At 60.4% G+C, this 55,929-nt stretch carries 52 protein-coding genes, 1 tRNA gene and 1 rRNA gene; 45 read left to right on the top strand and 9 right to left on the bottom strand.

The features are described from left to right. Positions 1-190: 190 nt before the first annotated feature. From rrf to ACRQEG_RS06030, 21 genes are all read left to right on the top strand, one after another. Positions 191-308 (top strand): 5S ribosomal RNA (rrf, locus tag ACRQEG_RS06130). A 330-nt stretch (positions 309-638) separates the two neighbouring features. Further along, a complete protein-coding gene (locus ACRQEG_RS06125) occupies positions 639-1,322 on the top strand; it encodes a hypothetical protein (RefSeq protein ID WP_320757213.1) in 684 nt (227 codons plus the stop codon). Then, the gene (locus ACRQEG_RS06120) at positions 1,319-2,212 is read left to right on the top strand and encodes a hypothetical protein (protein ID WP_320757212.1); all 894 of its coding nucleotides are present in this window, start codon (positions 1,319-1,321) and stop codon (positions 2,210-2,212) included. Before ACRQEG_RS06125 ends, ACRQEG_RS06120 begins: the two co-directional genes overlap by 4 nt. Before the next feature lie 2 nt (positions 2,213-2,214). Continuing rightward, positions 2,215-3,228 (top strand): HAD-IIA family hydrolase, encoded by a 1,014-nt coding sequence (locus tag ACRQEG_RS06115; protein ID WP_320757211.1) that lies wholly within the window; start codon positions 2,215-2,217, stop codon positions 3,226-3,228. After that, on the top strand, positions 3,225-3,401 hold the full coding sequence (locus tag ACRQEG_RS06110; protein ID WP_320757210.1) for a hypothetical protein: 177 nt from the start codon (positions 3,225-3,227) through the stop codon (positions 3,399-3,401). The genes ACRQEG_RS06115 and ACRQEG_RS06110 overlap by 4 nt, the downstream gene beginning before the upstream one ends. Before the next feature lie 17 nt (positions 3,402-3,418). Further along, complete coding sequence (locus ACRQEG_RS06105; protein WP_320757209.1) at positions 3,419-4,255, top strand: TlyA family RNA methyltransferase; 837 nt, start codon at positions 3,419-3,421, stop codon at positions 4,253-4,255. A 34-nt stretch (positions 4,256-4,289) separates the two neighbouring features. Next, entirely contained in the window at positions 4,290-5,135 is an 846-nt protein-coding gene (locus ACRQEG_RS06100) for an NAD kinase (protein WP_016442696.1), read from the top strand. Next, a complete protein-coding gene (gene recN, locus ACRQEG_RS06095) occupies positions 5,132-6,847 on the top strand; it encodes a DNA repair protein RecN (RefSeq protein ID WP_320757208.1) in 1,716 nt (571 codons plus the stop codon). The genes ACRQEG_RS06100 and recN overlap by 4 nt, the downstream gene beginning before the upstream one ends. Positions 6,848-6,852: 5 nt before the next feature. Further along, positions 6,853-8,028: a putative cytokinetic ring protein SteA gene (steA, locus tag ACRQEG_RS06090; protein WP_016442698.1), complete on the top strand. Its 1,176-nt coding sequence runs from the start codon at positions 6,853-6,855 to the stop codon at positions 8,026-8,028. Between the two features lie 12 nt (positions 8,029-8,040). After that, on the top strand, positions 8,041-9,087 hold the full coding sequence (locus tag ACRQEG_RS06085; RefSeq protein ID WP_320757207.1) for a copper transporter: 1,047 nt from the start codon (positions 8,041-8,043) through the stop codon (positions 9,085-9,087). A 15-nt stretch (positions 9,088-9,102) separates the two neighbouring features. Further along, on the top strand, positions 9,103-9,960 hold the full coding sequence (locus ACRQEG_RS06080) for an MraY family glycosyltransferase (protein WP_274734092.1): 858 nt from the start codon (positions 9,103-9,105) through the stop codon (positions 9,958-9,960). Beyond that, a complete protein-coding gene (murJ, locus tag ACRQEG_RS06075; protein ID WP_274734090.1) occupies positions 9,957-11,597 on the top strand; it encodes a murein biosynthesis integral membrane protein MurJ in 1,641 nt (546 codons plus the stop codon). Before ACRQEG_RS06080 ends, murJ begins: the two co-directional genes overlap by 4 nt. 47 nt (positions 11,598-11,644) lie before the next feature. After that, the gene (locus tag ACRQEG_RS06070; RefSeq protein ID WP_435733815.1) at positions 11,645-12,235 is read left to right on the top strand and encodes an NUDIX domain-containing protein; all 591 of its coding nucleotides are present in this window, start codon (positions 11,645-11,647) and stop codon (positions 12,233-12,235) included. 319 nt (positions 12,236-12,554) lie between these two features. Next, positions 12,555-13,256 (top strand): helix-turn-helix transcriptional regulator, encoded by a 702-nt coding sequence (locus ACRQEG_RS06065; protein WP_435730852.1) that lies wholly within the window; start codon positions 12,555-12,557, stop codon positions 13,254-13,256. Positions 13,257-13,271: 15 nt separating this feature from the next. Continuing rightward, entirely contained in the window at positions 13,272-14,723 is a 1,452-nt protein-coding gene (sufB, locus tag ACRQEG_RS06060) for a Fe-S cluster assembly protein SufB (protein ID WP_016442704.1), read from the top strand. Next, positions 14,723-15,904 carry a Fe-S cluster assembly protein SufD gene (gene sufD / locus ACRQEG_RS06055; RefSeq protein ID WP_320757204.1) on the top strand — a complete coding sequence of 394 codons (1,182 nt, stop codon included), beginning with the start codon at positions 14,723-14,725 and terminating at the stop codon, positions 15,902-15,904. The genes sufB and sufD overlap by 1 nt, the downstream gene beginning before the upstream one ends. Further along, positions 15,901-16,248: a Rieske (2Fe-2S) protein gene (locus ACRQEG_RS06050; RefSeq protein WP_274735466.1), complete on the top strand. Its 348-nt coding sequence runs from the start codon at positions 15,901-15,903 to the stop codon at positions 16,246-16,248. Before sufD ends, ACRQEG_RS06050 begins: the two co-directional genes overlap by 4 nt. After that, positions 16,248-17,009, top strand: a complete 762-nt coding sequence (gene sufC / locus ACRQEG_RS06045) for a Fe-S cluster assembly ATPase SufC (RefSeq protein WP_016442707.1) — start codon at positions 16,248-16,250, stop codon at positions 17,007-17,009. The genes ACRQEG_RS06050 and sufC overlap by 1 nt, the downstream gene beginning before the upstream one ends. Continuing rightward, a complete protein-coding gene (locus tag ACRQEG_RS06040) occupies positions 17,010-18,281 on the top strand; it encodes a SufS family cysteine desulfurase (RefSeq protein ID WP_320757203.1) in 1,272 nt (423 codons plus the stop codon). 4 nt (positions 18,282-18,285) lie between these two features. Then, a complete protein-coding gene (gene sufU, locus ACRQEG_RS06035) occupies positions 18,286-18,891 on the top strand; it encodes a Fe-S cluster assembly sulfur transfer protein SufU (protein ID WP_320757202.1) in 606 nt (201 codons plus the stop codon). Then, positions 18,888-19,346 (top strand): metal-sulfur cluster assembly factor, encoded by a 459-nt coding sequence (locus tag ACRQEG_RS06030; RefSeq protein ID WP_320757201.1) that lies wholly within the window; start codon positions 18,888-18,890, stop codon positions 19,344-19,346. Before sufU ends, ACRQEG_RS06030 begins: the two co-directional genes overlap by 4 nt. Before the next feature lie 60 nt (positions 19,347-19,406). Here ACRQEG_RS06030 and ypfJ read toward each other — a convergent pair whose 3' ends face one another. Both ypfJ and ACRQEG_RS06020 read right to left on the bottom strand, forming a co-directional pair. After that, positions 19,407-20,300 carry a KPN_02809 family neutral zinc metallopeptidase gene (ypfJ, locus tag ACRQEG_RS06025; protein ID WP_320757200.1) on the bottom strand — a complete coding sequence of 298 codons (894 nt, stop codon included), beginning with the start codon at positions 20,298-20,300 and terminating at the stop codon, positions 19,407-19,409. Positions 20,301-20,355: 55 nt separating this feature from the next. Next, on the bottom strand, positions 20,356-20,676 hold the full coding sequence (locus ACRQEG_RS06020; protein WP_435733814.1) for a hypothetical protein: 321 nt from the start codon (positions 20,674-20,676) through the stop codon (positions 20,356-20,358). A 140-nt stretch (positions 20,677-20,816) separates the two neighbouring features. On the opposite strand from ACRQEG_RS06020, the gene ACRQEG_RS06015 reads away from it, so the two are divergent. Continuing rightward, on the top strand, positions 20,817-22,430 hold the full coding sequence (locus ACRQEG_RS06015) for an ABC-F family ATP-binding cassette domain-containing protein (RefSeq protein WP_320757198.1): 1,614 nt from the start codon (positions 20,817-20,819) through the stop codon (positions 22,428-22,430). A 141-nt stretch (positions 22,431-22,571) separates the two neighbouring features. On the opposite strand, the gene glgC is transcribed toward ACRQEG_RS06015, so the two are convergent. Beyond that, complete coding sequence (gene glgC / locus ACRQEG_RS06010) at positions 22,572-23,822, bottom strand: glucose-1-phosphate adenylyltransferase (RefSeq protein WP_320757197.1); 1,251 nt, start codon at positions 23,820-23,822, stop codon at positions 22,572-22,574. Between the two features lie 199 nt (positions 23,823-24,021). Between glgC and glgA the strand changes: the two genes are divergently transcribed. The 6 genes from glgA to ACRQEG_RS05980 all read left to right on the top strand — a co-directional run bounded on the left by glgA (position 24,022) and on the right by ACRQEG_RS05980 (position 29,247). Next, positions 24,022-25,269 carry a glycogen synthase gene (gene glgA / locus ACRQEG_RS06005; RefSeq protein ID WP_435733817.1) on the top strand — a complete coding sequence of 416 codons (1,248 nt, stop codon included), beginning with the start codon at positions 24,022-24,024 and terminating at the stop codon, positions 25,267-25,269. A gap of 35 nt (positions 25,270-25,304) precedes the next feature. Further along, complete coding sequence (locus ACRQEG_RS06000; protein ID WP_320757196.1) at positions 25,305-26,090, top strand: ABC transporter ATP-binding protein; 786 nt, start codon at positions 25,305-25,307, stop codon at positions 26,088-26,090. Between the two features lie 116 nt (positions 26,091-26,206). Next, entirely contained in the window at positions 26,207-26,629 is a 423-nt protein-coding gene (locus ACRQEG_RS05995; protein WP_016442717.1) for an NfeD family protein, read from the top strand. Between the two features lie 64 nt (positions 26,630-26,693). Beyond that, positions 26,694-27,785 (top strand): SPFH domain-containing protein, encoded by a 1,092-nt coding sequence (locus ACRQEG_RS05990; protein WP_320757195.1) that lies wholly within the window; start codon positions 26,694-26,696, stop codon positions 27,783-27,785. Positions 27,786-27,924: 139 nt separating this feature from the next. Then, positions 27,925-28,782, top strand: a complete 858-nt coding sequence (locus ACRQEG_RS05985) for a TrmH family RNA methyltransferase (RefSeq protein ID WP_320757194.1) — start codon at positions 27,925-27,927, stop codon at positions 28,780-28,782. A gap of 168 nt (positions 28,783-28,950) precedes the next feature. Further along, positions 28,951-29,247, top strand: coding sequence for a helix-turn-helix transcriptional regulator (locus ACRQEG_RS05980; RefSeq protein ID WP_016442720.1), 297 nt, complete (start codon positions 28,951-28,953; stop codon positions 29,245-29,247). Positions 29,248-29,337: 90 nt separating this feature from the next. Here ACRQEG_RS05980 and ACRQEG_RS05975 read toward each other — a convergent pair whose 3' ends face one another. Continuing rightward, positions 29,338-29,811, bottom strand: coding sequence for a tRNA (cytidine(34)-2'-O)-methyltransferase (locus ACRQEG_RS05975; protein WP_320757193.1), 474 nt, complete (start codon positions 29,809-29,811; stop codon positions 29,338-29,340). Positions 29,812-29,926: 115 nt separating this feature from the next. Here ACRQEG_RS05975 and imuA' point away from each other — a divergent pair, with 115 nt between their 5' ends. The 4 genes from imuA' (at position 29,927) to ACRQEG_RS05955 (ending at position 36,398) form a co-directional block, all read left to right on the top strand. Next, positions 29,927-30,715, top strand: a complete 789-nt coding sequence (gene imuA', locus ACRQEG_RS05970) for a DnaE2-dependent mutagenesis accessory factor ImuA' (protein WP_320757192.1) — start codon at positions 29,927-29,929, stop codon at positions 30,713-30,715. After that, a complete protein-coding gene (locus ACRQEG_RS05965) occupies positions 30,687-32,429 on the top strand; it encodes a DNA polymerase Y family protein (RefSeq protein WP_320757191.1) in 1,743 nt (580 codons plus the stop codon). The genes imuA' and ACRQEG_RS05965 overlap by 29 nt, the downstream gene beginning before the upstream one ends. A 2-nt stretch (positions 32,430-32,431) precedes the next feature. After that, positions 32,432-35,683: an error-prone DNA polymerase gene (locus ACRQEG_RS05960; protein ID WP_320757190.1), complete on the top strand. Its 3,252-nt coding sequence runs from the start codon at positions 32,432-32,434 to the stop codon at positions 35,681-35,683. Positions 35,684-35,837: 154 nt separating this feature from the next. Next, complete coding sequence (locus ACRQEG_RS05955) at positions 35,838-36,398, top strand: hypothetical protein (RefSeq protein WP_320757189.1); 561 nt, start codon at positions 35,838-35,840, stop codon at positions 36,396-36,398. On the opposite strand, the gene ACRQEG_RS05950 is transcribed toward ACRQEG_RS05955, so the two are convergent. Then, positions 36,395-37,465, bottom strand: coding sequence for a GNAT family N-acetyltransferase (locus ACRQEG_RS05950; RefSeq protein WP_320757188.1), 1,071 nt, complete (start codon positions 37,463-37,465; stop codon positions 36,395-36,397). The two genes, ACRQEG_RS05955 and ACRQEG_RS05950, sit on opposite strands and share 4 nt — an antisense overlap. Positions 37,466-37,600: 135 nt before the next feature. Further along, the gene (locus ACRQEG_RS05945) at positions 37,601-39,625 is read right to left on the bottom strand and encodes a M3 family metallopeptidase (RefSeq protein WP_320757187.1); all 2,025 of its coding nucleotides are present in this window, start codon (positions 39,623-39,625) and stop codon (positions 37,601-37,603) included. A gap of 199 nt (positions 39,626-39,824) precedes the next feature. Between ACRQEG_RS05945 and ACRQEG_RS05940 the strand changes: the two genes are divergently transcribed. Further along, positions 39,825-39,909, top strand: a tRNA-Leu gene (locus tag ACRQEG_RS05940). 133 nt (positions 39,910-40,042) lie between these two features. Further along, positions 40,043-40,447 carry a hypothetical protein gene (locus ACRQEG_RS05935; protein ID WP_320757186.1) on the top strand — a complete coding sequence of 135 codons (405 nt, stop codon included), beginning with the start codon at positions 40,043-40,045 and terminating at the stop codon, positions 40,445-40,447. On the opposite strand, the gene ACRQEG_RS05930 is transcribed toward ACRQEG_RS05935, so the two are convergent. Continuing rightward, complete coding sequence (locus ACRQEG_RS05930; protein ID WP_320757185.1) at positions 40,444-41,400, bottom strand: aldo/keto reductase; 957 nt, start codon at positions 41,398-41,400, stop codon at positions 40,444-40,446. The genes ACRQEG_RS05935 and ACRQEG_RS05930 overlap by 4 nt on opposite strands. A 142-nt stretch (positions 41,401-41,542) precedes the next feature. Here ACRQEG_RS05930 and ACRQEG_RS05925 point away from each other — a divergent pair, with 142 nt between their 5' ends. Then, the gene (locus ACRQEG_RS05925) at positions 41,543-42,364 is read left to right on the top strand and encodes an undecaprenyl-diphosphate phosphatase (RefSeq protein WP_016442730.1); all 822 of its coding nucleotides are present in this window, start codon (positions 41,543-41,545) and stop codon (positions 42,362-42,364) included. Positions 42,365-42,487: 123 nt separating this feature from the next. Next, on the top strand, positions 42,488-43,753 hold the full coding sequence (locus ACRQEG_RS05920; RefSeq protein ID WP_320757184.1) for a hypothetical protein: 1,266 nt from the start codon (positions 42,488-42,490) through the stop codon (positions 43,751-43,753). A gap of 53 nt (positions 43,754-43,806) precedes the next feature. Here ACRQEG_RS05920 and ACRQEG_RS05915 read toward each other — a convergent pair whose 3' ends face one another. Then, on the bottom strand, positions 43,807-44,628 hold the full coding sequence (locus tag ACRQEG_RS05915) for a RecB family exonuclease (RefSeq protein ID WP_320757183.1): 822 nt from the start codon (positions 44,626-44,628) through the stop codon (positions 43,807-43,809). A gap of 64 nt (positions 44,629-44,692) precedes the next feature. On the opposite strand from ACRQEG_RS05915, the gene ACRQEG_RS05910 reads away from it, so the two are divergent. The 6 genes from ACRQEG_RS05910 to ACRQEG_RS05885 all read left to right on the top strand — a co-directional run bounded on the left by ACRQEG_RS05910 (position 44,693) and on the right by ACRQEG_RS05885 (position 51,689). Further along, positions 44,693-45,808 (top strand): tRNA (adenine-N1)-methyltransferase, encoded by a 1,116-nt coding sequence (locus ACRQEG_RS05910; protein WP_320757182.1) that lies wholly within the window; start codon positions 44,693-44,695, stop codon positions 45,806-45,808. 94 nt (positions 45,809-45,902) lie between these two features. Further along, entirely contained in the window at positions 45,903-47,549 is a 1,647-nt protein-coding gene (arc, locus tag ACRQEG_RS05905) for a proteasome ATPase (protein ID WP_320757181.1), read from the top strand. After that, positions 47,546-49,135, top strand: a complete 1,590-nt coding sequence (dop, locus tag ACRQEG_RS05900) for a depupylase/deamidase Dop (protein ID WP_320757180.1) — start codon at positions 47,546-47,548, stop codon at positions 49,133-49,135. The genes arc and dop overlap by 4 nt, the downstream gene beginning before the upstream one ends. A gap of 108 nt (positions 49,136-49,243) precedes the next feature. After that, complete coding sequence (locus tag ACRQEG_RS05895; protein ID WP_320757179.1) at positions 49,244-49,423, top strand: ubiquitin-like protein Pup; 180 nt, start codon at positions 49,244-49,246, stop codon at positions 49,421-49,423. Between the two features lie 14 nt (positions 49,424-49,437). After that, on the top strand, positions 49,438-50,808 hold the full coding sequence (gene pafA, locus ACRQEG_RS05890; RefSeq protein WP_435733816.1) for a Pup--protein ligase: 1,371 nt from the start codon (positions 49,438-49,440) through the stop codon (positions 50,806-50,808). Continuing rightward, on the top strand, positions 50,805-51,689 hold the full coding sequence (locus ACRQEG_RS05885; RefSeq protein WP_274736534.1) for an FKBP-type peptidyl-prolyl cis-trans isomerase: 885 nt from the start codon (positions 50,805-50,807) through the stop codon (positions 51,687-51,689). The genes pafA and ACRQEG_RS05885 overlap by 4 nt, the downstream gene beginning before the upstream one ends. On the opposite strand, the gene ACRQEG_RS05880 is transcribed toward ACRQEG_RS05885, so the two are convergent. Further along, entirely contained in the window at positions 51,686-52,279 is a 594-nt protein-coding gene (locus ACRQEG_RS05880) for a nucleoside/nucleotide kinase family protein (protein ID WP_274734411.1), read from the bottom strand. The genes ACRQEG_RS05885 and ACRQEG_RS05880 overlap by 4 nt on opposite strands. A 98-nt stretch (positions 52,280-52,377) precedes the next feature. Here ACRQEG_RS05880 and ACRQEG_RS05875 point away from each other — a divergent pair, with 98 nt between their 5' ends. From ACRQEG_RS05875 to pyk, 3 genes are all read left to right on the top strand, one after another. After that, positions 52,378-53,274 (top strand): beta/alpha barrel domain-containing protein, encoded by an 897-nt coding sequence (locus ACRQEG_RS05875; RefSeq protein ID WP_274734410.1) that lies wholly within the window; start codon positions 52,378-52,380, stop codon positions 53,272-53,274. After that, on the top strand, positions 53,271-54,260 hold the full coding sequence (lgt, locus tag ACRQEG_RS05870; RefSeq protein WP_435733813.1) for a prolipoprotein diacylglyceryl transferase: 990 nt from the start codon (positions 53,271-53,273) through the stop codon (positions 54,258-54,260). Before ACRQEG_RS05875 ends, lgt begins: the two co-directional genes overlap by 4 nt. 160 nt (positions 54,261-54,420) lie before the next feature. Next, positions 54,421-55,851: a pyruvate kinase gene (pyk, locus tag ACRQEG_RS05865; RefSeq protein WP_039898859.1), complete on the top strand. Its 1,431-nt coding sequence runs from the start codon at positions 54,421-54,423 to the stop codon at positions 55,849-55,851. Positions 55,852-55,929: the final 78 nt, after the last annotated feature.

The raw sequence follows: 55,929 nt of genomic DNA, 5'->3' as shown, positions 1-55,929 counted from the left end.
CGGTTGATGATCGGGTTGATAGGCCAGGGATGTAAGCATTGTGAGGTGTTTAGTTGACTGGTACTAATGGACCGATAGCCAAAATGACAAGATGTTGAGAGGCTTTGGTTGTTTTTGCGTGAGGTTGGGTGTTTGCGTTCACTGTGCGATGACTGGCCACCGTGTGGTGGTTGGTTGGTGTTTTGGTTGTGGCGGTGGTTATAGCGGCAAGGTTACGCCCGGTATCCTTTTCGAACCCGGTAGCTAAGGTTGTTTGCGCTGATGGTACTGCACTCGGTGGGGTGTGGGAGAGTAGGTTGCTGCCGCCATGTTTTTTGTTGATTGTGTGTGGGGTGTGTTTATGTCTTTTGGTGGGGCATAGTACACACCCCACACACTTTTTAATCTCTGCGCGCCAAAATTCAATGCTCAGCGCGCGGCCGAGCTGGAGTCGGCCTAAAATAAGCACAGCATCGTGATTCTTAACAATCGAACTGCGAGGAATGAAATGTCTGACCACGAAGAGTGGAGCGAAGAGCGCTCCGAAGACGACCGCCCGAAAGGACAATGGCGGTCCGCGCGGCAACGGCGCGAACCCTCGCAGCACGATGGAGAGGGCGGCGCGACCCGCGATTCGGGTGATCCCCGCGATGCCTGGAATGACCGCCGCGGAGGCTCACGGCGGCGGGATAATCGAGAGGGAAACTGGAACCGTCACCAAGGGGATCGACGTGGTGGCCGTCGTTATGATCGCGGCCACGACCGTGACTCCTGGGAATCGCGAGATTCCCGTGGCGGGCGCGATGGTGGTTCCCGGCGCTCTTCGTGGAACCGTCAGGGTGAATTCCACGATGGTAGCGGCGAACGCGGACAGAAGGGTGGATTCCACAACCGACGTGACCGTGACAACCATCGTGGATACCGGCGCGATTGGAATGACAGGGATTCGAGTGAATCGCGCGAATCCCGAGGTTCCTGGGATCGCGGCGGTGAAGGCCGCTACGACCGGCGCGGCGGACGCGGTGGCCAGTGGCGCGATAATCGCCGGGACCAGGACAGGCGATTCGGGGGGCGGCGTGATGATCGTTATAATGAGCGTTCCGGGCGCGAAGATCGTCGTCGTACCAACGAAAATGAACCCCGCGATAATGACAACTACGGGCGCCGCGACCACTATGACGACAAGCAGAAGTTTGATCGCGGTGAGCGCCGGCGTGACGACCACCGGCAGGATGACCGGCGCCGTGATGAGCGCCGTCGCGATAGCTACAGGCGTGACGAACGCGGTGGACATCGCGAGGAAGATAAACGGCGGCGTGACGATCGCCGCAGTCGTGGCGTGAAAGATCCCTTTATTCCGGAAACGGTTAATGCTCAGGATCTCGCGGCGGAATCGCGTCGTAAACTCAAGGTTCTCGCGCCAGCGGTGTCCGAGAACGTGGCGCGGCATCTGGTTTATGCCGGATCCATGATGGATCAGAACCCGGAAATCGCCTACGAGCACGCGAAAGCAGCCTACCGGCACGCTGCGCGCATCGACATCGTGCGTGAGGCGCTGGGATTGACGTCCTACTTGACCGGCCGGTACTCCGAAGCTCTGCGTGAGCTGCGCACCTATCGGCGCATGACCGATGATTACTCGCATGTGGCCCTTGAGGCTGATTCCGAGCGCGGATTGGGGCGGCCTGAAAAGGCTCTTGCCTTTATTGCCGAAATTCCGCTCAAGCGGCTCAATACCGCCACCACGTTGGAGTTGGCGCTGGTGACGTCCGGCGCCCGCGCGGACGCAGGGGATTCCGAGGCCGGACTGGCCGTCCTGGAGAAAATCAAGGTTGAAAACCTTGATGAAGAATTACGCGCCCGCGTTGAGCTCATTAAGGCAGATCGTCTCGAAGAACTAGGACGCGTGGAGGAAGCCGAAGATCTGCGTGCGCGCTGGAATCCGGTCTACAATGCAGAAGGCGAAGTCGAGCTTTTCACCGCGGACGAGCCTGAGTCCGAGACAACGGACGTGCCCGATTTTGAAACCGAGACGAACGTAGACGCGGAAAGGGAAGCGGAACAGGCACCGGAAGTGGAGCATAAGGCCGGGGCACTAGCTGAGTCTGATACGACATCCGAGAGTGAACCGGCGTGCGCAGCCGAAGCCGGACCTGAACTGGCGCACGAAGCTGAGGCCGAGGTGCAGGTAATCTCGGAGACGGACCCGAAGCAGGAATCAGAAGAAGAGTAATAGTGAGCCTGATATCGCATTTTGACGGCGCGATTTTCGATCTGGACGGTGTAGTTTACCTCGGGACCGATCCGGCTCCTCACGCTGCCTATGCTTACGGGCGTGCCATCGCTGCTGGTATGCGCCCGCTTTTCCTCACCAATAATGCCTCGCGCACGCAGGAAGAAGTCGCAGCGCACCTCGCGACAGTGGGAATATCAGCCCCGGCAGCAACGGTGCTCACCTCCGCGATGGCGAGCACGCGGCTCGCCGCGTCGCGGGTGCCGGCCGGAGCAAAAGCGCTGGTCATCGGGGGTAACGGTCTGCATCGTGCGGTGAGTGAAACTAGCCTTGTGCCGGTATCATCCGCGGATGATAACCCCGACGTGGTCATTATGGGGTTTTACCCGACAATTGACTGGGCAGCGCTTTCAGAAGTTGCCCTGGCCATTCGCCGCGGCGCCCTTTTCGTGGCCACGAATCTCGATGCTACCCTCCCCATGGAGCGTGGATTTATGGTCGGCTGCGGATCACTCGTGGCCGCGGTAGTTAATGCCACCGGGGTGCAACCACTCTCCGCGGGCAAACCCGATCCTGCGATTTTTGCCATTGGGATGGATATGCTCGGAGCCAGCCATCCTCTCGCTATCGGTGACCGGCTCAATACCGATATTCGTGGAGCGCGTGCCGCAGGTATCGCCAGTCTCCACGTGCTTACCGGAGTGAGTTCTGCTCGCGATATTATGCTGGCTGCACCGGAAGAACGCCCCGATTATCTCGGCGATGATCTGCGGGTCCTCAACGAGGACTACCCGGAGATTCATCGGGAAGGTGAACGCTGGGTGGCAGGCACATCCTGGGCACAGGTTGATAATAGTAACGACGGCGCAGCGGTTCGCCTGGTCACCTCCGATGGATGCGGGCCACATCTGGGGCTGGATACTTACCGAGCCGCGGTGCACGCGGTATGGGAGGCCCGAGATCGCGGGCTGAAGGAGAACGTCACGCTCGGGGAGATCATCGTGGAGCGGCGATGACGGACCAGGAAAGAGCCACGGCACCTGGGGCAACGGTTCCGCTTCCGAGCGCTCCGCTCAATATTGAAGCCGCCTTGGAGAATCTCAACGAGCTCGATCTGCCCGAAAAGATTGAACAGCTGGAGGCGATTCACACCGAACTCGGTCGGCGCTTATCCCGGGCACGGGTCTAAATCAGAAAGGCGAGCCTATGGGGCGTTTAAGGCGCGTTGACGCGGAACTTGTGCGGCGTGGGCTCGCGCGCTCCCGCCAGGATGCTGCGGTGCTCATCCGTGAAGGTCAGGTATTCCTTGACGGAGCTGAGGTAACGAAACCCGCTCGGCAGATGGATCCGGCCCAGGCGCTTCTTGTGAAAGAAGCAGCTCAGGATCGTTACGTTTCCCGCGGAGCATATAAACTGCTGGGTGCCCTCGATTATCTCGGAGACGCCGGCCCACGTGTGGAAGGAGTCCGTGCCCTGGATGCGGGCGCTTCCACGGGTGGATTTACCGATGTGCTGCTGCGGCGCGGTGCTGCCCACGTGGTTGCCGTGGATGTTGGCTACGGCCAACTTGCCTGGAAGCTCCGTGAAGACCCCCGTGTCACCGTGCTGGAACGCACGAATGTGCGCACCCTGGATCCCGCGGCGGTCGCACCCGCGCCTGATCTGGTTGTGGGGGATCTATCTTTTATTTCTTTGCGGCTCCTCGTTGCCCCGCTCGCTGCGGCGAGTTCGCCAACGGCCGATTTTTTGCTTATGGTCAAGCCTCAATTCGAGGTAGGTCGGGAGAAAATCGGTGCGCACGGGGTGGTACGAAACCCGGATTACCACGTTGAGGCGGTATGCGACGTCGCCCTTTCCGCCCGTGCCGCAGGGCTGGCCCTGCAAGCGATCGCTCCTTCGCCTCTTCCCGGGCCGGCGGGGAACGTTGAATACTTTCTTTATATGAAGAAAAATGCTCTTGATCAGCTTGGCGAGAACCTCGAAGAAAGTGTCCGGGCCGCGGTGAAAGCTGGACCAGCGGGGCAAGGACGGCCAGCGCAGTAGCGGGGTAGGATACCTGGGAGAGGGGAGGCATTCGATGGCAGAACCAAAAGTCGCCCTGGTCGTCAATCGCACGTTACCACCGCAGATGGAGCGCGCCGCTCACGATGCGATTGTCGCCCTAGAAGACCGCGGCGTACGGGTGGATACCAGTGAAACTCTGGCGGGTGCCCGCAATGCGGATCTCATCCTCGTCATGGGTGGGGACGGTACGATTTTGCGCGGGGCTGAGTTAGGACGTAGTACCGGCGTGCCCATCCTCGGTATTAACTACGGGCATATGGGTTTTCTTTCCGAAGCTCAACCTGATGAGCTCCCTGCCGTCGTGGAAAGGATTGCCGCGCGCGATTGGGTTATTTCCGAACGAATGACCATTGATGTGCATGTGCAGCGCCCGGATGGCTCCTGTAACGTCCAGTGGGCCCTCAACGAAGTATCGGTGGAAAAGGCTTTTAATTCGCGTCTCATCGAAGCTTCTATCGGTGTGGACGGGCGCGAAATCTCTGCTTTCAAAGCCGACGCGGTGCTACTCTCCACGCCCACCGGTTCTACTGCCTACAATTTTTCGGCGGGTGGACCGGTGGTATGGCCCAGCGTGGAAGCACTTCTTCTCACCCCGGTGGCCGCTCACGCGCTTTTCACCCGTCCTCTGGTGGTTAGCCCCTACTCAACCTTGGAAGTACGGGTTTTGCGTGATGAGGCGATGGTTTCCTGTGATTCACGGCGCCGGCTCGTAGCACCTGAAGGAACCGTGATTACCGCGGTGCGGGGAGAACGTCCCGTCAAGCTCGCCCGACTGAATGAAACACCTTTCTCCGGGCGTCTGGTGGCGCGCTTCCACCTGCCGGTGCGCGGCTGGCGCGAGCGTGAGGTACGGGAATGATCGAACAGGTACGTATCCGCAATCTCGGTGTTATCGCGGAAGCCGAGCTTAATCTATCTCGCGGACTCACCGCACTAACGGGGGAAACCGGGGCGGGAAAAACTATGGCGGTGACCTCCCTTACGTTGCTTCTCGGAGCTAAAGCGAATCCAGCACGGGTGCGGGCCGGGGCCGCCCAAGCGGAAGTGGAAGGAACGTTTCTCGTGGACGCGACTTCCCCAGTGCTAGAACGCATCGCCGAGGCCGGGGGACGGTATGACGTTGAAGGCGATACCGCTGCTGTGATTATTGCTCGGCATATTCCAGCAAAAGGGCGTTCCCGTGCCTTTGTCGGAGGCCGGTCAGTACCCACCGCGGTGCTGACCGATATCGCGGCCGAACTTGTGAGCGTGCACGGCCAATCCGATCAGATTCGGTTGGGTAACCCCGGCCAGCAGCGCGCCGCGGTCGATGAATTCGGAGGTGAAACAATTACGCGGGCTAAAACAACATGGGAACAGGCGTGGAAAAACTACGGTGAAGCCCGCGAAGCCCGCGATACCTTTCAGGCAGGTGCACAGCGTGCTGCGCAACAGCGTTTAGCCTACCGAGCCTTGCTCGACAAAGTTGAGGCGGTCGATCCCCATCCCGGTGAAGAAGAATCTTTGCGGGCGCGCGCCCGGGTGCTTGAAAATGCGGTGGAAATGTACGGGGCATACTCCGCGGCTGCCGAAGCGCTGAGCGGGAGCGACACCGAAAACGGAGCCATATCTGCACTGGGTAGCGCGGCCGCGCAACTCGAGCGTGTTCTTGAACTCAGCGGCCCTGATGTGCCGAATACACAACTTCGGGAGCTACGCGAACGCTTGGAAAATGCCGAAGCCGATATCAACGATATTTATACCGATATCGCAGAATTAGCTCGTGGTACCCAAGCCCAACCCGAGGAGCTCTCTACGATTTATTCGCGCCGCTCCGAACTGGCCGGGCTGCGCAAACAGCTGGGAATGAGCGGCGAAGAAATCCTGCGCGCCGCCGCTGAGGCCCGAGCGGGTCTAGAGAACCTCGATGATCCAGCGGCCACTCTAGAACGTCTTGAGAAGGAGCTTTCGCACGCTCATACGGCCATGGAACAAGCCGGAGCAGCCCTACGTGCCGCGCGTGCCGCTGCCGGGGAAGAACTCGCCCGCGCTGTGGAAACGGAACTTCCCGAGCTCTCGCTGCCCGATGCCCACTTCACCGTGGCTGTCAGCGCCGCGGATCCTGGGCCAGCCGGTGCGGATTCCGTCACTTTTTTGCTTGCTGCCCACCGCGGTGCCCCACTCTCTTCGCTCGCATCGGGTGCTTCAGGTGGTGAGCTCTCGCGGGTTATGCTCGCCCTCGAAGTAGGATTAGCGGCGCGGCGGGCTCAGCGCGGCCACACTTTCCTCTTCGACGAAGTTGATGCCGGGATTGGCGGCCGTGCCGCCACCGCGGTTGGGAAAAGACTGGCGAAACTGGCTGGTAGCGCCCAGGTTATTGTTGTTACTCACCTCGCCCAGGTCGCGGCCTATGCCGAGCACCAACTCGTCGTCGTGAAACAACTTGAAGAAAGTGCCGCGCGCACGGAACTGCGTGACGTCACGGGGCCAGAACGCGAAGCAGAACTCGCCCGTATGCTTTCGGGTAGCGATACCGATGTGGCACGCGCGCACGCCGCTGAGCTACTTAAGGCCGCGAGTGTGGCACTATAAAGCTTGTGGCATCGAAGTTATGGCGAAAAAAGAAGGTCGTTGCGGAAGGCACCCTGGCCGGTCCGGCCAGGGTAGACGCACGCACCAAAAATCTCACTCGTCGTCTCCAAGCCGGCGATGTAGCGATTATTAACCACACGGATCTGGATAGGGTGGCCGCGGAAAACCTTGTCGCCGCGCAGCCCGTTGCCGTGCTCAATGCCGCGAAATCTATCTCGGGGCGCTACCCAAATCTTGGCCCGGCGATCCTGGAAGAAGCCGGTATCCCGCTCATCGATGACCTCGGCCCAGAAATTATGGATATTTCGGAGGGCCAGTGGGTCGATATTGATGGGGCACGCGTGGTGGCAGGCGGACGCGTTATTGCGGAAGGCACTTTACAAACCGCCCAGAGCATCGCGCGTGATAGCGAGGCCGCCCGCGCGGGCATGACCGTGCAACTGCGCGCTTTCGCCGCCAATACCCTCGAATATCTCAACGAAGAACAGGGACTCATCCTCGACGGGGTGGGAATTCCAGATATCCGTACGTCCATGGAGCACCGGCACGTGCTCGTGGTGGTGCGGGGCTACGACTACCGTGAAGACCTGCGCGCCCTGCGTCCCTATATTCGGGAAAATCGCCCGCTCATGATCGGGGTGGATGGCGGAGCGGATGCTCTTCTGGAACTTGGCTACACCCCGGATATTATCGTGGGTGATATGGATTCGGTTTCCGATAAAGCGTTGCGCTGCGGTGCCGAGGTGGTGGTGCACGCCTACCGCGATGGGCGCGCACCCGGCAAGAAGCGGGTGGAGGATCTGGGAGTGGATCACGTGGTCTTCCCGGCTACCGGTACTTCCGAAGACGTTGCCATGCTGCTGGCTGATTCCAAAGGCGCCAAGCTCATTGTCGCGGTGGGAACTCACAATACGATTCTGGAATTCCTCGATAAGGGCCGGGCGGGAATGGCATCAACGTTCCTCACCCGCCTGGTGGTGGGTGGCAAACTCATTGACGCGAAAGGTGTTTCACGCCTTTACCGTTCCTCGATTTCGAACTGGATGCTCGTTGCCCTTATTCTTGCGGGAGTTTTTGCACTCTTCGCGGCCCTGGCTGTTACCGGTGCGGGCCAAACCTTCCTGTCCGTGCTCACCACTCGCCTCGGGGATCTTGCCGAGTGGTTCCGTAATCTCTTCTAGGAAAGTTAGCTGATGGTTGATTTTAGGTATCATCTCGTTTCCCTGGTCTCGGTCTTTTTGGCACTGGCCATCGGAGTGATTCTCGGGGCCGGACCGCTGCAAAATTCCATCGCGCACGGACTTACCGGCCAGGTGGATTCCCTGCGTGAATCGCGTGACAAGATGCGTGTGGAACTCGATCAACGCGGGGCACAGCTTGATGCTGCGTCGACGGCGCTGCTAGGTGCCGGCGAGCAACTCAATGCCGGAACGCTGACCAACCGGCGCGTTGCTATCGTGGCGGCAGCCGGGGCCGACGGAGCTATCGTGGAGAAGACCCGGCAGAGCTTGACCGCGGCCGGGGCTCGTATTACTGGTGAAATCACCCTGGCTCCAGCTTTTACGGATACCGAATACGCTACCTACCGTTCCACCCTTTCCGGTAACCTCGGCTCTTATGTCAAGGACTTGCCGGCCGGTGGTTCCGCGGATGCGATTCTCGGGGCGGCCGTGGATACCGTGGTACGCTCTGCTGCGGAAGATGCGGGGGCGACGACGCTCATCACTCTTCTCACCTCTCCGGAAAATAAGCTGATTGACGTGGCGGTTGCTCCGAGTGAAGCCGCGGAGGTGGTTGTTTTTATCACCTCGGATCCGGCTGAGACCGCACCGGTTCCCGCCGATAAGGCGACCACTTCGCCGCATATCACGGATACCTACCAGGCTGCCTTTGCGGCTATTGCCGGGCGGGGCCCGGCCGTGGCCGTCGGTGCGGGAACAGACGGAAACTCGGTGTTGGGAGCCGTGCGTTCAGCAAAAAACGGATCCACGGTGGATTCTGCGCAAACCGCGCTTGGTGATGTCAATATTCCCATGGCGGCAGCTGCCGAATTGCATGAACGCCACGTACACCTCGGGGTAGCGCCCGGAGCTGATAGTGCGATTGGAGAGCGCCAAAGTGCCTCCGCACCCGCGCAAACAGCGCCCGCTCCGCAGCCTGAACAGGCTCCTGCTCCGGCCCCCGCACCCGCGGAAGGCGGGCAGGCTCCCGAAGGTGGGCAGGCTCCGGCAGGGCAGTAACGGTACCATGGGTTCATGACCCTTTCTGCTTTCTGGAGGAACCAGGTGCGCCTGGGTGCCGCAGCCCTGGCCGGATACGCCGCCGCCCGCGCAGCCGAGAAGCTGCTCGCCCGGCGCACCGCACCCGCCTGGCAGCGCACTGCCAAGGATGGGCGCAGTGTCAGTTTGCGGGAAGGCCCGGTGGCGGTGGCGGGTGTCACCACGGGGTGCACGGTGGGCTCCCTGCTCTCCGGAGGCAGGTGTTCGGGCCATCCCGTGCTCGCGGCGCTTAGCGGCGGACTGGCCGGTTATATCGACGATTTCTACGAGGGCGCATTTTCGCGAACCTCCAAGGGGTTGCGCGGCCACCTCGGAGCACTGGCGCACGGCCACCTGACTTCCGGAGCTTTGAAAATAGTGATTATTGGGCTCGGCGCGGTCGCGGCAGCGGGTTTCCCGATCAGTGCTACCGGGTCTCGTTCCCGGCAGCTCGCCCTGCGCGCTGAACGCGCCGTGCTTATCGCTGCCACCGCAAATCTTATTAATCTCCTCGACCTCGCGCCGGGTCGCGCCTGGAAAGGTACCCTGATCGCGGCTGCTCCTTTTTCTCTTCTCAGTTACCCGCCATCCGGGCCTATTGCCGCCGCACTTGTCGGTACCGGCGTTGCCTGCCTGCCCGCGGATCTCGCGGGCACGGTCATGCTCGGAGATACCGGAGCAAATGCGGTGGGCGCGGCCCTGGGGTGGACGCTTGCCAGCCGCGGGCCTTGGGTGCGGCGCGGGGCGCTGGGCGTCGTCGTCGCCCTTAATATCGCGAGTGAAAAAATATCATTTTCGCGGGTCATCGCAACCCATCCGTGGTTGCGCGCCCTCGACCAGGCGGGCCGGGCATGAAAAAAGTTCTCGGAACGGCACTCGGAGCAGCCGGAACCATAGCGATTCTCACCCTGCTCTCGCGTGCCATGGGGTTTGTGCGCGCCTGGGTGCAAAACGGGGCGCTGGGGGATTCCCTCGCCGGGGAGGCTTATTCGACGGCGAATACCGTCCCCAATGTGCTTTTTGAAATCGCGGCCGGCGGGGCCTTGGCCGCCGCGGTCATTCCGCTGGTCTCCGGATTCCTGGCCAAGGCATTGGCCGCGGAGGTATCCCGCACCGCCTCGGCCTTGTTCACCTGGGTACTTGCCATCGGGATTCCGGTTGCCGGGCTCGTTACCCTGGGCGCCCGGCCCATTATGGACGTGCTCCTGGGGGAGGGATCGCCTGCCGCTAGCGTGGAGTTCGCTGCCACCCTGCTCCGGATTTTCGCCTGGCAAATCCCGCTCTATGGACTGTCGGTCGTGTGTACGGGACTTTTGCAGGCGCATAAAAAATTTGTGCTTCCGGCTCTTGCCCCGCTGCTCTCCTCCGTCACAGTTATTATTACCTTCCTTATTTTCACGCAGCTAGCCGCGGGCCAGCAGCACGATCCGGCGCGGATTTCGCGCACGGCTCTCTATGTGCTGGCCTGGGGGACCACGGCGGGGGTCGCGGTCTTTTCCCTTCCCCAGCTCATCCCGGTGCTCCGCCGCATCACCCTGCGGCCCACATTCCGTTTCCCGCCGGGGGTAGGGCGTCGGGCGCTCCGGTTAAGCGCGGCCGGGCTGGCTGGCCTGCTTGCTCAGCAAATTCAGATCATCGCGGTCATGCTTTTCGCCAATGCCCGCGGTGATGTGGGAACCTACCCGGTTTTCACTTTCGCGAACCAGCTCTATATGGTTCCTTATGCCGTGCTGGCTGTTCCGATCGCCACCGCGGTTTTCCCACGCCTCGCGGAAGCCGCCGCGATCCCCGGGCGCCCGGGCCTGGCTCGGATCACCGCCCGCTCCTCACGCCTTGTCTTCGATATCGGGCTGCTGTGCGTGGCACTGCTGGTGGCCGTTGCGGAGCCCGCCCAGGCACTCTTCGCGGTGGCGCGTCCGGTGGCTCATATGGATACCGCCATGCTGGCCATGGCGCCGGCTCTTCTCGGTTACGCCTTCATTTACCACGGGTCGCGGGTGCTCTACGCAGTGGAGGCGGCCCGCGCGGTCATTATTGTCAATTCTGCGGCGTGGCTGACGGTGGTTGTGGTTCTTATTGGGGCGGCGGGCTTGGGGGTGCGCGGACGCACCGAGGTCCTCATCAGCATCGGTGTGGCGATGTCCGTGGGAATGATCGTGGGCGGGGTTGGCCACATCTTCGCTATCCGGCGCGCGGTAGGCCCCGGGGCGCTGCGGGGCGTCGGATACTCCCTACGGATCGTACTGCCCGCCGCGATGGTAGCCGGCACGGTCGGATATGCCAGCGGGCGCGGAATACTACGCTGGTGGGGGGACGGTGCCCTTGGGGCGCTGGGGGCAACTGCCGGGGCGGGAGTGCTCACCCTCGCCATCGGGGGAGTGGCGCTCTACTTCGTTGACCGGCGGGCGCTCCGGTTGGCGCGCGACGCGGAGGCGCCGTCGACCCAAGAAATGCCCGCCATTGCCGTGGCTTTCGACGAGGCTAATGCATAAACGGGCCTGATGCTCGCACGCCTGCGCAGGGCGGGAAAGGAAATTTTATGTACCAGGATCTGCGTGACGAGTACTGTCCCGCGCATATGCGGCACGTGGGGCGGCGCAATGTGCTCACGTCCCCGTTCATTAACGTGTACGAGGACACGGTGGAACTGCCCAGCGTGGGGGCGCGGATGGATCGTTACTGGGTGGAGCACCGCGATGCGGTGGCGGTGCTCGCGGTACGGGGCAGCGGCGACGGCGCAGCTGAGGAAGTGCTGCTCATCCGCCAGTATCGGATTCCGGTTCGCTCGTTCCTGTGGGAAATTCCGGCTGGCATCCTCGATATCGAGGGTGAGTATCCGATGGATGCCGCGCGCCGGGAGCTGCGTGAAGAAACGGATTATACGGCCGGGGAACTGGAGTTTCTCACCCGTTTCTACACGTCGCCCGGTTTCACTAACGAGCAGCTCACGGTCTATCTCACTCGTAACCCCGCGCCAGTCGCGGCCGCTTTTGCTCGGGAAGATGAAGAGGCCGAAATTGAGGTGCGGTGGGTGCCGCTAGCCCTGGTGCGGGAGGCAATTATGACCGGGCGAGTTGCTAATCCGCAACTGGTGGCAGCGGTACTTGCTTACCTGGCGCGTAGCTCTTAACGACTAGGAGGGTCCGGGCCGATCGCTGTTGCGGTTCAACGCCTGTTTAACAGCGGTTCAACGGCGGTTCTGCACCGCTCTTAGCCACGAGCGTAACTCGTGTGGGCGTGTGGACCCGCGCCGGTAACAACGGTCTTTTTTCCGTCCGGTTAGGCTGTCCAAACTAGATTACGCAACGTTGGTGTTGTTTAATTGGGAGGCGAGGTCCTAGATATGGTCGACCACCGCGTGGTAAGTGGCGGTGCTCAATTCGAAAGAACCTGCGGTCGTGGTCCGGGCGCGCATACGTGCTTGGCGAGGATGTAGAACTGTAACGGGGGTGGTGTTCCAAGTGTCCGAAGATGAAGGCGCAAAGATCCGCCCCCGTGAAGAAACAACCCGCGAAGGTATTCTGCGTCTCATTATGGAACGCGGACCCATTAGCGCCACGGAACTTGCCCGCTTAGCTATCCTTACTCCAGCTGGGGTGCGGCGCCATCTTGTGGCGCTCGAAGATGCGGGTGCTATTACCGAATGTGAGAAACCCGGGCAGCGTGAGGCGCGGGCCGGGCGGCCAGCACGCTACTACGTGGCAACGGATGCCGGGCAGAATGCCGGAGCAACCTCTTATCACACCATGGCGAATGCAGCTCTTGATTTTCTGCGTGAAAATCTGGGGGAGGCCGGAGTGGCGGAATTTGCGCGCCGCCGCGAGCGTGCTTTGGTCGCTCGTTACCGCGATGTGCTTGGGGATACGGAAAATTCGGTGGAACGGTTGCGCCGTCTGGCGCGAGCCCTCACCCAAGATGGTTATGCCGCTTCGGTTCGCGATGTTCCGGGTACCCAGGATGGGCCGCGGCAGATGATCCAGTTGTGTCAGGGGCGCTGCCCCCTGCGCGACGTCGCCACACAGAATAACTTTTTATGCGCGGCGGAAACCCGCGCTTTTCACGAACTACTCGGGGTTCCCGTGCAGCGGTTGGCAACCATTGCATCGGGGAGTCACGTGTGCACGGTGACGCTGCACGCTAACAGCGTTTAAATCGGGAGGAAACACATGGCACAAACACGGCACGAGGCAGCAATTGCGGAGGCCGTGGCGCAGCAGGAACACGTTATTGCGAACCTGTCTGGCGCCTATGAATTTGGGTGGCACGATACCGATACCGCCGGGGCTCACGCGCGCCGCGGTCTAGATGAAGGTGTCGTGCGCGCGATTAGCGCGGCGAAGGAAGAACCGGAATGGATGCTCAAACGGCGCCTGCGCGCTTTGCGCCTTTTTGAGAAACGCCCCATGCCCACGTGGGGAGCTGATCTTTCCGGTATCAACTTTGATGACTTCAAATACTTCGTGCGTGCCACCGACCGCCAGGTGACCGATTGGAACGATCTTCCCCCGGAGATCAAAAACACCTATGACCGGCTCGGCATCCCGGAAGCTGAAAAAGAACGCCTGGTGGCCGGGGTGGCTGCCCAGTACGAATCCGAGGTGGTCTACAACTCGATTCGCGCGGATTTGGAAGAACAGGGCGTTATTTTCGTGGATACCGATACCGCACTGCGTGAGCACGAGGACCTGGTGCGGGAATACTTCGGTACCGTTATTCCGGCCGGCGATAATAAATTCGCATCCCTCAATACCGCGGTATGGTCGGGTGGCTCTTTCATTTATGTCCCGAAGAATGTCCACGTGGATATTCCCTTGCAGGCGTACTTCCGTATCAACACCCAGGCAATGGGGCAGTTTGAACGTACGCTCATTATTTGTGATGAAGGCTCCTACGTGCACTACGTGGAAGGCTGTACCGCCCCGATCTACTCTGAGGACTCCCTCCACGCCGCCATCGTAGAAATCATTGTGAAAAAGAACGCCCACTGCCGTTACACCACGATCCAGAATTGGTCGAATAACGTGCTCAACCTCGTCACCCAGCGTGCGACCGTAGCAGAGGGGGCCACGATGGAATGGGTGGACGGTAATATCGGTTCACGTCTCAATATGAAATACCCGGCTTGTGTGCTCCTGGGTGAACACGCGCACGGGGAAGCGCTTTCCGCGGCTTTCTCCGGCCCCGGCCAGCATCAGGATACCGGCGCGAAAATGCAGCACCTGGCGCCGAATACCACCTCCTCGATTGTCTCGAAGTCGATTTCGCGCGGGGGCGGGCGCTCCTCCTATCGCGGTCTCGTGCAGGTTTCGGAAGATGCTCGTGGCTCGAAATCTAATGTGGTCTGCGATGCGCTGCTCGTAGACGATATTTCCCGCACGGATACCTACCCGTACGTGGACGTACGCACGGACGACGTCGAGATGGGGCACGAAGCCACCGTGACGAAGGTGAGCGAGGAACAGCTCTTCTATCTCATGCAACGTGGCCTATCCGAGCAGGAAGCCATGGGTATGATCGTGCGCGGTTTCGTAGAGCCCATCGCTCGGGAACTGCCTATGGAATACGCACTCGAACTCAATCGTCTTATTGATCTGCAAATGGAAGGGAGTGTGGGCTAATGGTCAGTACTGATCATTCCCAGGCGGTGCTGGCAGATGAAGGATTCCATACCGCGCACGCCGACCGCTCGGATCGCTTCGCCTCCTTTAATCCGGAGGAGTTCCCGATTCCGCGCGGAACCGGAGAGGAAGAAGATTGGCGTTTTACGCCGATGGATCGGGTAGCCCCGTTCATTAAGGACGTGGAGGGGGTGCGAGATGCCACCGTCACCGCCACCGTCGTGGGCGGTGCCTGTGTGGAAGAAGTGGACCGCAGCGATCCGCGCTTAGGTACAGTCGGGAAACCCGACGACCGCGCGGCGGCCCTCGCCTGGTCCGCTTTTCAGCGTGCGCATATCGTCACCCTCGATGGAAGCGAGCACGCGGACGTCGTCGCCATTATCAACGGGGAAGGAAAGCTGAGCGTTGCCCACACCCTTATTACCGCGGCCCCGGAGGCTAGCGGCACCGTAGTGCTCGAGCACACCGGTAGCGGCAACCTCACCGAAACCGTGGAAATTGAGGTGGGGGCGCATGCGGATCTCACCGTTGTTTCCGTGCAGGAACAGGAACGCTGTGCTTCCCAACATTCCGCCCAGCGGATCCGAGTGGGAGAAGGCGCAAAATTCCGGCATATCGTGGTGACCATCGGCGGGGATCTCATCCGCATGACCACCGCGTGCGAATTGGAAGGAGAGCGTTCCGATAGCGAGCTGCTGGGTGCCTATATCACCGAAAGCCACCAGCATCACGAGCACCGCATTTTCGTGGATCACGTGGCCCCGCACTGCAAATCTCGCGCTACCTACAAGGGTGCGCTCCAGGGCGATGAGGCGCATTCGGTGTGGATCGGGGATGTGCTCATCCGGGCTCAGGCCGCCCAGACGGATACCTACGAACTCAACCGCAACCTGGTACTCACCGAGGGAGCCAAGGCCGATTCGGTGCCTAACCTGGAGATTCTCACCGGAGATATCGCTGGGGCTGGGCATGCCTCAGCAACGGGCCGTTTTGATGATGAACAACTCTTCTACCTCATGGCACGGGGAATTCCCGCCGATGTGGCGCGCCGCCTGGTAGTGCGCGGTTTCTTCGCCGAATTGGTGGAGCAGATCGAAGTGGATTCGGTGCGCACCAAGCTCATGGATGCCATCGAACGGGAACTCGATTTAGCCGATGCCGGAAACGGGGAGGATGCATGAGCTGGCAGCAGGTGTGTACCACCGCGGATCTCGAGCCGGAAAGCGCCCTGAGCGTGGAAGTCCGCGCTGCTAACGGCGCCGTCGTACCGGTATGCATCGCACGCGACTGCCACGGCACCTGGCATGCCGTGGGCGATATCTGCACTCACGAAGACGTCAATCTCAGCGACGGCGAAGTTTTTGATACCACAATTGAATGTCCCAAACACGGGGCGGAATTCGACCTGTGTTCCGGGCGTGCGCTCACGCTCCCGGCGGTCACACCCGTGCCCGTCTACCCCTTGACCTGCGATAATGACGGCCGCGTTTTTATTGACGTGGACACAAGACCTGAGGAGAAGTAATGGCTACTCTCGATATTATTGATCTGCACGCCTCGGTGATCACTCCCGAAGGCCCCAAACCGATTCTGCACGGTGTCAACTTGCATATCGGTGATAATGAGATCCACGCGATTATGGGCCCGAACGGTTCGGGTAAATCGACCACGGCGTACGCGCTGGCCGGGCATCCTTCCTATGAGATCACCTCCGGTCAGGTGCTGCTCGACGGCGTGGATATTACGGATATGACCGCTGATGAACGCGCCCGCGAGGGACTTTTCCTCGCCATGCAGTACCCGGTTGAAGTACCGGGGGTATCTGTCTCGAATTTCCTGCGCACCGCGAAAACCGCGATTGACGGAGAAGCTCCGAAACTGCGTGAATGGTCCCAGGCATTGCGCAAGGTCACGGAGAAATTGCGCGTGGATGCCGATTTCATCAAGCGTGATCTCAATGTGGGCTTCTCCGGTGGGGAGAAGAAACGCACCGAAGTGCTCCAGATGGAATTACTGGAACCGAAGATCGCCGTTTTGGACGAAACGGATTCCGGCCTAGACGTAGATGCGCTGCGCGTGGTTTCTGAAGGGATCGTCGATGTGCATGAACGCACCGGTAATTCGCTGTTGCTCATCACCCACTACAACCGAATTTTGCAGTACGTCAAACCCGATTACGTCCACGTTTTCGCCGGCGGCAAGATTGTGCGCACCGGCGGACCTGATCTGGCAAGCGAACTGGAAGCTTCCGGTTACGACAGCTACATCGAAGCGGAGGCGAAGTAGGTGAGCGCCGTGCGCCCGCTGGTGGCGCGGGAAGATTTCCCGATCCTCGCCCGCCCGATGCGCGCCGGCCAGACCCTCGTGTACTTAGATTCCGGGGCGACGGCGCAGCGTCCGCGCGCCGTTCTGGACGCGATGGTGGATTTCGATACGCGCTCCAACGGAGCGGTCAAACGCGGCAGCCACCTTCTCGCGGAGGAATCTACCGTGGCTTACGAAGAAGCCCGCGCGAAAGTGGCGGTCTTCATCGGGGCGGCGCCCCAGGAAATAGTGTGGACCAGCGGGAGCACCCAGTCCCTCAATCTCCTCGCCTACGCGATCTCCAATGCCACGGCGGGACGCGGATGGGGTAATGCGGATCGTTTTCTGCTGCGTGCCGGTGACGACATTGTGGTCACCCGGGCCGAACACCACGCGAATCTGCTGCCTTGGCAAGAGCTGTGTGAACGTACCGGCGCCCGACTCACGTGGCTTGAGCTGGATAGCGAAGGACGAATTGACCCGGCTAGTCTCGGGGTTATCGGGCGGCGCACTCGTATCGTTGCTTTCACCCACGTTTCGAATGTGACCGGGGCGGTATCTCCGGTAGCGCAGATCGTGGAAGCTGCCCGCGCGGTGGGTGCTTTTACAGTTCTGGATGCCTGTCAATCGGTGCCGCACCTGCCCGTGAATGTCCGGGAGCTGGACGTGGATTTCGCTGCTTTTTCAGGACATAAAATGTACGGGCCCACCGGTGTGGGTGTGCTGTACGGGCGTGAAGAACTCCTCGCGGATCTGCCGCCTTACCAATTCGGTGGCTCGATGATCGAACGGGTGACGATGGAAAAAACGCGCTATGCGCGTCCGCCGGCGCGTTTTGAGGCGGGAAGTCAGCCGGTCACCCAGATTGTGGGCCTTGCGCGTGCGGTTGATTACCTCAGCGCTATCGGCATGGAGAAGGTGGCACGCTATGAAGATGCGCTGACGGTCCAGCTCCTCGAAGGCCTCGGGCAAATCCCGGGGATTCGGGTGCTCGGACCGCGCGGGGGAGTTGGTCGTACCGGGATCGCGGCTTTTACCGTTGACGGTGTGCACCCGCATGACGTGGGGCAATTCTTGGATGCGCGCGGTATTGCCGTGCGGGTGGGGCACCATTGTGCCCAGCCCATCCACGATTTCTTCGGGGTGCCTGCCTCGGTGCGTGCCTCCGTGGGGATATATACAACAAGCTCGGATATCGACGTGTTTCTGGAGGCGTTGAGCCAGGTCCGCGGCTATTTCCGGGCGGAAGGATAGGTACGTGAGCGAACTCGATGAGCTCTACCAGCAGATTATTCTTGACGCGGCGCGTGAACGTCACGGGGAAGGCGAGCTGGCGCCGGTGGGAGCCGGCGCGGGTGCGGCTACCGGGGGCAACGCGGCTGATGCGGCCCTGCAGGCCGGGCCGCATGGGGAGTCCACCCAGGTCAATCCCATGTGCGGGGATGAAGTGACCCTTGAGGTGCGCCTGTCCCCGGATGGGGAGAAGATCGCCGAGCTTGCTTGGCGAGGGCAGGGGTGTTCTATTTCCCAGGCCTCGATTTCCATTATGAATGACCTGGTCGCCGGGCAGTCTATCGAGCATCTCGCCGCGCTCTACACTTATTTCCGCGAGATGATGGATAGCCGCGGGGCGGAGCTGTCGGAGGCAGCCGCGGATGCGCTGGAAGATGCCGCCGCTTTTCACGGTGTCGCGCGGTTCCCCATGCGTATCAAATGCGCGCTGCTTGGCTGGATGGCGGTCCGCGAAGCAACTGACGAAGCTCTTCAGCATCTCGGCAATTCCAACGGGCAGGAGAGCATCTCCGCGACGAAGGACGTCGCGGGACATGTGTCGCAGAACACGAAGGAGACCCCGGAACAATGACGGAGAAGGACACAACCTCGCCGGTACCCGAGGCCACAGTGCCCGTAGCGGAAACCTTGAGCGCGACGAGCATTCCTCAAGCGACTCCGACGGCGGCCGAGGAACATATTGGTGAAGTTATTTACACGGATGGCGATAGCCCGGTGGATGACGTCGACCCTTACCTCGTCCTCGAGGCGATGAAAGAGGTTATCGATCCGGAGCTGGGCGTCAATATCGTCGACCTCGGCCTGGTCTACGGCGTGACCACGAACGGCCGCCACCTCCACCTCGATATGACTCTCACTTCGCCGGCCTGCCCGCTTACAGATGCCATTACTGACGGCATCATTATCGCCACGGAGGATCTTGTTGACGACGTGGATATTAACTGGGTGTGGCTACCGCCGTGGGGCCCCGAACGCATTACCGAAGACGGCCGCGATGACCTGCGCGCCCTCGGTTTCAATATTTAGTACGACGACGCCCGTGCGCCCAGAAAACTCTGGGCGCACGCCGCTTCCGCCAGCGCCCCTTTAGCGCCAGGTATTGCAGGCATGGAAATCGCCTGTTTCATAGCCGGTTGTCAGTGCATCCATCCGCTGGGCAGATGACCCATGGGAGAATTTTTCCGGGTTGACAGCCATCCCGGCGCTTTCTTGGATATGGTCATCGCCGATCGCTGCCGCGGCATCAATCGCGCTGGCGAGCTGCTCACGGGTGGGGGCTTGCAGAATCGGTATCCCGCTGGCCGGATCCACCGTGCTTGCAGCGTGATGCAGCCAGAGGCCAGCGAAGCAATCAGCTTGCAACTCCGAGCGTACCTGCGAAGAACCGGGGCCGGTATCACGCGGATTAATACGCTCGAATACCCCGGTGAGATTTTGGATATGATGCCCGAATTCGTGGGCCACCACATAGGCCTGTACCAGGGTGGTGTTCTCTGCCCCAAAATTAGCTTCTAGCTCGTCAAAAAAGGTGGTGTCGAGGTAGACGGTTCTATCGGCGGGGCAGTAGAAGGGACCCACCTGACTGGAGGCATTCCCGCACCCGGTGCTTACTCCCTCGGAAAAGAGTGCGAATCCGGGAAGCTCATAGGGGGTGCGAGCCGAGCGGGGAAGTTCACCTTCCCAAAAAGTGTCGAGGGATTGAGCTATCGCCACCATAAAACACTCGGTGGAGGCATTGGCATCCGCCCCGGTACGGCACTTGTCCGCAAAATCGGACGTGGTGGATTGCTGGGCGGAGTTTTCCTGAGGTGACCCGCCGGGGGAGAGGGCCGCCGGCGGGGGAGTGCCGGTTACTATGTACCACACCAGGGCAATAATGATGCCGGTCACGCCCATGCCACCGCCGATGAAGGCACCGCGTCCGCGGCCGCGATTTTGTACTCTCGCCCCGTCGAGGCGCACGCCGTCGTTAACACTCATGACGTCGAGCCTACCCTTCTGCTCCGCACCCCGTACCCGTTTCCGCAACCGCGGGTCAGTATTGCGCGATGGCGTACCCGAGGGGGAGCGCGGCTACGATCACACAAAGGACACAGGCGAGGAAACTCCATCCGGCTGCCCTGCGGAACCGTAGTTGTCCGGGAGTAGCGCGCTGTTCGCGCGAGAGGGTGACGGCGGTGAGTACTAGGCCTGCCACGGTGCCGAGCCAGGCGAGGAGTTGGACGAGCAGGCGACCGTGTCCGAGAAATACGCAGGCGGCAGCGCAGACGGATATCATCACGGGTAGCACATAGGCGGTGTGGTTCTCCGGATGTTCGCCGGGATTCGGATCGGGTGCGGAAGATGCTGTCGTCACCTCTCCATTGTCTCGCGCGCGGGCTACGTGCACCAGTGGTGCCTGACCGTGACAGCATATGCAGGCCGGGTTCACCGGTGGCGCGCTGACGTGATGAGCAATGCGGCTCGGAGATGGTTTTCTCGGTAAAGTAGGCCCTTGTGATTACGGCTTCTGATCTCACGATCCGCATCGGCACGCGTGAACTTGTCCAGCACGCCAGTTTTCAGGTCCACAAGGGTATGCGCGTGGGCCTCGTGGGGCGCAATGGCGCCGGCAAAACCACGATGACTCGCCTGCTGGCGGGTGAGGGCACCACGTCGGATGCCGTTGACTACGAAGGAACCCTGCACCGCAGCGGTACCATCGCCTACCTCCCGCAAGATACCCATGATGGGGACCCGAATCAGATAGCTCGGGATCGTATCCTGGAAGCCCGCGGAATTGACGCCACGATTCGCCGGATTCGCAAAGCGGAAAAGGATATGGCGGAATGTACCGGAACGCGCCAGCAAAAAGCCATGGAACGCTACGTGCGTCTCGATCAGGAGTTCACCGCGGCTGGGGGCTGGGCTGCGAATGCGCAGGCCTCCCAGATGGCTGCCGCGCTGGGCTTGGATGAGCGGATTCTCAACCAACCGCTGGGGACACTTTCAGGTGGGCAGCGCCGGCGCGTTGATTTGGCACGGGTGCTCTTTTCCCAGGCAGATACGCTGCTTTTAGACGAACCGACCAATCACCTCGACCATGATTCTCTGCTGTGGCTGCGCGATTACCTCTCCACATATTCGGGTGGTTTCGTGGTGATTTCCCACTCGGTGGATTTGCTAGAAGAAACGGTCACGGCGGTGTGGCATTTGGATGCCAACCGTGCGGTTCTTGACCAGTACGCGATGGGTTGGTCGGCCTATCTTAAACAGCGCGAAACCGATGAACGCCGACGCCGGCAGATGCGTGCCAATGCCGAAAAGAAAGCGGATCAGCTACTGGCGCAGGCTAATAAGATGCGCGCGAAGGCCACGAAGGCGGTGGCCGCCCAAAATATGGCGAAACGCGCGGAGAAGCTGCTTGAGGGGCTGGAAGAAGAACGCGCGGATGATAAGGTCGCAGCGTTACGCTTCCCCGAGCCGTCCCCGTGCGGAAAAACACCGTTGCGGGCCCGCGGCCTGTCGAAATCCTACGGTTCGCTGGAGGTTTTCACCGGTGTTGATCTGGCAATTGATCGCGGTTCGCGCGTCGTCGTTCTGGGCCTCAACGGCGCGGGTAAAACTACACTTTTGCGTTTACTGTACGGAACGGAAACCCCGGATACCGGCGAAATAATCCCGGGGCACGGTCTCAAGCTGGGCTATTACGCACAGGAACACGATTTCATCGATACGGATAAAACTGTGGTGGATAATTTGCGCTATGTCGCCCCCGAGTTCGATGAAACAGGCTTACGTACCGTGCTCGGTTCGTTTTTGTTTTCGGGCGACGACGCCGATAAGCCCGCACGTGTCCTTTCCGGCGGTGAAAAGACCCGTTTAGCGCTGGCCATGCTGGTAGTCTCGCGCGCCAACGTGCTGTTGCTGGACGAACCGACGAATAATCTTGACCCGGCATCTCGAGAAAAAATCCTGGGTGCCCTGGGTAAATATGAGGGAGCCGTCGTGCTCGTCACGCACGACGAAGGTGCCGTGACCGCACTTGATCCCGAGCGGGTGCTTCTCCTCCCGGACGGCGATGAAGACTTGTGGAGCGACGACTATTTGGAGTTGGTCTCCCTCGCCTAGGTGCCGGTGAGCATTCGCGGAGCTGTCACGCGGGCAAATCTGGCTGCGGGTACGCCTGTGCCCGGTATCGGAAACCGATACCGGGCACAGATACTGGTTTGCGGCTAGCCGCCCAGGGTGCGTGCCGAGCAATTCACGTGCTTAGCGGCGCACCACCGCATTCTTGGGAACAACAACCACGCCGCCTTCGGAAACATAGAAACCGCGTTCGCGATCATAATCGTGATTGACACCCAGCTGCGCGCCTTCTTCGATCTGGACGTTCTTATCCACGATGGCGCGGATAACGGTGGCATTGCGGCCAACGTTCACCCCGTCCAGCAGCACCGATTCGCGCACCGAGGACCAGGAATTCACCCGCACCCCGGGGGAGAGTACCGATCCGATCACTTCGCCACCGGAGACGATCACCCCGGGGGAAACGATGGAATCCAGGGCGTGTCCGAGGCGTTCGTGATGCCCGTACACGAATTTTGCGGGCGGTAACCCGGTGTAGCCGGTCAGGATGGGCCAGCGCTCGTTGTACAGGTTGAAATCCGGGGTAACGGAAATAAGATCCATATTCGCCGCGTAGTAGGCATCAATGGTACCCACATCACGCCAGTAGTCCTTATCGCGCTCACCTTCACCGGGGATGCGGTTGTAGGTGAAATCGTAGACACCGCAATTACCGGCTTCCACGAACCTCGGAACAATGCTCCCGCCCATATCATGCGCAGAGCTGGGATCGGCGGCATCATTCTGGAGAGCTTCGACCAGTGCATCGGTGTTGAAAATGTAGTTCCCCATGGATGCCAGGAACTGGTCCGGAGCTTCTTCCAGACCCAGGCCGGTAGTATCCTGCGGTTTTTCTAGGAACCGGGAAACCTTCTGGTGGTTTTCCTCATCCACATCGATAACACCGAAGGACGGTGCCAGTTCCAGCGGCTGGCGGATACCGGCGATGGTCAGGTCAAAACCGGATTCCACGTGCTGGTCCATCATCTGGGAAAAGTCCATGCGGTAGATATTGTCGGCACCGGTCACGAGCACAACATCGGGCCGTTCATCATCAATAACGTTCATGGACTGATAGATGGCATCCGCACTTCCGGAGAACCAACCCTTACCGCGCCGCTGCTGGGCGGGAACCGGGGCTACATAATTGCCCAAGAGGTTGGACATACGCCAGGTTCTCGTAATATGGCGGTCCAGCGAATGCGACTTGTACTGGGTAAGCACGATGATCTGGAGGTATCCAGAATTCACGATGTTACTCAACGCGAAGTCGATCAACCGGTAAATGCCCCCGAAAGGAACCGCGGGTTTCGCTCGATCTTCAGTGAGCGGCATTAGACGCTTGCCTTCGCCTCCCGCAAGGACGATGGCCAGAACGCGTAAATCTCTCCTCATGCCTACAGCGTACCGTAAAACGTGAAGTTGAACACCCGCCTCTCGAGGTGCGTGTGGACAAGCTGAGCGTAGGTCCACGCTGTGGATAGATGAGCGCTACGGCTGTGTTTCCCCGTGCGGTGGGATACCCTTGAGATAGTACGCACGCATGATTCGCTTCGTGGGGAAGCGGACGGCGGCGAAGAAGCCGGAGGCAGCCATGCGCATTGATTTACTGACTCGCGAATACCCCCCGCACGTGTACGGAGGCGCGGGAGTTCACGTTACGGAGCTTTCCCGTGTTCTCGCCCAGCACGCTGATATTCACGTGCGTGCTTTTGACGGTCCGCGTGCCCCCGCGGAGAACAACGATGTTCCCGCGGGTGTGGCGCTGCAAGGCTATAACTACCTCACCGAACTCGAGGGGGCTAACGCGGCTGTGCGCACCATGGGCGTTGATCTCGCTATGGTCACGGATGTTGAGGGAGCGGATCTGGTGCACTCCCATACCTGGTACGCGAATTTCGCCGGGCATATTGCCTCGATTCTTTACGGAATTCCGCACGTGATTTCGGCTCACTCCCTCGAACCGCTGCGCCCGTGGAAGCGCGAACAGCTCGGGGGTGGCTACCACTTGAGCTCCTGGCTGGAAAAGACTGCGTACGAATCCGCGGCCGGGATCGTTGCGGTATCTCACGCGATGCGCTCTGATATTTTGCGTTGCTACCCGAATATTGCCCCCGAACGGGTGCGGGTGATCCACAACGGTATTGATTTGAACGCGTGGAAAGCTCCGCAAACCAGCGCGGATAGGGAAGAAGCCCGCCGGTATTTCGCCAGCTACGGTCTGGATCCGGACCGGCCTACCATTATGTTCGTCGGGCGTATCACCCGTCAGAAGGGGGTGCCGGGCCTGCTGCGTGCCCTCCGCCAGGTAGATAAGGGGATCCAGGTGGTACTGTGTGCCGGGGCTCCCGATACTCCTGAAATTCTGGAGGAAACAAAGGAACTCGTGGCCGAGCTGCAGGCCGAACGCGAGGGCGTGGTGTGGATTGACGATATGCTCAGTCAGGATCGTATTGTTGCCCTGGAATCATGCTGCACCACTTTCGTTACCCCCTCCATTTATGAGCCCCTCGGCATTGTCAATCTCGAGGCTATGGCGGTGGGGTTACCGGTGGTTGGCACCGAAACCGGGGGGATTCCCGATTGCATTGTCCACGGGGCTACCGGGCTCTTCGTTCCCATCGAACAAGCCCAGGACGGTACGGGTACTCCGCTCAACCCCGAGCAATTCGAGGCAGATCTGGCTGCGGCTCTCAACGAGGTGTGCTCCGATCCGGAACGGGCCGCGCAGATGGGAGCTGCGGGCAGGCGCCGGGTGGAAGATCATTTCTCCTGGGAAGCTATTGGCGAAAAAACTATGGAGTTCTACCGTGAACTCGTGGATAACTATCCGCGGCGCTAACTCGACCTGTCGTAGCAGCACGCTATTCTAGAACCATGGGTGACGTGCTGTCGTTGAAAGATGTAACGATACGCCGCGGGGCCACGGAAATTCTCCGCTCGGTATCCTGGGATGTTAATTCCGGGGAACGCTGGGTGATTTTCGGGCCGAACGGCGCCGGGAAAACCACGCTTATACAGGTGGCTGCCGCGCGACTCTTCCCCAGTTCGGGAAGCGTAGAGCTCATGGGCGAACGCCTCGGCACGGTGGACGTGCGGGAACTGCGCAGCGCCGTGGGCGTGACCTCGGCCGGGATTGATGCTCGTATTCCCGGTGGTGAAACGGTTTTCCAGGCGGTGCGCAGCGCCGCGTATGGGCACCTAGCCGCGTGGAATGAAGAGTACGACGCCGCAGATGACGCCCGCGCCCGTGCCATGTTGCGCCGGCTCGGTTTGCGTGACCTTGAGGAACGCAAGGTCACGCACCTATCCTCCGGGGAACGTAAACGCTTAGGGATTGCGCGGGCCCTCATGCCCAATCCGGAAGTCCTCATTTTGGATGAACCAACCTCGGGCCTGGATCTGGGCGGGCGCGAACGCCTGCTGGCTACCCTTTCGCGGCTGGCCGGGGAAGTATACGCCCCGGCCATGCTTCTGGTCACCCACCACGTGGAGGAAATCCCGGTTGGATTTACCCATATGCTGCTTCTTAAAGCGGGTAATGTTGTGGCGGCCGGGCCGCTAGCGGAGGTTTTAACCTCCGCGCGCCTCTCGGATACTTTTGATTACCCGTTGCAGGTGGAGGAAAACGCGGGTCGGTATACCGCGCGCGCTGCCCGCTAAGGGATCTGGCGCTCGGTATATCCGAGGCACAGTGCGTCCGGTAGCATGGCACCAGAGGACGAAGAGGCCCGGAGTCGGAGAACCGGCGGTACGGAACTCTCAGGAAAGGGAGAACAATGACGTGGCAAATTTGGGTCATCGCCGGGTTGGCACTCGCAATTGTTGAGATGTTTACCCTCGATTTCACTTTCCTTATGCTGGGACTATCTGCCCTGGCTACCGCGGGTGTGGCCCTGGGAACAGAGATTCTGTGGATTCAGATTGTGGCCTACGGGGTTTTCGCTCTTATTCTCTTGCTTTTCGCGCGCCCCTGGGCGCGCCGCCACGTCAATCCGCGCGGAGCTGCCGTCGGCAATGTGGAAGCGCAGGTGGGTCGGCGGGCATACGCGCTCACGGAAATTAACGAGCGCAGCGGGCGCGTGAAAATTGGTGGAGATGAATGGAGTGCGCGTACCGCTGCGGGGCGCATCCCGGAGGGCGGCGTCGTACTTGTACAAGCAATTGACGGTGCTACCGCAATCGTGACACCAGAATCGTAAATTGTATCTACTCAGGTATCACCGAAAAGTCACCGAGGCCGCCTAGCGGCACAAAGGAACAATCATGGATGTTGATCTCAACGCGAGCACGATTATTGGCGTGCTCCTGCTCTTACTCCTTCTCCTTGTGGTGGTGGCGGTGTTCCGTTCCGTCATCAAGGTGCAGCAAGGCTACCAGGTAGTTGTGGAACGCCTGGGACGCTACCACTCCGTGCTGCAACCGGGGCTGCACTTCTTGGTGCCGTTCTTCGACGCGGTACGCCAGCGCATCGATATGCGTGAGCAGGTGGTGCCCTTCCCACCTCAGCCGGTTATTACCTCCGATAACATCAACGTCTCCATTGATACGGTTATTTACTATCAGGTGACGAACGCGTATTCCGCAACTTACGAAATTGCCGACCCGATGACGGGTATTGAGCAGCTGGCCGTAACCACCTTGCGTAATATTATCGGCACGATGGATATGGAACAGGCCCTCACCGGCCGTGACCGTATTAATGATCAGCTCCGCAGCGTGCTGGACGATGCTACCGGGCGCTGGGGCATTCGCGTCTCGCGCGTGGAGTTGAAGGCGATTGATCCGCCGGCCACGGTCCAGGGTGCGATGGAGCAGCAGATGAAGGCGGAACGTGACCGCCGTGCCGCGATTCTCACCGCGGAAGGTATTAAGCAATCCCAGATTCTGACCGCTGAAGGTGAAAAACAATCCGCTATTCTCAAGGCCGAAGGTCAAGCTCAGGCCACTGTTCTCAAGGCTCAGGGTGAGTCCCGCGCTATCCTCCAAGTCTTCGACGCTATCCACAAGGGCAATGCTGATCCGAAGCTGCTCTCCTACGAATACATCAAGACGCTGCCGCAGATCGCTAATTCGCAGTCTTCGAAGCTGTGGATTGTTCCTACCGAGCTCACCGCCGCGCTCGATGCGGTGCAGAAGGGTTTCGGCGGCGGCCGTAGCGGCGGGGGAGACGAACCCGGCCCGACAGGGCCCACCGGGGTCGATTTTGAGAACGCGGCCGATGTAGCGGATGTTCTCAAGGAAACAACCCTCCCCGATATTGATTCGGCGCTGGCAGATGCGCGCGGAGAAGCCAATCGAGCTGTTGACGATGCGCGCGGTTCCGTTTCCGATCCCACCCAGATCCCGAAGAACTAGGCACATAAGGAGAGCTCATCCGCGGCGTAAAGTTGCGGAGCCTGCGCAGGATTACTGACCGGGGCCGCCCAGCGTGCGAAACGCGCGGGGCGGCCCCGGTGATTTGTATCCGGTACCGACGCGGTGGCACGCTTGCTATGTGTTGATTTACCTCGATAACGTTGCCGCTCCCGAACTCGATGATTATTTCCGGCTCACCGATGTGCACCTGCGCCGCTTACTCGAACCCGAGCGGGGAGTGTATATGGCCGAATCAACGAAAGTTATTGAGCGGGCTTTACAGGCCGGCCACCAGCCGCGCTCCTTTCTCACCTCCCCCCGCTGGCTCCCGGATTTGCAATCCTGCTTGGAACGCTGCGGTTGGGAGGCAGACGGAGCGGCGGCGCCCATCTACGTGGGTACCGATGAGATGCTCCAGGCAGTAACCGGCTTCAAAGTTCATCGGGGTGCCCTGGCCGCGATGCACCGCCCGGAATTGGCCGATGTGGCAACGCTGTTATCGCAGGCACGCGAGGGGCGCGGGGCACGGCGCGTCGTCGTTCTAGAAGGCCTGGTGGACCACACAAATGTGGGCGCTATTTTTCGTTCCTGCGCCGGACTCGGGGTCGATGCGGTGCTGGTGACCGATACCTGTGCCGATCCGCTGTATCGTCGCTCGGTCCGAGTATCCATGGGGACCGTGTTCCAGGTGCCGTGGACGCGGATCCACGAATGGCCGCGCAGTATCGAAAAATTGCACGGTCTCGGTTTCCTCACGGCCGCCCTAGCTTTGGAGGACGACGCCGAAACTCTGGACGATTTTGCGAACCGAGCTGATGTGTTGGCCCCGGATTCGCGGGTCGCGCTTATTCTCGGAACGGAAGGGGACGGCCTGAGCGCACGCACCGTCGCGAGCGCGGATGCCCGGGTCATTATTCCCATGGCCGGGCACGTGGACTCCCTCAATGTGGCTGCTGCGAGCGCGGTGGCCTGCTGGGCGCTGCGCACCCGCAACTGAGGCAGAAGCAAGCGGGCCCGTGCTGATACTGCCCCGGGGCGGAAGAGTCACTGAGAGAAGCGGAGCGTAACGAAGCGGCACGTAGAGCGGCTAATTGAGAAAATAATTACTGTTAATGCCGGGTATACCCGGTGGAAAGAAGGTGCTACGCACGACGAAAGTGGAAGGGTGCAGGACAGTTCCCGAATTGATTCGCTCGTCGCGTGGCGCTTGGCGAAAACAGTACGTGACCGGCGTGAAAGCCTGGGAATGTCGCAAGAAGATCTCGCTTTGCGCGCCAATCTCAACCGCACCACGTTGCAATCGCTAGAAAGTGGGCGCTCCGATCATAAAACCGGAAAGCCATCTAATCCGCAGCTGCGCACACTGCTCCAATTGGCCCGAGCGCTCGAAATGTCCGCCGGGGAACTCCTCGGTGAAGCCGAGCGCCTCTACGATCAGGCGCTTCGCGAGGAGGGCTTGTAGCCTGAGTCCCGGCCAGCGTTGGTGTGAGGTAGTTTGATATACCGGACATAAGGCGCGGGCCGTTACGCTGGGATGCGTCAGTGAAATACCTTAGGAAAATTGGGCGGCGCCGGGGTATCCGAGCTGACGCCAGGCTTCGTAAACGGCGATGGATGCCGCATTAGCAAGATTAAGAGATCGTAGGTGGGGGAGCATTGGTATGCGCACCGCCGCGGTGATACGTTCGTGGGCGACGACGCGCGCGGGCAAGCCGGTTGGTTCCGGCCCGAAAAGGAGATAGTCGTTGGGCTGGTAGGAGACTTCGGCGAAGTTATTTTGGGTGTGTCCGGTAAAAGCAAAGATGCGAGCATCGGGTGCGCTGGTGAGAAACTCCTCAAAATTCGGGTGAATAACGAGGTTGGCGAGGTCGTGGTAGTCCAAGCCGGCGCGTTTGAGATGCGCGTCAGAGAAATCGAAACCGAGGGGCTCAATCAGGTGCAAGGTGGCGCCGGTGCACGCCGCTAGGCGAATGGCCGCGCCGGTATTACCAGGAATGCGCGGCTCGAAGAAAACAATATGAAGCACCCATCTAGGGTACTAGCCTGAGAATTTCGCGCGCGATTTTTGTGTCGTATCCCTTCGGTAGAGTAAAGCCGTACCGTAAAATCGAACACGTGTTCTAGTATGTTGTGGGGGTGCTATGAGGGCGCAGAAATTAGCGGCCGCGCGGGCCGCGCTTGCCCGGGCGGAATCCGCGGTGGGATTAGCCGGCTCGCAACCGCAAGTACAACCGCAGTCGGGCGGGAAAGGCTGGGATCTTCCCCCGGAACTTTCTCCGCTTTTTCCGCGGGGCCTCGCCCCGGGAATGACGCTCGGAGTCAGCGGTTCGCGTATTGCACTGGCCTTGGTAGCCTCCCTGGTGAGCGCACAAGGCGCGTGGTGCATCTACTTGGGTATGCCTGATATGGGCTGGGAGGCCTGCGTCGGGTTAGGCAGTGATCTCAATCGGATTGTTACTATTCCCTACCTCCCGCCGGCGCGGAGCGGGGCAGTCCTTTCAGCCGCTATTGATCTTTTTGACGTGGTGATTGTGGGGAGTGCGCTGCGCCTAGATACGCGGGAGCAGCGCCGGCTTGCACAGCGGGCACGTAACCGGGAAACGCTTCTTATTGCGGAAAATTGGCAGGTTCGGGATCGGGTGAATGCGCGCTATAAATCGGTGAGGGGCCCGGCTAACGGAAGCGGGCATATAGCGTATATCACTGTGGAGCTTCGCTCCGGGCACGGTGCGCGCCTGCGTATTGAATGGGATGCTACTGGCTGGCATCCGGCCGCGGGCCTGCGTGCGGTGCCATCTGTACGCGAAGCTACTCCGGCACCCCGGGTTCCGCGCGGGCAGGTTACCGGGGGCGGGCTCCGTTTGGTACCCGTCAACGGTACGCGGGGAGGGGTGAAAATTAATGCGCCAGGCAACGGTATGGGTTCCTAACTGGCCCATCATCGCGGCGGAAATGGCAGGGATCGTTAGCAGAGAAATTCCCGTAGCTGTTGTGGAACGCCATCGGGTGGCCAGTCTCAATATCTGGGCCTGGCAGCAAGGCGCCCGGGTGGATATGTCTACCCGGCAGCTGCAATCTCTCGTACCTCAATGCCAGGTTATTCAACGTGATGGGGCGCGTGAACTGCGTTTCTTCGATCCGGTGCTGCGTGCTATCTCCACTAGAGTGGCGCGTTTTTCGCTGGTGGAACCGGGGGTGGTTATCTTTTCAGCGGCGGGGCCGGCGCGTACCGAAGGGGGAGAAGAACGCCTGTGTGAAAACCTCGTGGGAGATATTGTTGATGCCGCCGGGTGCGAAGTCCGGGTTGGAATCGCGGAAGGAACTCTTCCTAGCTTGTGGGCAGCTCGCACTTCGCGCATTATTGCTCCGGGTGCTTCGGAACAGGCGCTGGCCAGCCAACCGATCTCACTTTTTCTTCTTGCCGCGACACCAGCAACACGCCCCGCGCTTCGCGATTGTGTGGAGTTACTTCATGATCTGGGTATCACTACTATCGCTGATGCTATCGGGCTGGGGCAGCGTTCCCTTGTCACGCGTTTCGGCAATATGGGGCAATACCTGTGGGACCTGGCTACAGCGCGCACCCTACCCGCGCATAAATCAACTCCGGGTACGCGTGATATATCCGTGGTAGCCACCTTTGATCCTCCTCTCACTCACGCGGAGCATGCGGCCTTTGCCGCGCGTAATCTCGCCGGGCAGCTCGAAACAAAAATGCGTGCCGGCGCGGCCGGTTCTGCTCGCCTGGATATTCGGGCGAATGCTGCACACGGAGAAGTGAGGACACGCAGCTGGCACCTCGAACTCCTCACCCAAGAAGATGTGGTGGATCGGGTGCGGTGGCAAATCTCCGCCTGGATAGCGCAGCCTCGGGAAAACAACGAATCCTTAGCGGGAAGTCCCGGCGGTGATGGCGATGTGGAAGCCGATGCGGCCGATGTGGAAAACCGCGGAGGTATTACTCAATTAGAGCTGATAGCACGGGATATTACCCTCGTGGGCAACCATCCGGCGCCCCTCTGGGGCGCGCGCACCGCCAGCGATGCGGCGGCCGCTCGTGGGGCTCACCGCCTCCAAAGTCTCCTCGGTGAAGAATACGTGCGGGTACCCCGCAGGGTGGGCGGGCGCCTCCCCGAAGAAGATATACAAGAAATTCCCTGGGGCCAGGCGGTAGATACCTCCCGGGCTCAGCTTCCCTGGCCGGGCCGGCTGCCCGAACCCGCTCCGGTACAACTCCTGCGCACCCCCTATCCGGTGACTGTACTGTGTGCCTGCGGGCAACCACTTGCCATTGCCGCTACCACCGCGCTGCAGTGCCCGGGGGAGTGCTGGCATCCCTTTCCCGTTACTGTCTGTGCGGCTTTGCCCGCGGAACATGCCGCTCCAGGTGTCGGAAGTGCTGCTGTATTCGGCGGTGCCACCTCAGCTACGGGTAGCACCAGACCTCCCACCGCATCGCTCCACCCTCTTTTCGGTGCGGAAGGTTTCCTCAGGGTGCTCGACTACGCCGGCCCCTGGGTTAGTGAACAGCGCTGGTGGGCACGCGCTACCCGGCGTGCCTATATCCAGGCGGTCACCACCGCCGGGTCTGTACTTCTCTACGCAGAACAGGAGTGCTGGTATCTTGCTGCCAGCTACATCTAGCCATGACCACTTTTATTCGCAGCTCTCCCTATGTGCCATACGCGGAACTGCACGCTCACTCAGCTTTTAGTTTTCTCGACGGAGCTAGCTTGCCCGAAGATCTCGTGCACCGTTGCTTAGATCTGCGTATCGAAGCCCTAGCTCTTACCGATCACGATGGTTTTCCAGGTGTCATGCAGCTCGCGCAAGCTGGGCGGGATACCGGCCTTCCCACCATCACCGGCACCGAAATAACGTTGAACAGTACTCAGATGCGCGAAGGTCCGGATCCGGATGGTGACCATCTTGTTTTCCTTTCCCGAACCCCGGCCGGATACCAGCATCTCTCCCGCAGTATCGGAAACGCTATGCTCGCCAGCGGTGCGAAAGGAATCGCGCACCATACTCTAACTCAGCTTGCGCGTAATAATGGCGATATTCTTGTTCTCACCGGTGGCTGCCGGAAAAGCGCACTCCGCCGAATCCTTGATACCCAGCGAGGCAGCTGGGCTCGCAGCGCGGCCCGGCAGGAACTATCCCTACTTATCGATACCTTCGGGAAAGATAACGTCGTTGTGGAACTTACCTCCCATGCCGGGCCTCTTGATGCGCAGCGGTGTGATTTTCTCGAAGATCTGGCCCGGGAAGCTGGGATTCGCGCGGCGGTCACCGGAAACATCCACTATGCACGTCCCGCGGACCGTCCGATTGCCGATATATTCGCGGCCACCCGGGCCCGCCGCACTCTCGATGAGATAGATCCCTACCTGCCCGCCGCCGGAAGCTATCTGCGCTCCGGCCAGGACTTGCGTATTCTGCACCGCGGGCGTGAACGTTACCTAGAAGCCGCGGCTCGCATCGCAGCGGAATGTGCCTTTGACCTCTCCCTCGTCGCGCCGAATCTTCCACCTTTCCCAGTCCCGGAAGGATATACCGAAGCCACATGGCTGAGGGAACTGGTGATGCGTAAAGCCCGCGAACGCTACGGAACACCCGCGCAATACCCGCGGGCTTGGGAAGTGATTGAGCACGAACTTGAGGTCATCACCACCTTAGGGTTCCCCGGATACTTTCTCATCGTTGAAGAAATAGTTTCCTTTTGCCATTCTCGTGATATTTGGTGTCAAGGTCGCGGTTCCGCAGCTAATTCTGCCGTGTGTTTTGCCCTGGGAATCACCGCCGTAGATGCCGTGAAATACTCCATGCTTTTTGAACGATTTTTATCTCCGGGGCGTTCGGGGCCACCCGATATCGATATAGATATCGAATCCTCACGCCGCGAAGAAGTCATCCAGCATGTGTACGAACGGTACGGACGCTCCCGCGCTGCCCAGGTTGCCAATGTTATCTCCTATCGGCCCCGCTCTGCTCTCCGCGATGTGGCTCGGGCTTTCGGATATCCGGAGGGCCATATCGACCAGTGGGCATCAGCATTCCACCATCGCAGTATCAGCTCGGGCAGTGGCGCACAGCTCCAGCCAGCCGGGCTGCCCGAACGCGTTGCCACGTTGGCTACTCGGATACAGCGGCTCCCGCGGCATCTTAGTATTCATTCCTCCGGAATGGTGCTCTGTGACCGCCCGGTCATTGACGTTTGCCCGGTAGGTTGGGCCTCCAAGGCCGGAAGAACAGTACTGCAATGGGATAAAGATGATTGCGCTACCGCCGGGCTCGTGAAATTCGATCTTCTCGGGCTCGGAATGCTCACCGCCTTGCGTATCAGCTTCACCGAACTCGCGCACCGCGGAATTCTGGCTCCTAATGGCCACCCCCTCAGCTTGCACAATGTGCCGGCAGAAGATCCGGACGTTTATAAGCTCCTCCAAGCAGCCGATACCGTCGGAGTGTTCCAGGTGGAATCTCGCGCGCAAATCGCTACCCTGCCGCGCCTGAAACCCGAATGCTTCTATGACCTTGTTATCGAGGTGGCTCTCATCCGACCCGGACCTATCCAAGGTGGATCCGTCAACCCGTATATTCGGCGTAAACAAGGCAAAGAAAAAGTTACCTATCCCCATCCACTCCTGAAAAACGCGCTGGAAAAAACCCTGGGGGTGCCGCTTTTCCAAGAACAGCTCATGCATATTGCCATTGACGCCGCGGGCTTCACCCCCGCGCAGGCCGATCAACTCCGCAAAGCCATGGGCTCCAAACGCTCAGCTGCCCGCATGGAACGCCTGCGCGGCCAACTCATGGAAGGCATGGAAAAACAGGGGATAGCTGATCCGGTGGTGCGCGCAGAAATCTATGAGAAACTCGCCGCCTTCGCCGAATTCGGTTTCCCCGAATCACACGCCTTTTCCTTCGCCTACCTCGTTTATGCTTCCGCCTGGCTCAAAGTTCACCACCCGGAAGAGTTCTATATGGGTTTGCTGAATGCGCAACCGATGGGCTTTTACTCCCCGCAATCCCTCGTTGCCGATGCGCGGCGGCATCACCTCGTGGTGCGGCGGGCGGATGTCACGCGTTCGCAAGAACACGCAAGTGTGGAAAAACTGTGCGATACGGAGCCGCATCCGAAACGGGAACACCCGCGTGTCCACGTGGATAGCCAGCGCTACCTCCAGCTCGGGCTCACGAGCATCAAGGGCCTCGGGAATGCAGCAGTCCAGCGAATTCTCGCGGCCCGCTCCCACGCGCCTTTCCGTGACCTCGCGGATCTGGCGCAGCGAGCCCGGCTGAAAACAGCGGATATCGAAATTCTCTCCCGCGCCGGAGCCACGGATAGTCTGGGGCTGAGCCGACGGGCAGGTGTCTGGATTGCCCAAGCCGTGAGCAATGCTGATATCGCACGGGGCACCACATATCAGCCCGCGATTCCCGGAACCGAACCTTTCGGAGCGGTACCGGAGTTCCCGGAACTCACCGCCGTGGAACAAGCTCATGCGGATCTGCGCGCTACCGGTATTTCTCCCGACTCCTACCCGACGGAATTTATTCGCCCGGCTCTTAGCGCGCGTGGAATTCTTACGGTTGCCGCAGCGTCCACGCATCCGGAAAAAAGCCGGTGCAAAGTGGCCGGGCTTGTTACTCACCGCCAGCGTCCCCATACCGCGAAAGGCATCACCTTCCTCAACCTTGAGGACGAAACCGGGATGCTCAACGTCCTCATTACCCCGCAGCTGTGGGAACGATACCGGGAGATTGCGCGCACCTCGAACGCCCTGGTCATCCGCGGAATGGTTGAACGTGATGGCGGAGCCGCAGTGTTCCACGCGGATGGAATCACAGCGATCCCGCTGGGGATCAACCTTCCCTCCCGGGATTTCCGCTAGCCGCAGCGGCGAAGCTGGCAGCGAAAACGTATCGGCGTCGTCGCTTAAAACCTCTTAGCGAAAAGAACGCAACCGGCCGTGAACAATCGATACGATAACTGAAGTTGCTCCCTACCCGGAGCATCACCCGCACAGAATCTGGAGGCACAAGGTAATGGGTAAATATCGGGCACTGTTGCGGCTTGCGCGTCGGATCGGCCCCGCCATCGTTTTCGTGATCACGCGCTACGGACCGCAACTACGCGCCCTCATCCGCGAGAATCCGCAAATTGTGTCCAAACTCCAGAATCGTATGCATCAGCTTGCCGGGAAAAACCCAAACGAGCGGGAATCGCACAGTCTGGCAGGCCGCATCGAGATCCTCAAGGAGCACGTTACCTATCTCTACGCCTCGGCTAACACTCCGGAAATTGCCGAAAAAGCTGCGGCCTGGCGTGCAGAACTCGACTCTATTGAACGGGCTATTCCCGTCCTTGACGCGATGGCTCGCCCCCAGCGACTCACCGAACGGCGCAAGATTTCCAAGCGGATCGACGTGCTATCTCAAAATATTCTCTCCGCCAGCCTCAGCGATTACATTGAAGACGCCATTATTGACGACGACGCAGCTAGCCCCGAGCAGGGTGCTCCGGAAGAGAATACTGCGCCCGGAGCGAGACAACCGCACGTACCGGGAACCACCGAAACTGATACCTCAGGAGCGAATCTCGATTAGCGCGAGTTCTCCGAGGAATTGCGCGGAGACAGCCCCAAAACACGCGGGATATCCGGATTGAAGAAATTCGGGCCTTTGAGAACTTTGCCGTCCTCCCGATAGATCGGCCGGCCGTCCGCCCCCAGTTTTGATAGATTCGAAGCCTGCACCTCGGCAAGCACATCCGCCATCGGAATACCCAGTTCTAAAGCCATCCCGTAGATGACATACACCAAATCCGCGAGCGCATCAGAAATTTCAACGATATCGCGGCTCTCGTCATCAAGAGCAACAGCGCGCGCAAAAGCTGTGCTGATCTGTTCACCAGCCGCCCTACCGTAGGCCGCTGTCACCAATTCGGTAAATTCCTCGGCGATAAGGGACATACGCATCGGCAGGCGCGGCCGATCCGCATTCGGCCCGTCGGTGACGATAGGAAGAGCGTATGTTTCGTGGAACTGCCGTACCAGATCCTCCGGCCGGCGTGGATCGGAAAAAGCCGGATGCTTCTCGCTGGGACCAAACCAGGCATGCGCAGGCTCCATGGCCTCCCCACGCTGGAGAGTTGCCTGGAATAAACCATGGACCTCGCCCTTATTCACCGTGGCCGCCGGGCGAATACCAACGAAGGAAAAACCGAGCTTCCACGCGATCTTCGCCGACGCCCAATTAATATCCGAGCCTTGCACTTCACAATCCCAATGCATGGCGGCAAGATCAGTCTTATCGAAGAAGTATTCCAATACTGCGCGAACGGCCTCCGTCACCATCCCGGTATTACGGGCCTCTTTGGCGGCCCAAAAACCGAGCCGACCGATGCGTCCGTTCCCTGCTACATCCACCTGAACACATCCCAGCGGTATTGATGCACAGTTGTGGCGGATCAACCACACCGGTGAACCTTCTGCCCATTTTTGCGGCGCGAACTCCGTGACGAAAGTTTCGGCATCAGAGCGCGAATACCCGGCCGGAATCGTGGTCCAGCGTTGAATATCCGGATCTGCGCATATCGTGGCCAGCGCGGGAACATCCGCGGGGCGCGGAGCGCTGAGAAAGTACGACGGCGTGGTTAGTGTGAACTCCTGCATGGCTTTAGTGTACGCAGGCCAGCAAGCCTACAAAAACGCGAGGCCCGAACCGCCAGACAGTTCGGGCCTCGCGCCAGTTCCCGACGCTCCTCACGGAATCCTAGAAGCACCGCGAGAAGCAGCCGATCTCAGAGCTTAGGCTTCCACCAGGCCGTGCCGCTTGAGCAGGGCGGTGGCATCGACATCCCGCCCGAGGAGCGCCGCGAAAGACTCCTTCGGATCACGTGAATTACCCCGCGAGAGAACCTCGCGACGCAACTTTTCGCCAGCCTCCCGATTGAGGCCGAGATCGCCTTCCCGTGCGGCATCGTTCTGGAACCACGCCACCGTATCCGCGTCCAGGGCTTCACACCAGGTGTACGAGTAGTACCCGGCAGAATAGCCACCGGAGAAAACGTGGTTAAAGTAGGCGCTACGGTACCGCGGGGGCACCAGCTCATGCTGGACGCCCGTGGCTCGCAAAGCCTTCTCTTCGAAAGCTTCGAAGTCCGCGGGGCTTGCGGGGACTTCGGCTTCACTGAGCCGATGCCAGGCCTGATCCAGGAGCACCGCCTGCTCGATTTCGCACATGCGGAAGCCTGCACCGTAGCCGCGCGAGGCAACGAGTGCCTCAGTTTGGGCGGCGGGAAGAACCTCCCCGGTCTGGTAGTGGCGAGCGTAGCGCGAGAGTACCTCCGGATGCCGCGCCCAAATCTCGTTGACTTGGGAGGGGTATTCCACGAAATCGCGCGGAACATTCGTTCCGGCCACCGAGGGCCAACGCACGTCGGAGAGGAATCCATGCAGGGCGTGCCCGAATTCGTGGAAGGCGGTTTCCACTTCGTCCCAGCTCAGCAAGGTGGGCTCGCCGGGAGCCGGCTTGGTGATATTGAGGTTATTGCAGATAACCGAAGCCGGGGCGCCCTCCGCGGACTTCTGCACGATAGCGTGCATCCACGCGCCCCCGCGCTTACCGGGCCGCGCGTAGTAATCACCGAGGAAGTAGCCGAGGAAGGTGCCATCTTCTTCAGTGACCTTCCAGACGACCACGTCATCGGTATACCCGTGTTCTTCGGTGCGGGTGAAAGTCAGGCCATAAAGCTTATTCGCCGCGTAGAAAACACCCTTTTCCAACACATTATCGAGCTCGAGATACGGGGTGAGGGCCTCGTCATCAATGCTGAACTTTTCGGCACGCGCCTGGTTCTGGGCCCGCACCCAATCGCTAGCGGTGAAGCTATCCTTCGCCCAGCGTTCCTTGACGAAAGCGGCCAGCTCCTCAGCTTCGGCAGCAACATTGCGGGCAATGGGGGCCATCATGGGGGAGAGGAGCGCATCGATATTCTCCAGCGTCCCGGCCGAAGAATTCGCGGCCACGTAGGCGGCATGGTTCGGGTAGCCGAGCAGCTTGGCCGCCCGGGCCCGCAGTCGCACCAGTTCCAGAATGGACTCGCGGGTATCGGTAGCCGCGTCATGGCCATCACAGCGCCGCAGGGAAGCATCCAGGAGGCGGGTACGGGCTGCGGCGTCGTCCAAATTATCGAGCAGGGGCTGCTGGGTGGGAAGACGCAGCGTGGCAAGATAAGCGGCCGAGCTATCCGCCGCGGCGGCCTCCCCGGCCAAGCCTTCGCGCTGCGAAGCCGAAAGTCCGCTCAGCTCTGCTTCGGTGAATTCCACCGCATCATCCAGGCCGGCCTGCACGATGCGCTGACCGATCTCGGTAGAAAGTTTGGCCATGCGGTTATTGATAGTCGCCAGTTCGCCCCGGGCCGCTTCATCGAGCCCGGCACCGGACTGCTGGCAGCGCTTGAGGTGCTCGCGGGCGGTATACGCGGTTTCCGGATCCAGATCCGCCTGGCACAGCTGTTCAAAACGCCGGTACAACCGCGGATCCATATACAGCGCGTCCTCGTGTGCGGTCATTTTCGGGCTGAGCTCGGCCTCAACACGATCCCACTCCGCCCCGCCAATCGAGGAACAATAGGTGTAGAAAATCGAGGCTTCCACCTCGAGTTGCGCGCCGGAAAGCTCAAAGGGGCGCAGGAAATTATCAACGGTGGGCGCATCTGTAACCTCGAGAAGAGAGGCGACGACGCCGCGCTGGTGCTCCATCAAATCAAGGACCGTGGCAAGTTGAGATGCCGGGATCACATGCGAAAAATCAGGTAAGAGAGTACTCATAGGCTTAACGGTAGCGGGCCGGGCCGAACAAGTACTAGCGTGGCCCGCGTACAAGTACCGGCGGGGCCCGCACCAGAACCCGCACCAGGGTGCGTAAGTGGAATCACACCATGTCCCGGCCCTAGGATTTGAAAAAACGGGCGCGGGCCTGGTAGATTCTTCTCTGTTGCTCAGCACGGTGTGCTGAATGGCAATCACCGCGCGGGTGGCGGAATAGGCAGACGCGCTAGCTTGAGGTGCTAGTCCTCGTATAGAGGGTGGGGGTTCAAGTCCCCCTCCGCGCACGGTGAGAAAGCCCTGGAAAATACCAACTTCCGGGGCTTTTCGCATGCCCGGTGTTTTGCCGGCCTACTCTGTGGAGAGACCCGGTGCCGAAGAGGTTAGCTAATCGCGTGCCTTTCGGGGTATTCTAGGGCCATGGCTACGAATCCGCGCGCTGCGCTTGACCGTCTCATCGGTGCTTTCGAGGATTTCCACCAGGCGGCTACTACCGCTGATGACCCGGAAGCTCCCGCGGTGCTGGAAGCCGCCGATAAGCTGGCGGATGCTTACACCATTTACGATGACGTCATCTTCACGAATTTTGATGTCGAAACACCGCTGGATGTTTTCGATAACGATAGTGACGATTTCTACGATGATGATGACGATTCCGGGGACTACCTCTACGACACCGATGATTACGACGATCTGGACGACGATGATGACGATTCGGACGTTGATTACGATGACGACGAGGATGATGACGACGAGGATGATGAGGACGATTATCCCGGTCTCGATGATGAAGAGGATGAGGACTCGGCAGGGTCTCGCTCCTAAGAAATATCGTTGAGTGCCTCGATCACCAGATCGGGCAGTTCCTCACCACCCGCTAGGTTTCCCCCGAGCAGACTTGTTAATTGGCTGGCGGTACGTGCGCCCACCAGAGCTGCGCTCACCGGGGTGGCTAGGAGCCATCCCAGCGCAACTTCGGCGGGATTCCAGTTCAGCCCGTCAGCAGCTTTAGCTACTGCCTCCACGATCCGGCGCGGCCTTTCAGCCAAATAGGGGGCGATGAAGGCAGCAAGGTGATCGGAGGCAGCCCGCGAGGTGGCGGGAATGGAGTGCCGGTATTTCCCGGTGAGCACGCCTCGCCCGAGGGCTGAGGTGGCGAGCAGCCCGATCCCCATAGCTTCACACATGGGGAGCGTGGATTTTTCTACACTCCGCTCCACAAGCGAATACTCTTCTTCTACCACGGTCAGCGGAGGCAGGTGGCGTTCGCGCAAGAGGGTGTGCATCGCCGCTACCCGCCAGGGTTCATAACCCGATACTCCGATGTAGCGAGCTTTACCGTGCGTTACCAGCCCGGCCAGGGCCATAGCAGTTTCCTCATCCGGGGTCACGCCATCGGGGCCGCCTGCCACCGCGATATCTACTGTTTCGATACCGAGCCGGGAGAGAGATGCCTCGAGGGAACGTTCAATACCGGCCCGCGATACGCTATAGGCGGGACCGCTTGGATTATCGAGGAAACCTACCCGGGTGCAGATAGCGAGCTGGGAGCGAGCGGCGGCGTCGCCAAAAAAAGAGCTAAGCAAGGAGCCGAGCAGTGCTTCTGCCGCGCCATCACCGAAAGCCGGTGACGTATCCACGAGGGTGCCGCCCGCGTCGAGGAAAGCACGCAACTGCCCGCGGGCCTCGTCCTCATCGGTATCACGACCCCACGTGAGCGTTCCCAAGCCGAGAGCGGATACAAGAAGTCCGCTGGTACCAACCGCACGATAATCCATGGCTCCACTCTAAACCACCGCACTGTACAGCGCCGCCGCGCTCTGCTGGTCGCGACGACAGTAGCGGCTATCGAGGCACGCGGCCGACAGTGCCCGGACACTTCCCCGTGCCCGCGCGCCCCGCCCGCTATGCTTAGGCCCCGTGGGTTATCTAGAAGCAGCCATTCTTGGCATTGTGCAAGCGCTTACGGAATTCTTGCCGATTTCGTCCTCGGCGCATATCCGTATTATCGGTGATCTTTTCGGCTGGGGAGATCCGGGTGCGGCTTTCACCGCGATTATTCAACTGGGCACCGAAGCAGCGGTCCTCTGCTATTTCTGGAAAGATATTGTGCGCATCATCCGGAAGTGGTTGTGTTCGTGGACCGGGCGGGTGGCACGGACGGACGCGGATGTACGGATGGGCTGGGTGGTCATTATTGGTACGCTTCCGATTGGCATTCTCGGCCTCCTTTTCGCGGATACCATCGAGACGTCGCTGCGTAATCTCTATATCACCGCGGCTGTGTTGGCGCTGTTCGCAATTTTCCTCGGGCTGGCAGATCGATGGGCGAGCCAGCGTAAAGAGCTGCGCGATATGAGCTACCGTGACGGTTTGCTTCTCGGTTTCGGGCAGGCTCTCGCGCTTATTCCGGGAGTGTCCCGTTCGGGCGGAACGATTACCACCGGGCTACTCCTCGGCTATACGCGCGAAGCTGCGGCACGGGTATCTTTCCTCATGGCGGTGCCCGCGGTGCTGCTCTCCGGTTTCTACCAGTTGGTCAAATACGCCGGAGACGCCTCGATTCCGGCCGGGCCCACGATTCTTGCCACGGTAATTTCTTTCGTTTTGGGGTACGCGGTGATCGTGTGGTTCTTGCGTTTGGTGTCCACGCGTTCGTACCTGCCATTCGTGATCTATCGTCTTGGATTGGCGGTACTCGTGGTGGTGCTGCTGGGCACCGGTACGCTTTCTGTTTTTTAACGACGACGCCGTGACGGCTCGCCTCGCACGGCTGTTCTCTGAGAGCTAGCGGCGTACTGGGTAGACTGTGCGTGGGTTCCTCGCGGGGAGGACCTGTGAAGTAGGAGACTAACGGATAACCAGATGGAGACTTGGACACGCCCGGAGGTACCACCACTGGGATTCACCCCGGACCTCAACCTTTACGATTCTGATAATGAGGACATTTGCCGGGTAGAAACGCGGCACCCTACCCTCTATACCTGCGGAATCACACCCTACGATGCCACCCACTTGGGCCATGCTTTTACTTACGTGAGCGCCGACACCCTGGTGCGGTATTGGCTGGCGGCCGGACTTCCGGTTCGCTATGCCCAAAACATCACGGATATCGACGATCCGCTTTTCGAACGCGCCGAGCAAACGCAGGTGGATTGGCGTGAACTTGCCGATTCTCAGATAGCGCTTTTCCGTTCCGATATGGATGCCCTCCGGGTTGTCCCGCCCGGTAACTGGGTTGCGGTGTCCGAGGTGCTGGACGAGGTGGAGGCGGTCGTCCGCGATTTTGAGGCTCGCGGTCTCACGTACCGACTTCCCAATGGGGATGGCTCGGAAGATATCTATGTTGATCTCACCCGCGATCCGAGTTTTGCCGCCGCGCCGGTATTTGAGTATTTGGATCTCGAGCAGATTTTTGACGAGCACGGTGGCGACTCAACTCGCCCCGGCAAACGCCGCACCCTGGACCCGCTGGTGTGGAAGGGTGTGCGTGGCAATGACTTCAGGCCCGCGGGGGAGAAGCCCGGGTTCTGGCGGCCGGGCTGGCATGTGGAATGCGCGCTGATAGCCCGTACCTACCTGGGGGAACATATCACCGTGCAGGCCGGCGGGCGTGATCTGCTGTTCCCGCACCATGAAATGAGCGAGAGTCATCTGCGGGAGATGACCGATGATCGCGGCCGGGTAGATATCCACTTCCACGTGGGTATGGTGGCCTACCAGGGTGAAAAAATGTCCAAGTCGCTGGGCAATCTGGTTCGAGTTTCGGAGTTGACCGCGGCAGGTGCGCACCCGAATGCCATTCGGCTGGTTCTTTTGGCGAATCACTATCGCTCGGATTGGGAATACGAGGCGAGTGCGCTCCGGGATGCCGAAGCACGTTTGGAATCCTGGCAGCAGGCAGCCCGTAACGCGCTTGGAAAGTCCGTGGCCGCCGAGCCGGGCGATATGCCCGCGGAGCCTGAGCTGGCTCCCACCTGCCGGGCAGTCATTGAGGCTATTTCCGATGATCTGGACACTCCGCAAGCCCTGCGCATCCTGGATGACTGGGCGGCATCCGGAGCGCCCGATGCGGGGCAGGTAGTGCGCGCGGTCGATGCCCTTCTGGGTATCCAGTTGCTTGCTGGCTAGCTAGCGACCCCAGTTCCCTGCGTGGCTAATTGCCGAATCCAGCTCCACGCTATTTAGCTATGTGCCGTGCGCATGTGCTCCACCCCCTCTGTGCTGAGCGGCGGGGGAGTTCCACCGTAGGCCGGGCAGATCTGCTGGAAATAGCACCAATCGCACAGCCGGGAGGTACGCGGTTCGAATTCCCCGGAATCCAGGCGCGCGGCGATAGCCCGCCAGGTTTCCTCCAGATCCAAGGCGATACGCCGGGTATCTTCCGGGAGCGGATCATAGGTGAGGGTGCGCCCATCTTTGAGGTAGACAAGCTGGGTACGGGCTGGGCGCTGCCCTTCCGTCAGCTCCAAAATCAGCGCATAAAAGCGCATCTGGTACAGTGCTTCGTTCTGGTAGCGCGGGTGCGGTGACTTCCCGGTTTTATAATCCACCACCCGCAAGGCGCCATCGGGAGCAGCATCGATACGATCAACGATTCCGCGTAGGGCCAAACCGGAAGGCAGGCGGGCATTGATGAACTTCTCCCGATCCCGCGGTGCCAAAAACTGCGGATTCTCCATGTGGAAATAATTGCTAATAAGAGCGCGGGCCTGCTCCAGCCACTCCGAAAGCGCATCCGCGGACTCAAAAAGATCGGCATCCTGCGGGGACTTTTCCAGGTGGGCTTCCCAGCGCGGGAGAAGGAGGGACTGAGCGTATTCTTCGGTGCGTTCTTGCTGCGGAGCGGCGTACAGGTACTCCAAAACCGAATGCACGAGAGTGCCGCGTAGCGCGGCGAGGGAAGGTGCTTCGGGCAGGCGATCAACGCTCCGGAAACGGAAGAGCAGCGGGCACTGCTTGAAATCTTTGGCACGTGATGGTGATAGTGCGGCGTGACGAGTCATGCTTCCACTTTAACAACTCGCTGCGACAGAAAAATCTATCGCAAGGACAAACTACACTGGAGGAATGACATTACGACGAGGCCCCTTCCGCCCCGGTGAACGCGTGCAACTCACCGATCCTAAAGGGCGGCATTACACCATCAATCTCACGCTTGATGGCTATTTCCAGTCCACGCGGGGCTCTTTCCGCCACAGCGAACTTATTGGACAAGAGGAAGGTAGCCTCATTACCACTGAGGAAGGCCGTGAATTCCTCGCTTTGCGCCCGCTGCTGAGCGATTACGTGCTTTCCATGCCGCGTGGGGCCACCATTGTGTACCCGAAAGATGCGGCGCAAATCATCCACGCCGCGGATATCTACCCCGGGTCGCGAGTTTTTGAAGCCGGGGTGGGTTCCGGTGCTCTCTCCATTTCTCTGCTCCAAGCGGTAGGAGCCGAAGGATTTCTTCTGAGCGCGGAACGACGCCCGGAATTCGCGGAGATTGCGCAGGCCAACCTGGTGTCCTGGTGGGGTAAGCGGCCAGATAATTGGCGGGTGGAATGCGGGGAAGCCGCTGATATTTTGGCTGATCACCCGGCCGGTTTTGATCGCGTTATTCTCGATATGCTCGCTCCCTGGGAAATCATTCCGGCGGCCGCGCAGGCTCTGGTACCCGGCGGCGTTTTCCTCTCCTACGTTGCAACCACAACGCAGCTCTCCCGCTGCGCCGAAGATCTCAAAGCCACCGGACTTTTCACCGGCCCTGAGGCCAGTGAAACCCTGGTGCGCACCTGGCACCTAGAGGGACTCGCGGTGCGCCCCGACCACCGCATGGTCGCGCATACCGGTTTCCTCATTGTGGCGCGCCGGCTAGCGGGGCCCACCCGGCTTTCTCCGGCATCCCGACCTGCTAAGGGTGCCTACGCCGAACCCATGCCCTGGGAAAACCCAGAAGCTGAACCACTTCAAGAACGCACTATTGCGGAAAAGAAACTTCGTAAGGTCCGCCGCGATCTCGCACACCGGGCGGATGTAGAAGAAAGCGGGGTCTCCACTCCGGGAGAACATTCCCGCGAGATAGCGGAGAAAATCGCGGCGGAAATCGCGCACCGCGAAGCGGAAAAGCAACGGCACGCGAAGGAATCACGGGAAGTGGCCAAGCGACGGGATGTGGAGCACGCACAGCACGTCGAGGACTAGTGACCTAACCGTGCGGGCACCCGGGATGCTATCTCCCGGGGTGGGCGGTAAGGTAGGCCTGTCCTAGAATAAAGGGACGATCAGAAAGGAAGCCATGAGCACACCGGAGTCGAGCGCGGCTCTTGCCGAAATCGCGTCCTTGCGTGAGAAAAATGAACGGCTCTCCACCTCGCTGGTCGCCGCCCGCAAACGCATCCAGGAATTGGGGGAGAAACTCGATTCCCTCTCCCGGCCTCCGGCTACCTTCGCCACCTTTATTCGTGGGCATTCCTCCGATCATTCCATTGATGCCCTCGTGGGCGGCCGGAAAATGAATGTGGCCGTGTCCCCGTATGTTGCTTTGGAACAATTGCGCCCCGGCCAAGAAGTACGCCTCAATGAAGAACTCGTAGTGGTCGGCATCGGAGGCTACGAAAATATCGGGCAACTCGTTGCTGTTGAACTCGTGCTGGACCCCCAGCGGGTACTCGTGCGGGTGCACGCGGATGAAACAAAAGTGCTGCGCATCGGCGGGAAGCTTTCGGCTGCGCAACTGCGGGTCGGGGATACCTGCATGGCGGATCTAAAAACCGGATTTCTGGTAGAAAAAGTGGAACGCCCGGATGTTGAGCACCTCTTACTCGAAGAAGTCCCGGATGTTTCCTACGCGGATATTGGTGGCTTGGATGCTCAGATTGAGGAAATTCGCGACAGTATCGAATTGCCTTTCCAGCAACCCGACCTCTATCGGGAGCACGGCCTGCGCCCACCCAAGGGAATTTTGCTGTACGGGCCTCCGGGAACCGGGAAAACCATGATCGCGAAAGCGGTGGCCACCTCTCTCGCGGAGAATGCTGCGCGTGCCCAAGGAGTGGCGAAAGCCTCCTCGTACTTCCTCAATATCAAGGGCCCGCAGCTCCTCGATAAATACGTGGGGGAAACCGAACGCCAGATCCGCGAAATCTTTTCGCGGGCCCGCGATCGGGCCTCCTCGGGTATTCCCGTTGTTATTTTCTTCGACGAAATGGAAGCCCTGTTCCGCACCCGCGGTTCCGGGATTTCTTCCGATGTGGAAACAACCGTGGTACCCCAGCTGCTGGCCGAAATTGACGGGGTGGAACAACTCTCCAACGTTATCGTTATTGGCGCCTCCAACCGGGAAGATATGATCGACCCGGCTATTTTGCGGCCCGGCCGGCTCGACGTGAAAATCCGGGTAGAACGCCCCGATTACGCGGGGAGTGTGGATATTCTCTCCAAGTACCTCACGCCTGATCTGCCCTATACACCAGCCGATGTGGAGGCCTACGGTGGTGGGGCGGGAGCCGCCGCACATCTGGCCCGCCTCATCGCGGATAAGGTTTTCGAGGCATCACCGGAGAACCGCTTCGTGGATGTCACCTATGCATCGGGTCGGAAAGAAACTCTCTATCTTGCCGATTTTGTTTCCGGGGCCCTCCTGGCCGGCATCGTTGATCGCGCGAAAAAGGCAGCTATCAAAACGTATTTGACAACCGGGGCGCGCGGAATTACCGCGCAGCACGCTATCGCCGCCGTGCATGCCGAAGCCCGTGATAGCTCGGAACTGGACCAGATCTCCAACCCGGATGAATGGGCCAAAGTCAACGGTAAAAACCGCGGGGAGCGGATCGTGGCGGTGCGGCCACGCCAGAGTGATCAGGCACGCCAGGCACGTGCGTCCGGCCATGCCCAACCAAGTGTGCCGCCCGCGCAGAACACAACAGGGGAGGAACCACGGTGACAGCACGTCGAGTCATCGGCCTGGAAACAGAATTCGGGATTATGGAACCCGCTGATCTGCGGGCAAATCCTGTGGTGCTCTCGGCTGATTTTGTAGAAACCTACGGGCATGCCGGGGAAGGGGCCGGCACGCACGGCCCGGTGGCCTGGGATTACACCGGAGAAGATCCCCTCAATGACGCCCGCGGTTTCCGGATGAGCCGGGAGGAGGCGGACCCTTCTCAGCTCACCGATGATCCTGAAAATCCTGCCCCGCCAGCTGGCGTCGTCGTCGCACCTCTAACGGAAGATGAGGCAGAACTGCGCCGCCCGCGCGCCGCGAACGCGGTTCTTACTAACGGCGGGCGTCTCTACGTGGATCATGCCCACCCGGAATATTCTTCGCCGGAAACCTCCACCCCGCGCGAAGCCGTGCTCTGGGACCGCGCCGGAGAGCTTATCGCGCGGCGTGGAATCGAGCTGTTGCGCAAAAACGGCCGCGAATTTGCCATCTACAAAAACAACGTGGACGGAAAAGGAGCGGCGTACGGCTCCCACGAAAACTACCTGGTTGATCGCTCCCTGCCCTTCACGGAGATCATCCGCTACCTCATTCCTTTTTTCGTGACCCGGCCGATTCTGTGCGGCACCGGCCGCGTGGGGCTCGGCCCGCGCTCGGAACAGCCCGGATTCCAAATTTCACAACGCGCCGATTACGTGGAAAATGACATCGGGTTGGAAACTACTTTCAACCGGCCCATTATCAATACCCGCGATGAACCCCACGCGGCGGCGCAACGCTTCCGGCGCCTTCACGTCATCGGGGGAGATGCCAACCAATTTGACGTGTCTATCCTGCTCAAGGTGGGGACCACCTCGCTGGTGCTGTGGATGCTAGAACGTGACGCTGTGCCTCTCGGGCTGGAATCGGTCATCATGGATAATCCCGTGCCGCTCACGTGGACGGTATCCCAAGATCCCACTCTCTCCACCAAACTCGAAGTGCACGAAGGCGAACCGCGCACCGCGCTGGAGATTCAACAGATATACCTCGATGCGGTGCGCGATGCGCTGGCCGAACACGGTGAGGTGGACGCGGATACCGCCGAGATCCTCGAGCGGTGGCAAAATGTTCTTGATCTGCTGTCCCGTGATATTTTTTCCGCCGCATCCCAGGTGGAATGGGTAGCGAAATACCAGGTTCTCAACGAATTACGTGAACGCGGTGGGGGAAGCTGGGATTCGGATAAGCTGCGCGCCCTCGATGTGCAATGGCATGATGTGCGCCCCGAACGCTCCATCGTAGCGAAACTACGGGCCGCGGGGCGGGTAGAGGAGCTGTTCTCGGAGGCGGAGATAGCCAAGGCTACCCGGCAGGCCCCGGGCTCCACCCGCGCCTACCTACGCGGGCAGCTCATTTCCCGCTTTTCCGATCAGGTGGCCGCGGCCAGCTGGTCAAGCGTGCTGCTACGCGATAGCGCCGGCCAGCTTCATCGTCTCAACTTGCCCGATCCGAATGCCGCGAACGAAGCAAGGCTGGGAGCTACCCTGACCGCCGCACACACGATAGACGATGTTATTGCCGCGCTCACCGCGGCGGGTTCCTAGGGGACACCTTGCCGACGCGTCCGGTCCGGCATTCTGCCTCGGCCGCAAACTCGGCCGGCAGCATCCGGACACCCGTGAACATCACTACCAGAGAAGAGGAAGGAAGAAATGTCCAGTCAAGAATTCCTGCAGCCCCAACGCCGGCAGGAAGAACATACCGAAGTGGACGCCCCGCAGGCGCAAAATCAAGATTTTGGTATCGATGCGCTGCTCGACGATATTGACGCCGTGCTAGAAAGCAACGCGTCCTCCTTCGTACAGGGCTTCGTACAGAAAGGCGGACAGTGATACCCCGTCGCGTTATGGGCATTGAGACCGAGTACGGGATTACCTGCGCGGCGCAACGCGGCACACGCCCACCGCTGGATGCCGAAGAATCCGCGCAGCGGCTATTCGCGCCGGTACTGGCCCTGCATCGGTCAACGAACACCTTCCTAGAAAACGGGTCACGCCTCTACCTGGACGTGGGTGCCCACCCGGAATACGCCACCGCTGAATGCGATAATATCGACGACCTCCTCGCCCACGACCGCGCCGGAGAACTCATTTTTGCGCGACTTGCGAAAGGCGCCAATGAAAAATTACAGGACGACGGCGTACCTGGGGCCATCCACCTCCTGAAAAACAATGTTGATTCAGAAGGGCACTCTTTCGGGTGCCACGAAAACTACATGGTGCACCGGCGCCCTGACTACCGCCAGCGCATTGCCAGGCTCATCCCCTTCTTCGTGACCAGGCAGATCGTAGCGGGAGCCGGTAGCCTGCACCGCGGGGAAGACGGGCAGGTACGCTACGAATTTTCCCAACGCTCCCACCAAATGTGGGAGGCTATCTCTTCGGCATCCACGCGGTCCCGGCCCATGATCAATACCCGCGATGAACCCCACGCTGATGCGGAACTCTACCGGCGCATGCATGTTATCGTGGGGGATTCCAATATTTCCCAGGCAACAACCGGCCTCAAAGTCGCGGCCACCGAAGCTCTCCTTACCCTCGTGGAAGAAGGCGCAATCCTTCCGGACCTGGAACTCGCCGACCCCATGCACGCTATCCGGATCACGGGCGCGGACCTATCGGGGCGAGCTAATTTGGAACTGGCCAGCGGCGGATTGACCGATCCGATTTCAGTACAGCGGCGAATGTATGAAGCCGCGATGAACCACCTGGATCGGAAAGGATACCTAGCGGAGCTCGATCCCACCCGGCGCTATCTCCTCGAGCTGTGGGAGCGCGCCATTGACGCGGTGGAACGCCGTGATCCGAGCGCTATTGCCACCGAAATCGACTGGGCTGCCAAACTCGCCCTCCTCACCCGCTACCGGGAACGCACCGGGGCGAAACTCTGCGATACCCGCGTGGCACGCCTGGATTTGGCATATCACGATATTACCGAAGGAGGTCTGCGCGACCGGATGGAAGAATCCGGGCTTCTGCGCCGGGTTATCGCGCCCGCACGCGCCACCGCAGCGATGACGACCCCGCCGCACACCACCCGGGCCGCACTGCGGGGGCGTTTCCTGGCCGCTGCACGGCAAGCCCGGCGCGATGTGGCGGTGGACTGGTCCACCCTGCGCCTCATGGAGGCCAATGGGAATTCCAGTGCGGTCCTCAACGACCCACTCGCCACTGAAAACCCCGAGGTCGAGGCGCTTATCGAGGAGATCACCGCGTGAACTACCCCGTGCGATACCGAGCTATCTTGGCGGGCCTCGCGGTGGCCGCTACCGCGCTAGCGGGCTGTAGCGGCCACCGCGAGCCCGGCACCCCCGGAAGCGTGGATGTTACAGGTGCTTTCGGAGCTCCCGTGACCATCTCCGTGAGTGGAAATCTCCATGTTGACGGAGTGCGCCATGATGTCCTCATCCCGGGAGACGGGGTGGAACTGGCCGAAGGCAGCCCGGTCCTCGCTCGCATTACCTCCTTCGACTCGCGTACCGAAGCTCCGGTTGAAGGCTTTGCCACCGGCGGGATCACTCTCGCCACCGTGAGCCAAGCCGGAGTGGGGGAACTTGCCCCCTACATCAGCGGGCAGCGGGAAGGCAGCCGCCTGCTCATCCAGCGAGAAGAATTAGTTGCCGGAGATCCCGGTGCGATAGAAATCGTCATTGTCGATATTCTCTACACAAATGCACGCGGGGAGTCAGCGCCTCCACCGGCCACGCCGCCGGCCGGAATGCCGGGGCTAGCAAGCGGCGAAGGCGTGGCACCCGTGCTGACCGGGGGTGGCGGGCCCATTCCGGAATTCGCGGTGGTGCCGCTCGTGCTCGGGCGCGGTGAGCAGGTAGCCGCCTCGGACGAACTTGTGCTCAACTACTTCCTCGTGGATCCGAATGGGCAAACGGTTGATTCCAGCTGGACATCGGGGCCGGTGCGCGCGGCTATGGGCGATCTCATGGATGGAATGCGCAAAGGTTTAGTTGATCAGCGGGTAGGTTCGCGTGTCATGATTCTTATTCCAGCCAGCCAAGCCCGCGGAGATACCGACCTCGTTGCCATTGTTGATATTTTGGCCACGGGCCGGGCCCTCACCCAGATTCGTGCCGGGGCTGCCTAAGAGCCGCGTATCTGCACGTGTAGCTGCCCCGCATCCCAGCGCACCACCGCGTGTGCCAGGGCCGGGGCATCTCTTGTTGTGAGCAACGCACGCTCCTGGGTGGCCCACATATCCCACCAGCCACTCGGATCACCTTCGCGCTCCCGTACCCGAGCCAGCCGGAGAGAATCCTCACATTCCATCCAGATTGTTGCCGTGCATAGCGGGGCACAGGCCGCGGAAGCCGCCCCGCAACCTTCCAGCAGCAGCACCTCGGTGAACTGATCAGCCGGCACCGTTACCGGAGCATCGTAGCAGCTCATATACCAATTCCACGGTGTCACCCGCACGCTTTCCCCACTCAGAAAAGGCCCCAGAATCTCCCGGGCTACCCGCTCCACGCCACGGGCCAAGCCGTCCCATCCGGGTACGAAACGTTCCACCTCAAGAATCTCGACCGCCAGCCCGCTCTCCCGTAGTCGCGCCGCGAGGGCCCGCGATAGCTGGGTTTTCCCCGCCCCGCTGCGTCCGTCAATGGCGTAGATCCGCCTACCGTTCCCGCGAATCACCAGGGCTGCAAGGAGATCCAGGCCGTCCGCACCTTCTTTCATTGCTCCCGCCTATTCCTGCGTCATTTTTGTCATCCCGTGCGGGTACTCTATGTCATAACCGGCACGCGGAGCGAAGCTCACCGAGAGCGGGAGGCACAGTGGCATGGTTTATTGATGAGGTAGCACAGCGGGTGCGGGCCGCAGCTCGGCAGGTCCCGGACCAGGAGCGTGATGCGCTGCGGCGCGCCGTCCAGGCAGCTCCTGCACCGCGCGAGTTCTACCGTGCGCTCACGCCCAGTCCGCAGCGTCCCATCGGTGTTATCGGGGAAATCCGCAGCCTGGACGGAAACCCTGCCCCCGCCCCGGAATATATCGAAGCCTTTACGGAAGCGTTGAGCGGCGGGGGAGCGGCTGCTATCTCCGTGACCGCACCGGTTATCCCCGGAGGGCTTGGCCTGCCGGCGCTGCGCCGCGCCCGCGCCATCGGAGTGGGCCCGCTTCTCTACCGCGATGTCACTGTCTCCGCCGTGCAGCTTTTGCGGGCGCGCGCGGCGGGCGCGGATGCTGTGTCGCTTACCCCGCGCATCCTCTCCGATGTGGAACTCGAGGCACTGGTGGAACGCGCGCGATCCCTCGGCATGGAACCCTGCCTGGAAGTGGAATCCGAAAGTGACATAACTCGTGCGATTGGCTGCGCGGCGCGCGTCGTCGTCGCAGATTCGCGTTCCGTCACAGATTATCCGCAGCTTTTCGAGCAGTTGCCCTACACCTGCGTGCGGGTGGTGCGGCGCGGGGTGCGTAGTCCCCGAGATGTTTTCACCGCGGCGCGGCACGGTGCGGGGTGCGTTATCGTAGGGCGGGCCCTCCTCGAAACCGATGATCCGGTCGGGCTTGTGGCTCGCATGGCAACCGCGGGGCGGCATCCGGCCGCGCTGCTCATGGCCGAACGCATCGCGCACGTGAGCGACCATGCCGTTGACGCGACCGAATATACCGCCCAGGCACCCGGGCTCGGGCATCCGCCCCATGCCCACGCACAAGAAGGGACACGATGATACCAACAGCTATTCCGGCTCCCGAGCACTCCGAATGGGTGCTTTTCGAGACCTCCGCATTTTCCCTCTCTATCAAGTTCTACGCGATTGCTATCGTCATTGGGATTATCGTCGCGTATGCCCTGACGGAGCGGCGCTACGTTGCGAAGGGCGCGACCCGCGACGTCACGCTTTCCATCGCGCTATGGGCGGTTATTTTCGGGATTATCGGCGGGCGGCTCTACCACGTGATCACTGATTACCAGCTGTATTTCGGCCCGGGCCGTGATCCGTGGCGAGTCTTTGACCTGCGTGGCGGCGGCCTGGGCATCTGGGGTGCAGTTGCGCTGGGCGGCGTAGGTGCCTGGATCGGGTGCCGCCGCAACGGCGTCCGGCTCCTGCCTTTCGCGGATGCTCTTGCCCCGGGGCTTCTCATCGCCCAGGCCATCGGCCGCCTGGGTAACTACTTCAACCAAGAACTTTTTGGCGGCCCCACCGCACTACCGTGGGGTTTGGAAGTCGATGCCGCACACCGCCCGGCCGGTTTCCCACCCGACCAGCTCTTCCACCCCACCTTCCTCTATGAATCCCTGTGGTGCCTAGGTGGCGCCGTCGTACTCCTTCTCCTGGAAAAACGCTTCCACCTTGTGGCCGGGCAGCTTTTTGCCGCATATGTTATCGCTTACACTCTCGGCAGAGTGTGGATTGAAAACCTGCGTATCGATCCGGCGCACCTCGTTGCTGGTCTGCGTCTCAACGTTTGGACATCGCTTCTCGTTTTGCTCGGCGGGATCATCGCCCTCTTTATCCTGCGACGCGCCTACCTGCGTGATTCTTCTCGCGATCACGTGTGGTTGCGGGCCCGCCCCGAGCCGGAAACTGAGGGAACTGACATGTCGCAGAACGACGCCGCAGCGGGCGCAGCCGCCGCTGTGCATGAAAAAATGGAAACTCCCGGGATTGCAAGTAAAAACGATTCCGCCACCGCGGCAAAGGAATCCGAATAGGGCGTGGGTAACCGCTCAGTGAACGGGTGAAGCCGCTGCCCGAACCGTGCGCTAGCGTAAAGATGAGCTCCGGGAGCGGGGCTCATAACGGTGCATATTTACCAGGACGAGTGCCTTGAGTCCCGATGGGGAAACAGGGCACTCGGGTAAGATAGGAAACATGCGTAGAGCTAGAATTGTGTGTACGTTGGGTCCTGCTACGGATACCTACGATCAAATCCTTGAACTTGTTAAAGCCGGCATGAACGTGGCGCGTATTAACGCCTCCCACGGTTCGCATGAAGAACACGAAAAGCGCATTGATAATGTGCGCGCCGCCGCGAAGGAACTGGGTATCCCGGTTGCGGTACTCGTTGATTTGCAGGGCCCGAAGATCCGTCTCGGCCGTTTTGCCGAAGGCCCGGTTCAGCTGAACGTGGGCGATACCTTCACCATCACCACCCGCGATATCCCCGGCACGAAGGATATCTGCTCCACCACTTTCAAGGGCTTGGCGGGCGATTGCAACCCCGGCGATGTGCTCTTGATCGACGATGGCAAGGTCTCCGTGCGTGTCGTGGAAGTTGTGGACGGAACTGACGTGGTCACCCGCGTGGAAGTCCCCGGTCCCGTGTCCAATAACAAGGGTATTAATCTTCCCGGTGTGGCGGTGTCCGTTCCTGCCATGTCCGAAAAGGATGAAGAGGATCTGCGTTGGGGTCTCAACTACGGTGCGGATCTTATCGCGCTTTCCTTCGTGCGTGATGCCAAGGATATTGACGATGTCCACCGCATCATGGACGAAGAGGGCATCCACCTGCCCGTTATCGCCAAGATCGAAAAGCCGCAGGCCGTGGCCAACCTGGATGACATCGTCCAGGCCTTCGACGGCATTATGGTTGCCCGCGGTGACCTCGGCGTGGAACTGCCCCTCGAGCAGGTTCCGCTGGTGCAGAAGGAAGCCATTTCGCTGGCCCGCAAGCGTGCCAAGCCGGTTATTCTGGCCACCCAGGTTCTCGAATCCATGATCCAGAACCCGCGGCCCACCCGCGCTGAGGCTTCTGACTGCGCCAATGCCATTCTGGACGGTGCGGATGCCGTTATGCTTTCCGGGGAAACCTCGGTGGGTCTCTACCCGATTGAGTGCGTGAAGACCATGGCCTCCATCGTTTCCTACACGGAGGAACACGGCCTGGAGCAGATCCCGCAGCTCTCTTCTCTGCATCGCACCCGCAACGGTGTTCTCACCCGCTCCGCTCTGGACATCGGTGAAGCCCTGGGTGTCAAGGCAGTTGTGGTCTTCACGGAAACCGGGCATACCGCCCGCCGCGTGGCACGCAACCGCTCCCGCCTGCCGATCATCAACTTCACTCCTTCGGAGAAGGTCCGCAACCAGCTTGCCGTGCTGTGGGGCAGTGAAACCTATACGGTGGATCATTCGGCTGCCACCACGGACGAAATGGTGCAGCAGGTGGAAGACCGTCTTCTCGAACTGGGCCGCGCCCAGGTCGGTGACCGCGTGGTGATCGTGGCCGGTATGCCCTCGGGTGTGGCCGGCTCCACCAACACCCTGCGTGTTCACAAGATCGGTGAAGAAACGGGCGTTGCCTAAAACTCGCGAACCGTGCTGGGCGCGCCGGATGCGTGCGTAGCACAGCACAGGTGAGCGGGTGCCCGCCGGGATAAGCCC

The organism is Actinotignum stranguriae, from assembly GCF_051265215.1.
GTDB classification, from domain to species: Bacteria; Actinomycetota; Actinomycetes; order Actinomycetales; family Actinomycetaceae; genus Actinotignum; species Actinotignum schaalii_C.
This window is presented reverse-complemented; position numbering and strand designations above follow the sequence as displayed.

What these genes read in the sequence shown, in the direction of transcription:
- ACRQEG_RS06125 (WP_320757213.1), top strand. Translation starts at nt 639, where the DNA reads ATGACCGCCGCGGAGGCTCACGGCGGCGGGATAATCGAGAGGGAAACT.
- ACRQEG_RS06110 (WP_320757210.1), top strand. Translation starts at nt 3,225, where the DNA reads ATGACGGACCAGGAAAGAGCCACGGCACCTGGGGCAACGGTTCCGCTT.
- ACRQEG_RS06105 (WP_320757209.1), top strand. Translation starts at nt 3,419, where the DNA reads ATGGGGCGTTTAAGGCGCGTTGACGCGGAACTTGTGCGGCGTGGGCTC.
- ACRQEG_RS06100 (WP_016442696.1), top strand. Translation starts at nt 4,290, where the DNA reads ATGGCAGAACCAAAAGTCGCCCTGGTCGTCAATCGCACGTTACCACCG.
- recN (WP_320757208.1), top strand. Translation starts at nt 5,132, where the DNA reads ATGATCGAACAGGTACGTATCCGCAATCTCGGTGTTATCGCGGAAGCC.
- ACRQEG_RS06085 (WP_320757207.1), top strand. Translation starts at nt 8,041, where the DNA reads ATGGTTGATTTTAGGTATCATCTCGTTTCCCTGGTCTCGGTCTTTTTG.
- ACRQEG_RS06080 (WP_274734092.1), top strand. Translation starts at nt 9,103, where the DNA reads ATGACCCTTTCTGCTTTCTGGAGGAACCAGGTGCGCCTGGGTGCCGCA.
- murJ (WP_274734090.1), top strand. Translation starts at nt 9,957, where the DNA reads ATGAAAAAAGTTCTCGGAACGGCACTCGGAGCAGCCGGAACCATAGCG.
- ACRQEG_RS06070 (WP_435733815.1), top strand. Translation starts at nt 11,645, where the DNA reads ATGTACCAGGATCTGCGTGACGAGTACTGTCCCGCGCATATGCGGCAC.
- sufB (WP_016442704.1), top strand. Translation starts at nt 13,272, where the DNA reads ATGGCACAAACACGGCACGAGGCAGCAATTGCGGAGGCCGTGGCGCAG.
- sufD (WP_320757204.1), top strand. Translation starts at nt 14,723, where the DNA reads ATGGTCAGTACTGATCATTCCCAGGCGGTGCTGGCAGATGAAGGATTC.
- ACRQEG_RS06050 (WP_274735466.1), top strand. Translation starts at nt 15,901, where the DNA reads ATGAGCTGGCAGCAGGTGTGTACCACCGCGGATCTCGAGCCGGAAAGC.
- sufC (WP_016442707.1), top strand. Translation starts at nt 16,248, where the DNA reads ATGGCTACTCTCGATATTATTGATCTGCACGCCTCGGTGATCACTCCC.
- ACRQEG_RS06030 (WP_320757201.1), top strand. Translation starts at nt 18,888, where the DNA reads ATGACGGAGAAGGACACAACCTCGCCGGTACCCGAGGCCACAGTGCCC.
- ypfJ (WP_320757200.1), bottom strand. Translation starts at nt 20,300, where the DNA reads ATGAGTGTTAACGACGGCGTGCGCCTCGACGGGGCGAGAGTACAAAAT.
- glgC (WP_320757197.1), bottom strand. Translation starts at nt 23,822, where the DNA reads ATGAGGAGAGATTTACGCGTTCTGGCCATCGTCCTTGCGGGAGGCGAA.
- glgA (WP_435733817.1), top strand. Translation starts at nt 24,022, where the DNA reads ATGCGCATTGATTTACTGACTCGCGAATACCCCCCGCACGTGTACGGA.
- ACRQEG_RS06000 (WP_320757196.1), top strand. Translation starts at nt 25,305, where the DNA reads ATGGGTGACGTGCTGTCGTTGAAAGATGTAACGATACGCCGCGGGGCC.
- ACRQEG_RS05995 (WP_016442717.1), top strand. Translation starts at nt 26,207, where the DNA reads ATGACGTGGCAAATTTGGGTCATCGCCGGGTTGGCACTCGCAATTGTT.
- ACRQEG_RS05990 (WP_320757195.1), top strand. Translation starts at nt 26,694, where the DNA reads ATGGATGTTGATCTCAACGCGAGCACGATTATTGGCGTGCTCCTGCTC.
- imuA' (WP_320757192.1), top strand. Translation starts at nt 29,927, where the DNA reads ATGAGGGCGCAGAAATTAGCGGCCGCGCGGGCCGCGCTTGCCCGGGCG.
- ACRQEG_RS05965 (WP_320757191.1), top strand. Translation starts at nt 30,687, where the DNA reads ATGCGCCAGGCAACGGTATGGGTTCCTAACTGGCCCATCATCGCGGCG.
- ACRQEG_RS05960 (WP_320757190.1), top strand. Translation starts at nt 32,432, where the DNA reads ATGACCACTTTTATTCGCAGCTCTCCCTATGTGCCATACGCGGAACTG.
- ACRQEG_RS05955 (WP_320757189.1), top strand. Translation starts at nt 35,838, where the DNA reads ATGGGTAAATATCGGGCACTGTTGCGGCTTGCGCGTCGGATCGGCCCC.
- ACRQEG_RS05950 (WP_320757188.1), bottom strand. Translation starts at nt 37,465, where the DNA reads ATGCAGGAGTTCACACTAACCACGCCGTCGTACTTTCTCAGCGCTCCG.
- ACRQEG_RS05945 (WP_320757187.1), bottom strand. Translation starts at nt 39,625, where the DNA reads ATGAGTACTCTCTTACCTGATTTTTCGCATGTGATCCCGGCATCTCAA.
- ACRQEG_RS05935 (WP_320757186.1), top strand. Translation starts at nt 40,043, where the DNA reads ATGGCTACGAATCCGCGCGCTGCGCTTGACCGTCTCATCGGTGCTTTC.
- ACRQEG_RS05930 (WP_320757185.1), bottom strand. Translation starts at nt 41,400, where the DNA reads ATGGATTATCGTGCGGTTGGTACCAGCGGACTTCTTGTATCCGCTCTC.
- ACRQEG_RS05920 (WP_320757184.1), top strand. Translation starts at nt 42,488, where the DNA reads ATGGAGACTTGGACACGCCCGGAGGTACCACCACTGGGATTCACCCCG.
- ACRQEG_RS05915 (WP_320757183.1), bottom strand. Translation starts at nt 44,628, where the DNA reads ATGACTCGTCACGCCGCACTATCACCATCACGTGCCAAAGATTTCAAG.
- ACRQEG_RS05910 (WP_320757182.1), top strand. Translation starts at nt 44,693, where the DNA reads ATGACATTACGACGAGGCCCCTTCCGCCCCGGTGAACGCGTGCAACTC.
- arc (WP_320757181.1), top strand. Translation starts at nt 45,903, where the DNA reads ATGAGCACACCGGAGTCGAGCGCGGCTCTTGCCGAAATCGCGTCCTTG.
- ACRQEG_RS05895 (WP_320757179.1), top strand. Translation starts at nt 49,244, where the DNA reads ATGTCCAGTCAAGAATTCCTGCAGCCCCAACGCCGGCAGGAAGAACAT.
- pafA (WP_435733816.1), top strand. Translation starts at nt 49,438, where the DNA reads ATGGGCATTGAGACCGAGTACGGGATTACCTGCGCGGCGCAACGCGGC.
- ACRQEG_RS05880 (WP_274734411.1), bottom strand. Translation starts at nt 52,279, where the DNA reads ATGAAAGAAGGTGCGGACGGCCTGGATCTCCTTGCAGCCCTGGTGATT.
- lgt (WP_435733813.1), top strand. Translation starts at nt 53,271, where the DNA reads ATGATACCAACAGCTATTCCGGCTCCCGAGCACTCCGAATGGGTGCTT.
- pyk (WP_039898859.1), top strand. Translation starts at nt 54,421, where the DNA reads ATGCGTAGAGCTAGAATTGTGTGTACGTTGGGTCCTGCTACGGATACC.